39 protein-coding genes, 1 tRNA gene and 1 pseudogene are annotated in these 49804 nt (G+C 37.7%); 22 read left to right on the top strand and 19 right to left on the bottom strand.

All coding sequences use genetic code 11. The annotated features are described in order from the left end of the window. Positions 1-238 precede the first annotated feature (238 nt). Positions 239-1735 carry a dipeptide/tripeptide permease DtpB gene (gene dtpB / locus M983_RS12265; protein ID WP_066751225.1) on the top strand — a complete coding sequence of 499 codons (1497 nt, stop codon included), beginning with the start codon at positions 239-241 and terminating at the stop codon, positions 1733-1735. Positions 1736-2010: 275 nt separating this feature from the next. Next, positions 2011-2223: a TM2 domain-containing protein gene (locus M983_RS12260; RefSeq protein ID WP_066751224.1), complete on the top strand. Its 213-nt coding sequence runs from the start codon at positions 2011-2013 to the stop codon at positions 2221-2223. Positions 2224-2291: 68 nt separating this feature from the next. Here M983_RS12260 and fbaA read toward each other — a convergent pair whose 3' ends face one another. The 6 genes from fbaA to dnaQ form a co-directional block, all read right to left on the bottom strand. Beyond that, a complete protein-coding gene (gene fbaA, locus M983_RS12255) occupies positions 2292-3371 on the bottom strand; it encodes a class II fructose-bisphosphate aldolase (RefSeq protein WP_066751222.1) in 1080 nt (359 codons plus the stop codon). Positions 3372-3432: 61 nt separating this feature from the next. Then, the gene (gene pgk / locus M983_RS12250) at positions 3433-4596 is read right to left on the bottom strand and encodes a phosphoglycerate kinase (protein WP_066751219.1); all 1164 of its coding nucleotides are present in this window, start codon (positions 4594-4596) and stop codon (positions 3433-3435) included. A 140-nt stretch (positions 4597-4736) separates the two neighbouring features. Continuing rightward, positions 4737-5756, bottom strand: coding sequence for an erythrose-4-phosphate dehydrogenase (gene epd, locus M983_RS12245; protein ID WP_066751216.1), 1020 nt, complete (start codon positions 5754-5756; stop codon positions 4737-4739). Positions 5757-6012: 256 nt separating this feature from the next. Next, positions 6013-8007: a transketolase gene (gene tkt / locus M983_RS12240; RefSeq protein ID WP_066751213.1), complete on the bottom strand. Its 1995-nt coding sequence runs from the start codon at positions 8005-8007 to the stop codon at positions 6013-6015. 700 nt (positions 8008-8707) lie between these two features. Continuing rightward, positions 8708-8784: transfer RNA gene (locus M983_RS12235), tRNA-Asp, on the bottom strand. 123 nt (positions 8785-8907) lie between these two features. Further along, a complete protein-coding gene (dnaQ, locus tag M983_RS12230) occupies positions 8908-9660 on the bottom strand; it encodes a DNA polymerase III subunit epsilon (RefSeq protein WP_066751210.1) in 753 nt (250 codons plus the stop codon). Positions 9661-9722: 62 nt separating this feature from the next. Between dnaQ and rnhA the strand changes: the two genes are divergently transcribed. Then, entirely contained in the window at positions 9723-10199 is a 477-nt protein-coding gene (gene rnhA, locus M983_RS12225; RefSeq protein WP_066751207.1) for a ribonuclease HI, read from the top strand. Positions 10200-10215: 16 nt separating this feature from the next. On the opposite strand, the gene M983_RS12220 is transcribed toward rnhA, so the two are convergent. Further along, positions 10216-10929: a methyltransferase domain-containing protein gene (locus tag M983_RS12220; protein WP_066751204.1), complete on the bottom strand. Its 714-nt coding sequence runs from the start codon at positions 10927-10929 to the stop codon at positions 10216-10218. 36 nt (positions 10930-10965) lie between these two features. Here M983_RS12220 and gloB point away from each other — a divergent pair, with 36 nt between their 5' ends. Both gloB and mltD read left to right on the top strand, forming a co-directional pair. Then, entirely contained in the window at positions 10966-11721 is a 756-nt protein-coding gene (gene gloB / locus M983_RS12215; RefSeq protein WP_066751201.1) for a hydroxyacylglutathione hydrolase, read from the top strand. 75 nt (positions 11722-11796) lie between these two features. Then, positions 11797-13137 carry a murein transglycosylase D gene (gene mltD, locus M983_RS12210; protein WP_066751199.1) on the top strand — a complete coding sequence of 447 codons (1341 nt, stop codon included), beginning with the start codon at positions 11797-11799 and terminating at the stop codon, positions 13135-13137. Between the two features lie 167 nt (positions 13138-13304). On the opposite strand, the gene M983_RS12205 is transcribed toward mltD, so the two are convergent. From M983_RS12205 to dgt, 7 genes are all read right to left on the bottom strand, one after another. After that, positions 13305-14687 (bottom strand): SLC13 family permease, encoded by a 1383-nt coding sequence (locus M983_RS12205; protein WP_066751196.1) that lies wholly within the window; start codon positions 14685-14687, stop codon positions 13305-13307. A 300-nt stretch (positions 14688-14987) separates the two neighbouring features. After that, entirely contained in the window at positions 14988-16289 is a 1302-nt protein-coding gene (gene eno, locus M983_RS12200) for a phosphopyruvate hydratase (protein ID WP_066751194.1), read from the bottom strand. A gap of 62 nt (positions 16290-16351) precedes the next feature. After that, positions 16352-17989 (bottom strand): glutamine hydrolyzing CTP synthase, encoded by a 1638-nt coding sequence (gene pyrG, locus M983_RS12195; protein ID WP_066751191.1) that lies wholly within the window; start codon positions 17987-17989, stop codon positions 16352-16354. A gap of 511 nt (positions 17990-18500) precedes the next feature. Next, a complete protein-coding gene (mazG, locus tag M983_RS12190; protein WP_066751189.1) occupies positions 18501-19298 on the bottom strand; it encodes a nucleoside triphosphate pyrophosphohydrolase in 798 nt (265 codons plus the stop codon). 102 nt (positions 19299-19400) lie between these two features. Then, on the bottom strand, positions 19401-21638 hold the full coding sequence (relA, locus tag M983_RS12185; RefSeq protein ID WP_066751186.1) for a GTP diphosphokinase: 2238 nt from the start codon (positions 21636-21638) through the stop codon (positions 19401-19403). Between the two features lie 44 nt (positions 21639-21682). Further along, positions 21683-23008, bottom strand: a complete 1326-nt coding sequence (gene rlmD, locus M983_RS12180; RefSeq protein ID WP_066751177.1) for a 23S rRNA (uracil(1939)-C(5))-methyltransferase RlmD — start codon at positions 23006-23008, stop codon at positions 21683-21685. 388 nt (positions 23009-23396) lie between these two features. Next, positions 23397-24905 carry a dGTPase gene (dgt, locus tag M983_RS12175; protein ID WP_066751175.1) on the bottom strand — a complete coding sequence of 503 codons (1509 nt, stop codon included), beginning with the start codon at positions 24903-24905 and terminating at the stop codon, positions 23397-23399. A 121-nt stretch (positions 24906-25026) separates the two neighbouring features. Here dgt and mtnN point away from each other — a divergent pair, with 121 nt between their 5' ends. Continuing rightward, complete coding sequence (gene mtnN / locus M983_RS12170; RefSeq protein WP_066751173.1) at positions 25027-25722, top strand: 5'-methylthioadenosine/S-adenosylhomocysteine nucleosidase; 696 nt, start codon at positions 25027-25029, stop codon at positions 25720-25722. Positions 25723-25807: 85 nt separating this feature from the next. Further along, complete coding sequence (gene btuF, locus M983_RS12165) at positions 25808-26632, top strand: vitamin B12 ABC transporter substrate-binding protein BtuF (protein ID WP_066751170.1); 825 nt, start codon at positions 25808-25810, stop codon at positions 26630-26632. A 122-nt stretch (positions 26633-26754) separates the two neighbouring features. On the opposite strand, the gene erpA is transcribed toward btuF, so the two are convergent. After that, positions 26755-27099 (bottom strand): iron-sulfur cluster insertion protein ErpA, encoded by a 345-nt coding sequence (gene erpA / locus M983_RS12160; RefSeq protein WP_064719135.1) that lies wholly within the window; start codon positions 27097-27099, stop codon positions 26755-26757. Positions 27100-27372: 273 nt separating this feature from the next. On the opposite strand from erpA, the gene hemL reads away from it, so the two are divergent. After that, the gene (hemL, locus tag M983_RS12155; protein ID WP_066751167.1) at positions 27373-28659 is read left to right on the top strand and encodes a glutamate-1-semialdehyde 2,1-aminomutase; all 1287 of its coding nucleotides are present in this window, start codon (positions 27373-27375) and stop codon (positions 28657-28659) included. Between the two features lie 134 nt (positions 28660-28793). Here the strand turns inward: hemL and mrcB are convergent. Together mrcB and hrpB are read right to left on the bottom strand one after the other, a co-directional pair. Further along, positions 28794-31094, bottom strand: a pseudogene (gene mrcB / locus M983_RS12150) (bifunctional glycosyl transferase/transpeptidase); the annotation flags it as partial. A 123-nt stretch (positions 31095-31217) separates the two neighbouring features. Beyond that, positions 31218-33644 carry an ATP-dependent helicase HrpB gene (gene hrpB / locus M983_RS12145; RefSeq protein ID WP_066751161.1) on the bottom strand — a complete coding sequence of 809 codons (2427 nt, stop codon included), beginning with the start codon at positions 33642-33644 and terminating at the stop codon, positions 31218-31220. Between the two features lie 85 nt (positions 33645-33729). On the opposite strand from hrpB, the gene sfsA reads away from it, so the two are divergent. The 7 genes from sfsA (at position 33730) to panD (ending at position 40091) form a co-directional block, all read left to right on the top strand. Then, positions 33730-34440: a DNA/RNA nuclease SfsA gene (sfsA, locus tag M983_RS12140; protein WP_066751158.1), complete on the top strand. Its 711-nt coding sequence runs from the start codon at positions 33730-33732 to the stop codon at positions 34438-34440. Between the two features lie 204 nt (positions 34441-34644). Then, the gene (dksA, locus tag M983_RS12135) at positions 34645-35100 is read left to right on the top strand and encodes an RNA polymerase-binding protein DksA (RefSeq protein ID WP_023580786.1); all 456 of its coding nucleotides are present in this window, start codon (positions 34645-34647) and stop codon (positions 35098-35100) included. 546 nt (positions 35101-35646) lie between these two features. Further along, positions 35647-37200 (top strand): polynucleotide adenylyltransferase PcnB, encoded by a 1554-nt coding sequence (gene pcnB / locus M983_RS12125; RefSeq protein WP_210433245.1) that lies wholly within the window; start codon positions 35647-35649, stop codon positions 37198-37200. 4 nt (positions 37201-37204) lie between these two features. Next, entirely contained in the window at positions 37205-37687 is a 483-nt protein-coding gene (gene folK / locus M983_RS12120) for a 2-amino-4-hydroxy-6-hydroxymethyldihydropteridine diphosphokinase (protein ID WP_066751230.1), read from the top strand. A gap of 315 nt (positions 37688-38002) precedes the next feature. Continuing rightward, entirely contained in the window at positions 38003-38794 is a 792-nt protein-coding gene (gene panB, locus M983_RS12115; RefSeq protein WP_066751227.1) for a 3-methyl-2-oxobutanoate hydroxymethyltransferase, read from the top strand. A 39-nt stretch (positions 38795-38833) separates the two neighbouring features. Then, the gene (panC, locus tag M983_RS12110; RefSeq protein ID WP_066751151.1) at positions 38834-39685 is read left to right on the top strand and encodes a pantoate--beta-alanine ligase; all 852 of its coding nucleotides are present in this window, start codon (positions 38834-38836) and stop codon (positions 39683-39685) included. A 25-nt stretch (positions 39686-39710) separates the two neighbouring features. After that, positions 39711-40091: an aspartate 1-decarboxylase gene (panD, locus tag M983_RS12105; protein ID WP_066751149.1), complete on the top strand. Its 381-nt coding sequence runs from the start codon at positions 39711-39713 to the stop codon at positions 40089-40091. A 135-nt stretch (positions 40092-40226) separates the two neighbouring features. Here panD and M983_RS12100 read toward each other — a convergent pair whose 3' ends face one another. Continuing rightward, positions 40227-41558 (bottom strand): D-serine ammonia-lyase, encoded by a 1332-nt coding sequence (locus M983_RS12100; protein WP_066751147.1) that lies wholly within the window; start codon positions 41556-41558, stop codon positions 40227-40229. Positions 41559-41983: 425 nt separating this feature from the next. Between M983_RS12100 and dsdC the strand changes: the two genes are divergently transcribed. Next, positions 41984-42940 (top strand): DNA-binding transcriptional regulator DsdC, encoded by a 957-nt coding sequence (gene dsdC, locus M983_RS12095; protein ID WP_066751144.1) that lies wholly within the window; start codon positions 41984-41986, stop codon positions 42938-42940. Between the two features lie 80 nt (positions 42941-43020). Next, a complete protein-coding gene (bla, locus tag M983_RS12090; protein ID WP_066751141.1) occupies positions 43021-43878 on the top strand; it encodes a class A beta-lactamase in 858 nt (285 codons plus the stop codon). A gap of 111 nt (positions 43879-43989) precedes the next feature. Here bla and gss read toward each other — a convergent pair whose 3' ends face one another. Further along, positions 43990-45867: a bifunctional glutathionylspermidine amidase/synthase gene (gene gss, locus M983_RS12085; RefSeq protein ID WP_066751138.1), complete on the bottom strand. Its 1878-nt coding sequence runs from the start codon at positions 45865-45867 to the stop codon at positions 43990-43992. A 553-nt stretch (positions 45868-46420) separates the two neighbouring features. Here gss and M983_RS12080 point away from each other — a divergent pair. The 5 genes from M983_RS12080 to M983_RS12060 all read left to right on the top strand — a co-directional run bounded on the left by M983_RS12080 (position 46421) and on the right by M983_RS12060 (position 49735). Continuing rightward, entirely contained in the window at positions 46421-46708 is a 288-nt protein-coding gene (locus tag M983_RS12080) for a helix-turn-helix domain-containing protein (RefSeq protein ID WP_066751135.1), read from the top strand. 303 nt (positions 46709-47011) lie between these two features. Beyond that, positions 47012-47569, top strand: a complete 558-nt coding sequence (locus tag M983_RS12075) for an iron transporter (RefSeq protein WP_066751132.1) — start codon at positions 47012-47014, stop codon at positions 47567-47569. A gap of 75 nt (positions 47570-47644) precedes the next feature. Further along, the gene (locus M983_RS12070; RefSeq protein ID WP_066751130.1) at positions 47645-47992 is read left to right on the top strand and encodes a cupredoxin domain-containing protein; all 348 of its coding nucleotides are present in this window, start codon (positions 47645-47647) and stop codon (positions 47990-47992) included. A gap of 2 nt (positions 47993-47994) precedes the next feature. Further along, entirely contained in the window at positions 47995-48828 is an 834-nt protein-coding gene (locus M983_RS12065; protein WP_066751128.1) for an FTR1 family iron permease, read from the top strand. After that, the gene (locus M983_RS12060) at positions 48818-49735 is read left to right on the top strand and encodes an EfeM/EfeO family lipoprotein (RefSeq protein WP_066751126.1); all 918 of its coding nucleotides are present in this window, start codon (positions 48818-48820) and stop codon (positions 49733-49735) included. The genes M983_RS12065 and M983_RS12060 overlap by 11 nt, the downstream gene beginning before the upstream one ends. Positions 49736-49804 lie beyond the last annotated feature (69 nt).

Below are 49804 nucleotides of genomic sequence, written 5' to 3'. Positions count from 1 at the left end.
AAAAATAAATTAATGAATAATTTTTTTAATATGGTATTAATCTTACTTACAGTGTGATCAACCTTTGAGAAGTCATTCTGACAATAGAATAGTCTACTCTACTCATTGATTACCTTCTTAAATTTGCAAACTCCACTCTAAATGCAACAGATAATGTTACTGTTGTTTAACATTTCTCGTGAATTTGAGTAAATAACATCGTTGTTGAAGATAAATAATAATTAGGGGCATTAAAAATATGGATAAACCCGCTCAAGTCGGTTTATTACAACAGCCTAAACCTTTCTTTATGATTTTCTTTGTAGAATTATGGGAGCGTTTTGGCTACTACGGCGTACAAGGTCTTCTCGCTGTTTATTTTGTTAATAAACTTGGGTTCTCTCAAGAACAATCTTTTATTACATTTGGTGCGTTTTCTGCACTCGTATATGGGCTAATTTCTATTGGTGGTTATGTTGGTGATCATTTATTAGGAACCAAAAGAACCATCGTTTTAGGTGCAATTGTGTTGTCTATTGGTTATTTTATGACTGGTATGTCAATCATGTATCCTAATTTAATTTTTTATGCATTAGGTACTATTGCCGTTGGTAATGGTTTATTTAAAGCAAACCCAGCAAGTTTATTAGCAAAATGCTACAAACCTAAAGATCCCCGTCTAGATGGTGCATTCACTCTTTTTTATATGTCAATTAACGTTGGTTCGTTAATTTCATTATCCGTCGCTCCTGTATTAGCAGAACGTTATGGTTATGGACTTACCTACAATATTTGTGGTGTTGGTTTAATCATCGCATTACTCGTTTATATATTCTGCCGTAAAATGGTAGCTAATATTGGCTCAGAGCCTGATCATTTGCCTTTACGTTTTAAAAATCTTTTACTCGTTATTATTGGTAGTGTTGTTATGGTTTTTGTTTGTGCATGGTTAATGCACAATGTGAAAATTGCCAATATAGTCTTAGTGAGTCTCTCAGTTATTGTTGTCTTTATCTATTTTCGTGAAGCCTTTAAACAAAAAGATAGAGTCGCACGTAATAAGATGTATGTTGCATTTGTTCTGATGTTAGAAGCTGTTATTTTCTATATTTTATATGCTCAAATGCCAACATCATTAAACTTTTTTGCTATTCATAATGTGCACCACACTATTTTAGGTTTTAATATTAATCCAGTCAGTTTCCAAGCGTTAAATCCATTCTGGATCATTCTTGCAAGCCCTATTTTAGCTATCATGTATAGTCGCTTAGGCGCAAAAGGCAAAGACTTCTCAATGCCTGCTAAATTTACCGCCGGTATGATTTTATGCTCATTAGGATTTCTTACAGCAGCAGCTTCGGGCATGTGGTTTGCTGATGCTCAAGGCTTAACCTCGCCTTGGTTTATCGTATTAATTTATTTATTCCAAAGTTTGGGTGAATTAATGATAAGCGCATTAGGCCTTGCAATGGTGGCTGCTTTTGTTCCTCAATATATGATGGGATTTATTTTAGGTATGTGGTTCTTAACTCAAGCCACTGCATATCTATTAGGTGGATACGTTGCTACCTTCACAGCAGCGCCAGAAGGCATTACAGACCCTCTACAAACGTTACCTATCTATACCGATGTCTTTGGCAAAATAGGCATGGTAACGTTCGTTGTCGGTATTCTTATGTGGATAACTGTTCCTTGGCTAAACCGTATGATGAAAGAAGACGGCAATAAAGCGAGTTCAAGCAAAGTTGTCCGTTGATTGTGGTCAATTAGCCATGTCTATTAGCGCTCATCTATTTGAGCGCTTTTATTTTGCATAAAATAAAAATGCATCAATCTTGAACAATAAATTTTATTTACTTGTATTATTTATCAACTATTGGAATTTATCTTAAAGCAACGTAAATTTCCCTTAATTCTCTTTTATCTACTGTTATTATGTTTTATAACTACTATCCTTAAATAAGGATACTTATGTTAAAAATCCTTCTCATTGATTGTTTATACTTTTATTTTAGATAGGGGATAATTCAGATGGAAGATAAAAATAAGCTAGCGGCAGCATTATTAGCTATTTTTCTTGGGGGATTAGGAATACATAAATTCTATCTTCGTAAAGTAGGAATGGGATTTTTATATCTGATTTTTTGCTGGACAGGTATACCCGCTATTATTGGCTTTATTGAAGGAATTTATTATCTATGCATTTCAGACCAAACGTTTAATAACAAATATAATCGTTACTAGCTGTCAGCCAAATACAAAAAACCCGCTAATTAGCGGGTTTTCATTTATCTAAAAAACTGAATTAATAATTACAGTACATCAACAGCATTCAGTTCTTTAAATGCTTGTTCTAAACGAACAACCATTGACGTTTGTGCATGACGTAACCAGTTACGTGGATCGTAGTATTTTTTATTTGGTTTATCTGCGCCTTCTGGGTTACCTAATTGGGTTTGCAGATAGCCTTCGTTCTTTTTGTAGAACTGTAAAATACCATCCCAAGTCGCCCACTGAGTATCAGTATCGATATTCATTTTGATAACACCATAGCCCACTGCTTCTTTGATTTCTTCAGCAGTAGAACCAGAACCACCGTGGAATACGAAGTTTAAGCTGTTGTGTGGCAGATTATATTTCTCAGAAACATAGTCTTGTGAGTTACGTAGAATTTTTGGCGTTAACTGAACGTTACCTGGTTTATAAACACCATGAACGTTACCGAATGAAGCAGCGATAGTAAAACGAGGGCTGATTGCATTTAGTTTTTCATAGGCATAAGCAACGTCTTCTGGCTGAGTATACAGCGCAGAACTATCCATACCGGTGTTATCAACACCATCTTCTTCACCACCAGTACAGCCTAATTCGATTTCTAATGTCATATCGATTTTAGCCATACGCGCTAAATATTTAGCACTGATTTCGATATTTTCTTCTAATGACTCTTCTGATAAGTCAATCATGTGAGAAGAGAACAGTGGTTTACCTGTTTTAGCGTAGTGTTTTTCACCCGCATCTAATAAACCGTCTATCCATGGTAATAGTTTTTTCGCACAGTGGTCTGTGTGCAGAATAACAGGAACACCGTAGTATTCTGCCATTTGGTGTACATGATGCGCACCTGAAATAGCACCTAGAATAGCAGCTTGTTGTGGAGCTTCCGCTTTTAGGCCTTTACCTGCGATAAATGCTGCACCGCCGTTAGAGAACTGAACAATAACAGGAGAACGTACTTTTGCTGCTGCTTCTAATACAGCATTGATTGAGTCAGTACCTACACAGTTAACCGCTGGCAGAGCAAAGTTATTTTCTTTTGCAACTGCAAATACTTTTTGTACATCATCACCAGTGATGACACCCGGTTTTACGAAATCAAAAACTTTAGACATGTATAAGATCCTTAATTTGTACAGGTAGAAATAATCATTCTACCTGTATGAGCTGACTTAATTACTGTTTAGCACGTTCTTCAAGCATTGCAACAGCAGGAAGTTTTTTGCCTTCGACGAATTCTAAGAAAGCACCACCACCCGTTGAAATGTAAGAAATTTTATCTGCAATACCGAATAAATCGATAGCTGCTAGCGTATCACCACCACCAGCGATAGAGAATGCATCACTATTAGCGATAGCATTCGCAACGATTTCTGTTCCTTTACGGAAATTAGGGAATTCAAATACACCTACTGGGCCATTCCACAGAATCGTTTTCGCATTTTTTAAGATTTCAGCTAAGCGCTCAGCGGTAACATCACCAATATCAAGCACTTGTTCGTCATCTTTAATATCATTTGCAGATTTTAATGTTGCAGGTGCTGATTCTGAGAACTCAGTGGCAACGCGAACGTCTGTTGGTACTGGAATATCACATTTTTCCATTAATTTTTTTGCATCATCAACGAGATCAGCTTCGTATAATGAGCGACCAACTGAGTGACCTTCAGCTGCGATAAAGGTATTCGCAATACCACCACCAACGATTAATTGGTCAGCGATTTTTGATAAAGAGTCAAGTACGGTTAGTTTCGTTGATACTTTAGAACCACCAACGATGGCAACCATAGGGCGAGCAGGTTTATCTAATGCTTTACCCAGAGCTTCAAGCTCTGCAGATAATAGAGGACCTGCACACGCTGTTTTAGCAAATTTAGCAACACCATGAGTTGATGCTTGAGCACGGTGAGCCGTACCAAATGCATCCATAACGAAAACATCACATAATGCAGCATATTGTTTAGACAGAGTTTCGTCGTCTTTCTTTTCGCCTTTATTAAAACGAACGTTTTCAAGAACAACTAATTCACCTTCTTTAACATCAACACCATTTAGATAGTCTTTTGCTAAACTAACTGGCGCAGTTAACTTGTTTTTCAGATAGTCAACAACTGGTTTTAAAGAGAACTCTTCGTTGTACTCACCTTCAGTAGGACGTCCTAAGTGTGAAGTCACCATCACTTTTGCGCCTTGTTTTAAGGCTGCTTCAATGGTGGGTAATGAAGCACGGATACGTGCATCAGAAGTCACTTTTCCATCTTTAACGGGAACGTTCAGGTCAGCACGGATAAGAACTCGTTTACCGGCTAGGTCTAAATCGGTCATCTTAATTACAGACATGATGAATCCTCTCATTGATTCTCTAAATTTCGAAATCTTCTGTTCAGTACGAAGTATTATCACATTGTATTATTACATAGCGTATTGTCGCTGAATAATCACATCGTGTGTTATTACTGAGTACCGCTATTAAAGCATGATTATTTAAAACCAGTTGCAGCCATTGCTAATGTTGTATCAAGCATTCGATTAGCAAAGCCCCATTCATTATCGCACCAAACTAATGTTTTAATCAGGTGCTGTCCACTTACCCTCGTTTGTGTACCATCAACAATCGCACTATGAGGGTCGTGATTAAAATCTGTTGAGACTAATGGCAATTCTGTGTAATCCACTATACCACGAAATATGCCAGTTGCTGATTTTTGAATTAAATGATTGACATCTAACACGTTTACAGCTGTTTTCACAGTGACACTTAAGTCAATGGCGGTCACATTAATTGTAGGTACACGTACAGAAATTGCCTCAAAATGATCTTCAAATTTTGGGAATATACGTGTAATTCCTGCTGCTAACTTAGTATCGACAGGAATAATTGATTGCCCTGCTGCACGAGTACGACGCAAATCTTTATGGTATGCATCAATAACAGGCTGATCATTCATTGCTGCATGGATTGTCGTAACAGTGCCTGATTCTATGTTAAAAGCATCGTCCATCATTTTAATGATGGGAATAATACAGTTTGTAGTACAAGATGCATTAGAGACGATTTGATGTTCTTGTTTTAGTTCATGTTGATTAACACCAAAAACAACGGTTGCATCTAAATCTGTCGTACCAGGATGAGAAAAGAGGACTTTTTTTGCACCTTGTGCAATATGGGCTTCGCCATCAGCGCGACTACCGTAAACACCACTACAGTCTAGAACGATATCAACGCCTAACTCACCCCAAGGTAAATCAGCGATGTTTTCATGATGAAAGAGGCGAATAGCATCATCCCCTACTTGCAACAATGGATCATTAAGCCGAATATCCCAAGCAAAGCGACCATGACTAGAATCATATTTGAGCAAGTGTGCGATACCTTCGGCATCAGCAATTTCATTTATCGCAACGACTGTAATTTCAGCGCGTTTACCCGATTCATAAAGTGCTCTTAATACATTACGTCCTATACGACCAAAACCGTTAATAGCAACTCGAATTGCCATGCGACTTCCTTGATTACTGAGTTTATGCAACCAGTTAGAATAATAGAGCAATATACTAATCAGCAACGATAAACTAAATAAATACCAAAATTGTGGAGTCACCGACAATTTTCAAAGACTGAAACGGTTCAGCTTTCTGATATCCAGAGTACGAGAAATGCGAGAAGATCGCAATAGCAAACGTGGGTAGTAGGATAAAAAAAGAGCACATAAGAGAAAAAATTCCTCAAAATGTGCTCTTGTTAACATTTATTAACTATTTAAGTAAGGCTTTTGCCTGTGTGACCACATTTTCAACAGTAAATCCGAACTCAGTGAACAGTTCGTTAGCAGGTGCAGATTCACCAAAGCTACGCATACCGATGATAGCACCTTCAAGACCAGTGTATTTGAACCAGTAGTCTGCAATACCTGCTTCAATCGCAACACGCGCTTTCACCGCAGCAGGCAATACTGCTTCACGGTAATCTGCATCTTGTTTATCAAATGCATCTGTTGCTGGCATTGAAACAACGCGAACTTTACGACCTTCCGCAGTCAGTTGATCATAAGCGTTAACCGCTAATTCAACTTCAGAACCTGTTGCAATAAAGATAAGCTCTGGCGTACCTTCACAATCTTTCAGGATGTAACCGCCCTTCTCAACATTAGCTAATTGTTCAGCAGTACGTGGTTGCTGTGCTAAGTTTTGGCGAGAGAAGATAAGCGCAGTCGGGCCATCTTTACGATCAATTGCGTATTTCCAAGCAATTGCAGATTCAACTTGGTCACATGGGCGCCATGTGCTTACGTTTGGTGTTACACGTAGGCTCGCCATTTGCTCAACAGGTTGGTGAGTTGGACCATCTTCACCTAAACCAATAGAGTCATGTGTATAGACAAAGATACTGCGGATCTTCATTAACGCTGCCATACGTACAGCATTACGTGCATACTCCATAAACATCAGGAATGTTGCACCATAAGGAACAAAACCACCATGTAGCGCAATACCATTCATAATGGCAGACATACCGAACTCACGAACACCATAATGAATATAGTTACCCGCTTTATCTTCATTCAGTGGCTTAGAGCCTGACCACATAGTCAAGTTACTTGGTGCTAAGTCAGCAGAACCGCCTAAAAATTCTGGTAATACTTTACCAAATGCTTCTAACGTATTTTGAGAGGCTTTACGGCTTGCGATATTTGCTGGGTTTTGTTGAAGCTCATTGATAAAGGCTTTAGCATCTTTTTCCCAGTTTGCTGGTAATTCACCAGAAACACGGCGTTTGAATTCTGCCGCTAATTCAGGGAATTGAGCTGCATATGCAGCGAATTTTTCATCCCATGCTGATTCTTTTGCTTTACCCGCTTCTTTTGCATCCCATTCGTTGTAAATTTCTTGTGGAATTTCAAAAGAGCCGTATTCCCAACCCAGCGCTTTGCGTGTTTCAGCAATTTCTGCATCACCAAGTGGAGAGCCATGAGCATCTGCTGTGCCCGCTTTATGTGGTGCACCAAAACCGATAGTGGTTTTACAAATTAACAGAGAAGGTTTATCAGTAATTTGTTTTGCTGTTTCAATCGCAGCTTTAATACTTGCTGCATCGTGTCCATCGATACCAGTGATGACATGCCAACCGTAAGCATCAAAACGTTCTGCAGTATTATCAGTAAACCAACCATGCACTTGACCATCAATTGAGATGCCATTGTCATCATAAAATGCTATCAGTTTACCTAGTTTTAATGTCCCCGCTAAAGAACAAGCTTCATGCGAGATACCTTCCATCATACAGCCATCACCCATAAAGGCATAAGTGTAGTGATCGACAATATCGTGACCAGGGCGGTTAAATTGAGCACCTAAAGTGCGCTCAGCAATCGCAAAACCAACAGCATTGGCAATACCTTGACCTAAAGGACCTGTTGTCGTTTCAACACCTGGTGTATAACCATACTCTGGGTGACCAGGCGTTTTTGAGTGTAATTGGCGGAAATTTTTCAGATCATCTAAAGAAACGTCGTAACCAGACAAATGCAATAAGCTATAAATAAGCATAGATGCATGGCCATTAGATAAAACAAAACGGTCACGATCAGCCCAGTTTGGGTTCGTTGGATTATGATTTAAAAATTCACGCCATAGTACTTCTGCAATATCAGCCATGCCCATAGGTGCACCAGGGTGACCTGATTTGGCTTTTTGCACTGCATCCATACTTAAAAAACGGATCGCATTAGCAAGGGTTTTACGAGTGGTCATGTTCTACTCCAAGTCGGATAAAAAGCATCTAGATAGCTGATTCTCTCAATGCGGGCAAAAAACCGCAATATAAAAATCCACAAAGGTAACTATCGTAATTAGCTTAAACCAATAGTTCTTTGATTTACACTGCAATATTTACGATTAAAGCGGTAAATAACATTACGCCACCGCATTGTTGCGCAACAAAAAAGGGAAAAAGGAAATAATTTGCGCAATTGAGAAGGGTGTTATTAAACCTTAGCTTAGTATGACTAATCAAGATAAAATTGCATTATGCTTTTATCCATCAAATCAAATAAATATCGTATTTGTTTTAATAATAACCGGTTCTTTGATAGAACGTGTTAATGAGAAGATAGTATCTTAAAAAGAGATAAAAGATAAAAAAGAGATAATCGACTGATTAGATGATAAAAATTATATTTACATCATATAAAGACAAAAGAAAATGTAGCGTAACGTAAATGTTATTTTTTAATAATGGAAAGTAAAGAGTGAAAGTTCACACTTAACTTTATCGCTCTTTTTATCAGTATCTAAAAAATGCCTGATATCTCGCAGGTTGAATTTCAGCAATAGCAAACAAGGCTATAATCTTGAAAGAGAGACAAAACAGAAGTGTTATAAAAAGAATAAAATAAAGGTGAAGAAACTATAAATACAAAAACCCCAGCATAAATGCTGGGGTTTAGAATGTTGGCGGAACGGACGGGACTCGAACCCGCGACCCCCTGCGTGACAGGCAGGTATTCTAACCAACTGAACTACCGCTCCGCGTATCCTTTCGGATGTGTTGAATAGTACGAATCTCTTACCTTGTCGTCAACTGTTTTTCTAACAAAATGATGTGTTTGAATGATTTTTAATCTCACATTTGCTTTTATGGTTTTTTTATATTCAAACTGGCTCATCATTTGAGGCTGACCGCCATAAACTATGACCACCTTTTTTCTCAACTAAATCGAGCCTGGCTTCATGTTCAACCATTTCTTGCTCTGTCGCCCTTAGTACTTTTAATCCTAATGATGGTCTTGTTACACGTTGTACTTCGTTTTGCTCTTGCTCATTGTTTGATTCGCCTTCCATTGAGAAAGCAAGCGCAGTCTGTCCTCCTGTCATTGAAAGATAAACATCTGCCAATATTTCGGCATCCAATAACGCACCATGTAGCGTACGTTTTGAATTATCAATTAGATATCTATCACACAATGCATCCAAATTATTACGCTTGCCTGGAAATAATTTTCTTGCCATAGCAAGACTATCGGTAATTTGGCAAAACGTATCAGTTGGAGGAATATCGCGATTAAGCTTTCTAAATTCATAGTCCATAAAGCCGATATCAAACGAAGCATTATGAATAATCAGCTCAGCACCACGAATATACTCTAAAAATTCATCAGCAATATCTGCAAATGAAGGCATATCTTCAAGAAATTCATCGCTAATACCATGTACACCAAAAGCCTCAGGATCAACTAAACGCTCAGGTTTGACATAGACATGAAAATTCCGTCCTGTTAATCGGCGATTGATAACCTCAACAGCACCTATTTCGATGATATTATGGCCTTCATAGTGAACGCCCAGCTTGTTCATACCTGTTGTTTCGGTATCTAGTACAATTTGTCGTGTGATTGGAGTGCTCATAATTGGTTTTTATGTCAGACTTAGGTTCGTTTCGATAATAATTAAAAGGATAAATCGCCTTTATGCTCAAACAGGTAGAAATATTCACTGATGGCTCATGCTTAGGCAATCCTGGTCCTGGTGGTTATGGTGCTATTTTACGCTATCAGCAAAATGAAAAAACATTAAGCGAAGGTTTTTTCATGACGACCAATAACCGAATGGAACTATTGGCAGCTATCGTAGCATTAGAAGCACTAAAATTCCCTTGTAAAATTACATTAACGACAGATAGCCAATATGTCAGGCAAGGAATAACCCAATGGATACATAGCTGGAAAAAGCGCCAATGGCGTAAAGCAGATAAAAGCCCTGTGCTAAATGTCGATTTATGGAAACGCCTTGATAGTGCAATTGAACGTCATCAAATTGAATGGCATTGGGTTAAAGGCCATGCAGGCCATGATGAAAATGAGCGTTGTGACGAATTAGCAAAAACAGCGGCGCAATCGCCCACTAAAGAAGATACTGGCTATATTGAAAGCCAAGCAGAAAAATAATAGGCCAATATCAAGATTAATCAGAGCGATTTCGTGTAGCACCTAAAACTCGACCTTTTACACTCATACGCGGTAAAGCAAATTTCATCGCAGTGGGTGTTAAAGGAAGCGTTCTTTTACGAGCAATAATCAGATTTAGACATCCGCCAATATAAAAGAGGTTGCTATCACGTTTTACAGGTCTTGAAAAAGGCATAATATGAAAATTCTGCTGAGTCATTACTTCGTAATTTAAGACGCTTAACCAGTCAATTTGGCGTCTAAGTGAAAACATACGGCTACAATATGGCTGTTTTTGTCGTAAAAAAGGCGTACATTTTCCTAAGCCTAATAAACTGATGGGGTTGAAACTTGTGATTATCATCCAACCATCATCGATTAAAACACGGTCGGCTTCGCGTAATAGCCAATGTGGATCAGTGCTGTAATCAAGAAGGTGAGCCATTAAACAAACATCGACAGATTTATGTTCAAATGGTAAATGGTTAAGTGACGCGACCACTTGCGTATTCAGTGTTTTAGATGTGACATTGACTTGATGAGAAACAATACTTAACTTGGTATCAATTTCAGCACTAAGCTGACCCAGTTTGAGCATATGAAAGCCATATATTTTTGGCCACCATGGTTGCAAGCGCTGTTCAATTGCCATGCGATAATACTCACCCCAAGGCATATCGCGCCATGAATTTGGTAGGCTAATTGGTTTTATCGAACGCGCTGCTTTCATCGTTTAACCCTTTAAATTATAAGTAAGGTAACTTATATGGAGCTTATCAGAATTCCTGCATTATCCGATAACTACATTTGGCTATTAAGTAATGAAAATCGTGAATGTGTGATTATTGATCCATCAGAAGCTGAGCCTGTGATTGAAGCTTTAAATCAACACTCATTAACCCCCATTGCTATTTTGTTAACTCACCATCATCTTGATCATGTTGGTGGTGTGTCTGAATTGGTTAAAACGTATCCTAGCATTGCTGTTTTTGGCCCTCAAGAAACACAAAGCAAAGGTGCAACACATATCATTCATGACCAAGAAAAAATTATTGTGGGTGATTTTCACTTCAGTGTGATGGGAACACCAGGCCATACATTAGGCCATGTTTCTTACTATTGTGAGCCTTATTTATTCTGTGGCGATACATTATTTTCAGGTGGTTGTGGGCGTTTATTTGAAGGAACTGCGCAACAAATGTTTAGTTCATTACAAAAAATCAATGCCCTCCCTGATGATACATTAATTTGTTGTGCTCATGAGTATACGCTATCCAATATGGAGTTTGCACACCACATTATGCCTAAAAACACACTTATTACCGATTATCTGAGCCAAGTTAAAGAAATGCGAAGTCATCTACAACCAACCATACCGACAACGCTAAAAAATGAAAAGAACATTAATCTTTTTCTAAAATCTGATGACATTGATTTGCAAAGTATTTTAGACATAACAAATAATACTTATGCACCAATTAAAACATTTACAAAAATTAGAGAATTAAAAGATAATTTTTAATAGTTATCGGTTGTTTTATTTTTTGTACTTAGTATTATTTGGTGCAAATTTGCACACAGGATAAAATTTTTACTCATGAAGACAAAAGCGATTTTGTTTTCCATTTTGCTATTGGCTGGTTGCCAACAATCTGGACACATAAAACCCAATTTGTCTGCGATAACACCCACTCAACAAGGACCTTTAACTGCTGATGAACCACAATATGATGTAAGAACCAATTTATGGGGTTATGTCATTAGCGAGTTAAACATGGATATTCCTGACAATGAAAGGATTTCGCAGCAAGAAAGCTATTTTTTAGATAATCCACAACATATACAAACCGTTGCGACTCGTGCTGAGCCGTATATGTATTGGATTATTGACGAAATTGAAAAGCGTGATTTACCAATGGAACTGGCACTCGTTCCCGTTGTTGAAAGTGCGTTCAATCCTCATGTCACCTCATCAGCAAAAGCTGCCGGTTTATGGCAATTTGTTCCTATTACTGCTAATTATTACGGCTTAAAGCAAAATAAATGGTATGACGGTCGCCGTGATGTTGCTGCATCAACAACTGCAGCGCTTGATTTGCTAGAACGCCTTTATATTATGTTTGATAATGATTGGTCGTTGGCATTAGCGGCTTACAATGCTGGTGAAGGCCGTGTCATGCAGGCGATGAAAGCCAATGAAAGCAAGAATTTGCCAACAGATTATTGGTCGCTCTCTTTACCAAAAGAAACGATGAATTATGTTCCTAAAATCTTGGCATTAAGCAAGGTTATTCAAGAAAACCAAGAAACGATAATTTTACCTAATAGTAATTATCGTGATAAAGCGTTAGCTTCTATTGATATTGGTGAGCAAATTACGCTAAGCAAAGTCGCTGAATTAAGCCATTTGCCAATTAGCACCGTAAAAGACTATAACCCTGGTTATAAACGTGATATCACAGCGCCAAATGGTCCTCATGTCATCATGTTGCCAAGAAATAAGCTCACTCAATTCAAAACGGCTTTCGCAGATGAAGCAATACTAGAGACCATTCGTTTTGCAGTTGCAAAAGCCAATCAATCTATTAAGCAAGAATCAAGCAAACCGAATATTCCAGCCTCAATTTATAAAGTGCGCTCAGGTGATTCGTTTTATGCTATTGCTCGTCGTTATAATATGAGCGTAAAAGAATTACAGCGTCTTAATGGGCTAAATGCTAAAAGTACGCTACTTGCAGGCCAAACATTAAAGATCAACAACACAGTTGGTCGTCCTACTCAATCAAAGCAGTCACGTAGTTATTATAAGGTTCGACAAGGGGATTCTTACTACAGCATTGCACATCGCCATGGGATTAACCTTAAAGAGCTGATTAGCTGGAATGCAGATATTAAAATGCTAAAACCTGGCACACAATTAACACTTTATTTAAAATAATTTAGTAGATGATAATACGTTTAAAACCCGCTTATTTTCTTAATATAATACTTAATGATAAGGTGGGTTTTATAACCATTTCCTTTATCGCTACCGATAGTTGAAAACTAAAAAAGCGCTTAATATCCTGTTATACCAAAGGGATATCAAGCGCTTTTTTTAAATAATTACAGCCAGAAGCACCATGCAAAGAGTGAAATAATCAAAATACAAACTAAATTAAGCACACCACCGACTTTTACCATTTCTATCTGTTTGATATAGCCTGAACCAAAAACAATTGCATTGGGTGGCGTAGCAACAGGCAACATAAAGGCACATGATGCACCAATACCGATAATCATTGTCAGCGCCATTACGGGCATTCCTAATGCTTGTGCTACAGTAGCAAAAATAGGGACTAATAGTGCAGCACTTGCCGTATTACTGGTAAATTCAGTCAGTACAATAATAAAGGTTGTTACAGCAAGGATTATCACAAACCAGTGGCTATCTCCAAATGTGGATTTCATAGCATCTGCCATGACAAGGCTTGCTCCTGAGGATTGTAAAATAGCGCTTAGTGTTAAACCTCCACCAAACAGCATTAACACACCCCATTCTGTGTTTTCTTGTATTTGGCTCCAACTTGCAACACCTGTCACACCAATCACAATGGCAGCACTGACTGCAATAATGGTATCAAGATCTTTCACACCACCAAATGAGCTACTGATAAACGAGCTGAAAATCCAACAAAATACAGTAAGTAGGAAAATAACCATCGCGATAACACGCTTACTATTCCACTCTAAGACTTCAAGTTTTAAATCAAATTTATGTTTTAGATTAGGACGTAACATCAAATACATTACGATAAACATCACAGGTAATAACACCAACATGATAGGAATACCGTATTTCATCCATGTAATAAAATCTAAGTTTAGTTGAGCGGCGGCAATTGCATTTGGTGGGCTACCTACAAGTGTGCCTAATCCGCCAATACTTGCACTATATGCAACACCTAATAATACAAAAACAAAGGTATTACGCTCTGTGCGAATATCTAAATTAGAAAGAATACCTAACACAAGCGGTAACATCATTGCGGCTGTTGCCGTATTACTTATCCACATTGATAACAGTGCAGTAACGCCAAACAATAACAATACAGCAATAGAGAGTTTTCCCTTTGCTATCATCAGTAAACGATTTGCAATTAAGCGATCTAGTCCTTGAATGTGTAATGCGGTAGCTAAAGCAAAGCCACCAAAAAATAAGAAAATAATAGGATTAGCAAAAGATTTTAATGATTCATTTGTATTCATTAACCCCAAAACAACCGCTAAGATAGGAATACATAAAGCAGTAATCGTAACGTGTATAGCCTCTGTTAACCATAAGATACCAACAAAAACCATTAATGCTAAACCAGCATTGGCTTTAGGATCATAGGGTAAAAACTCTAATAAGAGCAATAAGATAACAATATCAAATGCGAGAATAATTAACCCTCTTTTATTAATTGGGCTAGACTTCGCCGACGGGGCTAAATTAGATGCGTCCATGATAATACTCCACATGACTAAGATGATAGTTAAATTCACCAAGCCATAATTGTTAACAAAATGGGTGACATGTGAAATATAGAAACATTTTTACTTGTTGAAAACGTAAAAAAGAGATAATTGGGATCTCTCCCACGAGAATTAATTAAATGAGTGATAATTTATTAAAAATCTAACACTATTTTTAATTACATATCACAATTTTTAATAACTAATAGAAAGCATATGTTTATTGTACAAAAAAGGAGAACATAATGTTCTCCTTTTAGCGTGATAAAGAAATGTCAATCAAAGCATAGATTATGCTTGGCCTTTCACTTCTTTTAGGCCTTTGAATGGTGCTTTAGAGCCTAATGCTTCTTCAATACGGATTAATTGGTTGTATTTAGCAACACGGTCAGAACGGCTCATAGAACCTGTTTTGATTTGACCCGCTGCTGTACCTACTGCTAAATCAGCGATAGTTGCATCTTCTGTTTCACCAGAACGGTGAGAGATAACTGCTGTATAACCTGCATCTTTCGCCATTTTGATTGCAGCTAACGTTTCTGTCAGTGAACCAATTTGGTTGAATTTGATTAGGATTGAGTTAGCAACACCTTTGTCGATACCTTCTTTCAGGATCTTAGTATTAGTTACGAACAGGTCGTCACCAACCAGTTGGATTTTGTCACCAAGAACTTTAGTTTGGTATGCAAAACCATCCCAGTCAGATTCGTTTAAACCATCTTCGATAGAAACGATTGGGTATTGTTTTGTCAGTTCTTCTAAATAGTGAGTGAACTCTTCTGAAGTGAAGGTTTTACCTTCGCCTTTCAGTTCGTAGTTACCTGTTTCTTTGTTATAGAACTCAGATGCTGCACAGTCCATAGCCAGAGTAACATCTTTACCTAAAACATAACCTGCTTGTTCTACTGCTTCTTTGATTGCAGCCAACGCAGCAGCGTTAGATTCTAAGTTAGGAGCATAACCACCTTCATCACCTACAGCTGTGTTCATACCTTTTGATTTCAGCACTTTTGCTAAGTGATGGAAAATTTCTGAACCCATGCGAACCGCTTCTTTAAGATTTGGAGCGCCAACAGGTTGGATCATGAATTCTTGGATATCAACGTTGTTATCTGCATGCTCACCACCATTGATGATGTTCATCATTGGTAAAGGCATTGAGTATTGACCGTGAGTACCATTCAGATCAGAAATGTGCTCGTACAAAGGCATGCCTTTTGCCGCCGCAGCTGCTTTTGCATTTGCTAAAGAAACAGCAAGGATTGCGTTTGCACCAAATTTTGATTTGTTTTCAGTACCATCTAAATCAATCATGATTTTATCGATGTTAGCTTGGTCTTTAGCATCTTGGCCGATGATTGCTTTCGCAATTTCATCGTTAACAGCAGCAACCGCTTTCAGAACACCTTTGCCTAAGAAACGAGATTTGTCGCCGTCACGTAATTCTAGTGCTTCACGAGAACCTGTTGATGCACCTGATGGAGCCGCAGCCATACCAACGAAACCACCTTCTAAGTGAACTTCAGCTTCAACAGTTGGGTTACCACGAGAATCGATAATTTCACGACCAATAACTTTAACGATTTTGGACATTCGGTTTTCCTCTGTACAAGTTAAATTTCCGAGAAGAGATACCCTATCTCTTCTCACATATCCTATTTTAGCAATCCTTTTTGGTTATCAAAGGCTGCTTTCACAAAGCCAGCAAATAACGGATGGCCGTCACGTGGCGTTGAGGTAAACTCAGGGTGGAATTGACAAGCAACAAACCAAGGATGATTTGGGTTTTCAATAATTTCCACCAATTTATTATCTACTGAACGGCCTGCAATACGTAAGCCTGCATCTTCAATGCGTTTTAGCAGTAGATTATTCACTTCATAACGGTGGCGATGACGTTCGGTAATGGTATTTTTACCATAAAGAGTGCGAACTAAACTATCACCACTTAAATGACAAGGTTGCGCACCTAAACGCATCGTACCGCCTAAATCACTTTCTTCTGTACGTACTTCAAGATTACCATTCTCATCACGCCATTCGGTGATAAGCGCGATAACAGGATATTTGCAATCAGGAGCGAATTCAGTCGAGTTCGCATCTTCCATATTGGCAACATTACGAGCGAATTCAATCATCGCAACCTGCATACCAAGGCAAATACCTAAATAAGGGATTTTATTCTCACGTGCATATTGAGCAGCCATAATTTTGCCCTCAACACCACGTTCACCAAATCCACCAGGTACTAAAATAGCGTCTAACCCTTTGAGTATATCTATACCGCGAGTTTCCACATCTTGCGAATCAATTAATTTGATATTAACTGAAACTCGGCTTTTGAAACCACCATGTTTTAGCGCTTCAATCACTGATTTATAGGCATCTGGTAATTCAATGTATTTACCAACCATACCAATAGTGACTTCACCTTCTGGATTTGCTTCTTCGTAAATTACTTGTTCCCATTCTGCTAAATTAGCAATTGGGCAGTCTAAATTGAAGCGTTTACAAATATAATCATCTAATCCCTGAGATTTCAATATTCCAGGAATTTTATAAATGGAATCGACATCTTTTAGTGAAATAACTGCTTTTTCTGGCAGATTACAAAACAGCGCGATTTTTGCACGTTCATTTGCTGGGATAACGCGATCTGAACGACAAATCAGTGCATCAGGTTGAATACCGATAGAAAGCAATTCTTTAACTGAGTGCTGTGTTGGTTTAGTTTTCACTTCACCAGAAGCCGCTAAATATGGAACCAATGTTAAGTGCAGATAGAAAGTATGCTCACGGCCCACTTCTGCTGCCATTTGGCGAATAGCTTCTAAGAATGGTAGCGATTCGATATCACCCACAGTACCACCCACTTCAACAAGAACAACATCATGGCCTTCACCGCCACGAATAATACGTTCTTTAATTTCATTAGTGATATGAGGAATAACTTGAATAGTCGCGCCCAGATAGTCACCACGGCGTTCTTTGCGTAGGACTTCTGAATATACACGGCCTGTAGTGAAATTATTACGGCGAGTCATTCTTGTGCGAATAAAGCGCTCATAATGGCCTAAGTCGAGATCAGTTTCAGCTCCATCGTCGGTGACGAAGACTTCCCCGTGCTGAATTGGGCTCATAGTACCAGGATCGACGTTAATATACGGATCCAACTTCATAATGGTGACATTGAGTCCACGGGCTTCGAGTATAGCCGCCAAAGAGGCTGCGGCAATGCCTTTACCCAGAGAGGATACGACCCCGCCGGTCACAAAAATATAATTCGTTTTCATGCTGAACCTGAAAGTTTAGGTGTATTAAGATGATGGATATAACTGGACGGGAACACAGTATACCCGAACCTTATTTTGGCTACAAACATTCTTAGTCGTATAAAGTTCTTTTTCATCACGCCATTTACCCACTAGGACACGAAAAAACCGTAAATTATCAATAGAATAAAGCTATAAAAAAAATTATTCATCACAAAAGCTTAATCCTTTCAGCTAAGATACCACTTTTACCAAAAAGATGCTTTACTTTTTTCATAACATTAAGTGTAGCAGGTTTGTACCATGATCTTTTGTTCAGGATCATGCTTTTATTTTTTTGAGTTTAATCACAAATATAATGTAATAGCATGTAATTTACATATTTTAAACCACCCAAACATAAAAAAACAAATTCATATTTTGTATTTCTTGATATGGTGGTTTTTTATAAAAAACACTCAAGCTGTATTAATTACTAATTAACTTTTTTCAGCATTAAATGTCACATAGTGATAAAAATACGAGTCACCATTCACTCAATTAATTGTTTTTTCACTTCTTGCCAGCAGTTCTCCATCTCTTCCAATGTCGCTTGTTCTATGTTGCCTTTTTTCTCTGCTAATAATTTTTCGACTAAACGAAAACGTTGCTCAAATTTACGACATGCCCTATTTAATGCCTGTTCTGGCTTTTGTTTTAAGTGACGAGTGAGATTGACAACAGAAAATAATAAATCACCTAATTCATCTTCTACACGTGATGCATCAATAGGCTCTTTTTTCACCTCAGCTATAACTTCATCAATTTCTTCATAAACTTTACCTAATACAGGCTCTAGCGTATCCCAATCAAATCCAACACAAGCACAGCGCTTTTGAATTTTCTCCGCTTTCATCAAAGCGGGTAATGTTGCAGGAATATCATCAAGTAATGAAAATTGTGCTTTTGCTTCTCTTTCTTGTGCTTTGAGTTTTTCCCAGCGATATTTTTCTGTCGCTAAATGATTGCCATTTTCAGTGGCAAAAATATGAGGATGGCGCCGTTCTAACTTATGACTAATTGCTTCACAAACATCATTAAAATCAAATAATTTTTGCTCTTGAGCCATTCGTGAATAAAATACAACTTGATAAAGCAAGTCACCCAACTCTTCTTTTAAATCAGAAAAATCTCTACGAGCAATAGCGTCCAACACTTCATACGTTTCTTCTAATGTATAAGGTGCGATAGTGTCAAAAGTCTGCACTTTATCCCATTCGCATCCAGTATCAGGATCACGTAGTTGCGCCATAATTTCTAATAAACGAAAGATTTCACGATTTTCTGACATCATATTGCCTTTTAAATAAGAGTGAATTTTATCCTGTTTAACATATTGTTAGATAAAAAAATGCCGAGAACATTTGTCTCGGCATTTTATCATTTTAATGTTCTAGTGAGAAAAGCGTTTCGCTTCTATCACATCAGGCAACTGATTAAGTTTTGCCAAAATACGACCTAATACTTGTAGATTATAAATTTCAATATTCATGTCAATTGTCGCAATTTGTTGTTTTACATCACTGCGGCTACTCACACCCAGTACGTTCACTTTTTCATTCGCTAAAATGGTGGTGATATCACGTAATAAACCACTACGATCATTAGCCACAACACGCACGATTAATGAATATCCACTAGAATAGTTTTCACCCCAAACAGCATCGACGATACGCTCTGGTGCATGAGAACTTAATTCTGCTAATTGTTCACAATCAGCACGGTGAATTGAGATCCCTCGCCCTTTAGTAATAAAACCGACAATATTATCGCCAGGTATTGGCTGGCAACAACGCGCGATGTGATGCATTAAATTGCCCACACCTTCAACAACAATACTACTACCAGAACCCGCTGTTCTTTGTGGTGGCGCTTTATTTTCTAATGTACGTAAGGCTTCTTTATCTTCATCCTCAGCGGTGGTTTTATTCAATTTACTTTGAATAAAATTAACAAGCTGATTAATTCGAATATCACCGACACCAATACCCGCAAGCACCTCATCAACACTATGCACGTTATAACGTGCTACCAGCAATTTTTCTGCTTCTTTCATATTGATATCAAGATGCGCTAATTCATTATCAAGAATTTGACGACCTGCGAGGATATTTTTATCTCTATCTTGTTTACGGAACCAGTTGTGTATCTTAGCGCGGCCACGACTGGTTGTAACATAACCTAAGTTCGGATTTAGCCAATCGCGACTTGGATTAGGTTGTTTTTGAGTGATAATTTCAATTTGATCACCCATTTGTAGTTGGTAACTAAATGGCACAATACGGCCACCAATTTTAGCACCAATACAGCGGTGCCCCACATCACTGTGGATATGGTAAGCAAAATCAAGCGGTGTAGAGCCGGTAGGTAAATCAATCACATCACCTTTAGGCGTAAAGACATAAACTCTATCATCAAAGACTTGACTACGAACCTCATCTAGCATTTCGCCAGAATCCGCCATCTCTTCTTGCCATGCAATCAGTTTACGTAACCAAGCAATACGATTTTCATAACTACCTGTACCACTTTTCGTTGTCGCACCGGTTGCACCTTCTTTATATTTCCAGTGCGCTGCAACACCTAATTCTGCATCTTCATGCATTTGACGAGTACGAATTTGAATTTCGACAGTTTTACCTTCGGGTCCTAAAACGACGGTATGAATTGATTGATAACCATTAGGTTTAGGATTGGCTACATAATCGTCGAATTCATCAGGTAAATGACGGAAATGGGTATGAACGATACCAAGTGCAGCGTAGCAGTCTTGTAAACGCTCAACCACAATACGTACTGCTCTAACATCAAATAGCTCATCAAAAGAAAGGGCTTTTTTCTTCATTTTGCGCCAAATACTATAGATATGCTTGGGGCGTCCATAGATATCAACATCAATATTTTCTTGCTTCATGTAACTACGAACATGACTGACAAAATTATCTATATATTGTTCTCTATCAATACGACGTTCATGAAGTAAGCTCGCAATTTTTTTATATTCATCAGGGTGAAGATAACGGAAACAAAAATCTTCTAATTCCCATTTTAATTGTCCAATGCCCAATCTATTGGCCAAAGGCGCATAAATATTAAAACATTCTTTGGCAGCAAGTACGCGTTCGTCTTCTGTTGCATCTTTCACTTCCCGTAAATGTGCAATACGCTCTGAAAGTTTGATAACAACGCAACGGAAATCCTCAACCATTGAAAGTAACATGCGACGAATATTGTCAACTTGTACAGAACTGGTTTCATTCGTATGGGTGGCTTTAAGTTGGCGAATGGCATCCATTTCCATAACACCACGAACCAAACTCCAAATAGAAGCCCCAAAATGTTCTGTTGTTGTTTCTTGATCAATAAGATTCGCTTCGGCAAGAGGAAAAAGTAGCGCCGCTTTCATGCTATCTTTATCCATGCTGAGCGTCGAAAGAAGTTCAACCATCTCAACACCGCGCCACAACAGCAATTGTGCATCTTCGTGCCCCTGTACCATACGATGACAGTATTCCCAGGTTTGCGCGATATCACTGCCAGCACTAGCTGGAGTCAAATTGAGGCTATTGACCCACTTATCAACAGCGAACTCTCCTGCAGGTGTTAAGTGAGCACTTCTAACTGCTACCATATTCTCTCCCTACCAGATATAAATCTTATTGACTGGCGACATGTTTATTTTCGACTAAACAATGCCATTGATTCCAGATGACCTGTTTGTGGAAACATATCCAACATTTTCAAATGAGTTAATTGATATCCAGAATCTAATAATATCTTGCTATCTCTTGCTAACGTGGTCGGATTACACGAGACATAAACAATTTTTTCGGGCGATAGCCCCACAATATGTGGCATAACTTCTGCGGCGCCAGCTCTTGCAGGATCTAATAACACTTTATTAAATCCTTCTTTTGCCCATGGCATAGCAGAAAAATCAGCGGACAAATCAGCATGCCAAAAATGCGCATTCTTTAATTGGTTTAATGTCGCATTATTTTTCGCCATATCAACCAATGCCGGAACACCTTCGATACCAACGACATGCGTGACTCTTTTCGCAATAGGTAATGTGAAATTGCCCATTCCACAAAACAAGTCCAGCACACGATCACTTAATGATAAATCAAGCCATTCTATCGCTTGAACCACCATTAAAGGGTTAACCTCATCATTAACTTGAATAAAGTCAGTTGGTGCAAAGTGCAGGTTTAGACCGTCTATTTGGTAGAAGGGTTCCTTTTTTGATGGTATTAATCGTGCTATCTCATCATGATTACCAGCAAGATAAACGGTTACTTGATAGTTATGAGAGAAATCTCTCAATCGTGCTTTATCATTTTCAGATAATGGAGATAAATGACGCAAAATGACAAGAGGCCCATTATCAGCCAATACTATCTCTACATGCCCTAATTCACGCACTGCTGATAGTTGTTTAAGCACATTAAAGAGTGGTTGCAATAATTCATTTAATTGTGGTTTCAGCACTGGGCATGTTTCTATCATCACTAAATCGTTAGAACGCTCTTGACGAAACCCCATCACCAAGCCTTTTTCTTGGTGAAAGCGTAATCCAAGTCTTGCTCTACGACGATAGCCATATTCTGCACCTGCAATGATAGGTTTTGCAGAAATGGTGACACCAGTTTCACGTTTAATCAGATGTGATAATACATCTGCTTTTGTCGTTCGTTGTAACGAAATAGGAACATGTTGCTGCTGACATCCACCACAGCGTTCATAGTAACGACAATGAGGCGTAACGCGTTGTGGGCTTGTCACTAAGAGTTTGATAACTTCACCCTTCGCAAACTGGCGTTTTTCTTCTATTAAACGAATACGTGCAGTTTCTTCTGGTAGTAATCCTTTTACAAAAATTGTTTTGCCACCAGCATGTGCAATACCTTGACCATTTGCATCCAATGCAGTCGCGGTCACATCCAGCATTGTTGCCTGCTTTTTAGCAGGGCGTTTCTTAGGAGAATAAAACTGCACCATAGTAATAAATTTGTGTGTTGATAAAGAGTTAATTGAGAAATGCCATTATGTTAAAGTACGTTATCTATTTAATAACGTAGATTTGGGAACGCCACATTTCAAAATAAGACATAAGGAGAGTATAACATCTAACAAGTTATTTACTTAACTGATATAAGCAATAATTTCGTTAAAATGAAAAATATTTGTGTGAATACATCAAAAGAGATTAAGACTAAATCTTATATTTTCCTATAACTAATAAATATTATATATAAATTTTTCATTAAGTAATTTTACAATTAACGACATATATTTTCCTATATTTTAATAAGACATAACCTAATTTCGTTGAAAATTTAAAATTATCATTAATTAATAAGATAGAAATGACATATTTGCTTATCTATTAATCACAAACCATTAATTTTCTATATTCTTCATAGGCATAATGATCCGTCATTCCACTGATATAATCTTGAATCAATCTTGTTCGATAATAAAATTCTAAAAGACGACCTTGCTCAGAATTTATATCATTTAATTTATCTAACGCTTCGTTATAGGCAAGTTTATGTTTAACCGAAAGCTTATGATATAAACGCGTCTCAATGACATATTCAGGATGTTCATTATATTTATGCAGTTTTAAAAAATCATTTGTCGGTAATAAAAGTAAGGATTTATAAATCTCTAATAAACCACTAATAACTCGATAACCTTTCATTTCGAGCTCTTCAACTTCAGGGTGGCTAAATACCCATTTTTGCGCAACGCGCTTTAATGTTGCTAATAGTCTATGCTCAGCACTATTACCCTCTAATAGTGCATTATTGAAGTTTCCTTCATAAACTTTATCTAAATTTTTGATAAAACGTTGCGCGGTATAAGGAACTAATTTACCTGTTATATAAACACGTAAATACATAAAAAATTGATCTTGCATACTACGTTTGGCTTCATTTTGATCAACTTTTTTATAGGCGCGATTAACGGTAATATCAAACAAATCACCTTCTGTCATGTCGCCATTTTCACACCAAGCATCACGTAGTAATTGAACAAGGCGATTAATATCAAAAATGCCTTTTTCAACAGCATCATCTAAATCAGCAATGCAATAAGAGATATCATCTGCGGCTTCCATAATATAAGTCAGAGGGAAACGGCAGAATTCCCCCATTGAAAGTTTATCTCTTAATTCTTTGACGAATTCTTTTTCAGACCAGTAATAGCCCGGTTTTTTCATCAAATAGTGGTATTCATTAGGGATATCACCTTGCCAATAAGCAGGACGCGTATATTTCAACACACAACCAATTTGCGCATAGGTTAAATTGAGCTTAAGAATATGATGCGCCATTCTAATGGCTTGTGCATTACCTTCAAAATGACATAAATCTTGACGAAGTGTTTGTTTTAATTTGTTAATTTCTTCATCTACACCATATTGCATAGGAGCAAATAGGCAACTGTCAAATTCACTTGTACCTTCTGGTGATAAGACTTTACGAAACCAGTGTTTAATTGCAGCTTCACCAAAATGACCAAAAGGAGGGTTACCAATATCGTGCATTAAACACGCCATCTCAATTAAGCTTTCAACGCTATCAATACGTTCACTTAAGCCGTATTCATCCAATTTATGTTGTTTTTTAAATTCACCAATAATTTGCTTGGCGATATAGCGACCAATTTGCTGTACTTCAAGAGAATGCGTAAGACGACTACGTACAGCAGAATTTTGCTCTAGAGGAAAAACTTGTGTTTTTTGTTGTAAACGACGGATAGCTGCTGAATTAATAATACGGCCACGATCACTTTCAAACTGTCTAGAAACTTGCATTTCATCGTTAATATCAATGTCACTGCTATTATATTTGCGTTGATAATTTAACTTCAGTTTAAAGTCGATCATTTCTATCCTCTTTGATGGTTTTGATGAAACGAATTCTCTACTTTATATCGCGTTTTTCTGATAGATGCTAAACTCTATAAACATTTTTTTTAACGGCGAATATACATGGGAGTATGACACAATGAGAGTTGGTGTAATAGGTGCAATGGAGCAAGAAGTCACACTTTTACGTGATCAAATTGAAGACTGCAAAACATTGTCACTAGGTGGTTGTGAAATATATACCGGTCAAATTAAAGGTGTTGATGTCGCCTTATTAAAATCAGGTATTGGTAAAGTGGCTGCGGCCATTGGTACAACATTACTACTCGATCATTTTCAACCCGATGTTGTTATTAATACAGGCTCAGCGGGAGGGTTAGATCCTAAATTAAATGTTGGTGATATCGTTATTTCTACTGAAGTACGCTATCACGATGTCGATGTGACCGCATTTGGTTATGAACCAGGTCAAATGGCACAATGCCCTGCGGCATTTTCGGCTGATAATAAATTAATTAATATCGCTCAAGACTGTATTGAATCACTGAAGTTAAATGCAGTTCGTGAGTTAATTTGTAGTGGTGATGCATTTATTAATGGCGCAGAGCCTTTAACTCGCATTCGTAAAACCTTTCCTAATGTTGCTGCTGTTGAAATGGAATCCACTGCTATTGGTCAGGTTTGTCATCAATTTAAAACACCATTTGTCGTTGTACGTGCTATCTCTGATGTAGCAGACAAAGAATCGCATCTAAGTTTTGATGAATTTTTATCTGTAGCTGCGCGTCAATCAAGCTTAATGGTAACTACGATGTTGGATAAACTAAAAGACTAATTCGTCTTAAATTATTCAATCATAACCCGTCTTTATTTTTACTTTAATTAGATAAGAATAGGCGGGTGTGTTTATTGGGAATAACATGCGTCTATTTATCGTTGTTGGTACATTATTAAGTTCATTCATTTTAACTATATCGTCTTTCGCCACCACTCCCGCTAAGCGTATTATTACATTATCACCTTCTGCTACAGAAATGGCTTATGCTGCTGGAATGGGAGATTATATTGTTGGCGTAAGTGCTTACTCTGACTATCCAGAAAATGCCCAAAAAAAAGAGCAAGTCGCAAACTGGCAAGGTATTAATGTAGAGCGAATTTTATTATTAAAACCTGATTTAATTATTGCGTGGCCTGGTGGTAATCCACAACGCCCATTAGATCAGTTAAAAGCTTTAGGTATCCCTATTCTTTATTCTGATCCACATACTATTGATGATGTTGCAAATGAACTAGATATGCTTTCAAAATATAGTGTTCATCCTGAAATTGCTTTAAAAAATGCAGATCAATTACGTCAGAAATATCAACAAATACGGCGCCAATATACGTCTTCTTCAACAGAAATTCGAAAGAAAAAGGCATTTATTCAATTTAGTCTTAATCCTCTTTTTACAACGTCTCATCATTCTCTACAAAGTGATATTACTGAGCAGTGTGGTGGTAAAAATATCTTTGCTGATAGCATTGTCGCTTGGCCTCAAGTTAGCCGTGAACAAGTGCTTATCAGAAAACCTGAAATAATTATCTTTAGTGGCAAAAAAGATCAAATACCCGAAATTCAAGCCTTTTGGCAACCACAGCTTAATATTCCTATTATTGCGATTGATGAAGATAGTTTTAGCCGGCCTGCGCCACGCATTATCAATGCGATGCAACAAATTTGTGAAGCGCTAGCGAACCAATAAGAAATAGATAAAAAATTGAAAGAAAAGTAGGAAAAGAGAGAATATATCGAGGCCATTGAGGTGTTGAAAAAGGACAGTACGTTAAGCCAACAACAAGTACTGCCCCTTATTTTACGTTAACATTAGATGCTAAAAGAAGAACCACAACCACAGGTGCTTTTTGCATTTGGATTAGTGACGATAAAACGGGAACCTTCTAGTCCTTCCGTATAATCAACACAACCACCGACTAAATATTGCAAGCTCATTGGGTCAACCACTAATGCTACGCCTTGTTTTTCGATAGTCATATCGCCGTCATTCATAGCGTCATCAAACGTAAAACCATACTGGAATCCGCTACAACCGCCACCGGTGATATAAACGCGTAAACGCAGATTTGGATTTTCTTCATCTGCAATCAAATCTTTTACTTTATTTGCAGCCGCGTCAGTAAATTGTAACGGCAGAGCCATATCATCACTCATTGTTCACTCCAGACTGGGGTTCCCAGTAAAAAACAGCCAGCAAAATCGTTTTTTATTGCTGATATAATGTGACGATTATCTAATACCTGCTCTTAACCTTCAAGTTTGTTGTGGATAAAATACACTTTTTGCTACTTATCGATTTTCTTAATATTTAACAAATAAATAATAGCAGTGATAAATCAAAATGTTGCTATCGTCTATTTGGCTTCATCTACTCAGTGCTTTAGAATATGCCTTAATATTATGCTCACCCATCATGAGGAGTCTGACATGAGCAAGTCTGAAACGCTTTATAATCTCGCCCAACAAGTGATACCTGGCGGTGTCAACTCACCAGTTAGAGCATTTAATGGTGTCGGTGGAACGCCTCTCTTTATTGAACGTGCTGATGGTGCGTATATTTATGATGCCGATGGACATGCTTATCTTGATTATGTCGGTTCATGGGGACCTATGGTATTAGGTCACAATCACCCTGCTATTCGTGATGCAGTCACAGAAGCGGTACAAAAAGGGTTGAGCTTTGGCGCACCAACAGCCGCTGAAGTTGAAATGGCAAATTTAGTTACTGAACTTGTTCCATCTATGGATATGGTTCGTATGGTGAATTCAGGGACTGAAGCCACAATGAGTGCGATTCGCCTTGCTCGTGGTTATACCGGTCGCGATAAAATCATCAAATTTGAAGGCTGTTATCACGGCCACGCAGATTGCTTACTGGTTAAAGCAGGCTCAGGAGCTTTAACCATGGGTCAACCTAATTCTCCTGGTGTACCTGCTGATTTTGTAAAACATACCTTAACGTGCACTTATAACGATTTAGATTCAGTTCGCCAAGCATTCGAAAACTATCCTGATGAAGTAGCATGTATTATTGTTGAACCTGTTGCAGGTAACATGAATTGTGTTCCACCTAAAGCCGATTTCTTACCCGGTTTACGTGCATTATGTGATGAGTTTGGCGCACTACTCATTATTGATGAAGTGATGACAGGCTTTCGTGTTGCATTAGGTGGTGCTCAAGATTATTACGATGTTGATCCTGATTTAACGTGTTTAGGTAAGATTATTGGTGGCGGTATGCCTGTTGGTGCTTTTGGCGGACATTTAGACGTGATGTCACAATTAGCGCCGATTGGACCTGTTTATCAAGCAGGAACCTTATCAGGAAACCCAATCGCAATGGCAGCAGGCCTTGCGTGTTTAACTGAAGTATCACGCCCTGGCGTTCATGAAACTTTAGATGAACTGACAACATTCCTTGCTGAAGGCTTAATGGAAAAAGCGCAACAAGCAGGTATTCCTCTAGTTGTAAATCATGTTGGTGGTATGTTTGGTATTTTCTTTACTAATGCGAAAGAAGTGACATGCTATCAAGATGTGATGAATTGTGATGTTGAACGCTTTAAACAATTTTTCCATTTAATGTTAGAGCAAAAAGTTTATCTTGCCCCTTCAGCCTTTGAAGCAGGTTTTATGTCTATTGCGCATACCAAAGAAGATATCCAACGCACTATTGATGCTGCTGAGTTTGCTTTTGGTAAAATGCAAAACTAATTCATTATTTAACACGTCTATTTCCCCTAAAATGCTAGCCTAAAACGGCTGGCATTTTTTATTTATGGCTTTAACCATAATAAAAAAACGGCACATGATGTGCCGTTTTTTATTTTTACTGGGTCGAGCTAATGTTACTCAGAAAACATATCTTGTAGCCATTTAGGCGCCATGCTGTCATCGCTATTTTGTTCCACTGGCGCACATAAACTTTCTGGGTTTGATGTCCATACTGGTAATGTACGCACTCCGCTACCAGAGCAAATAAAATTACCATTAGCATCAATCGCCATATCAGTAATATCATCTGGTACTGGTGGATTTAATTTCAATGGCGCTTGGTTATTAAGATAGTCACGATAAAGTAATAGAGCACCTGTTGAACCCGTTAAATTTGTTGGTCCATTATTATCAAGCCCCATCCATGCAATGGTAACTTCTTTGCCATCAATACCTGCAAACCAGCTATCACGCAAATCATTCGTCGTCCCTGTTTTACCAGCAAGATTATAGTGACCAAATTTGGGTTTTAAGACTCGCTGAGCAGTACCTGAATTGACAACTTGTTGCATACCAAACAGTGTCATATAAGCGGCTTGAGGCGAAACGGTTCTTTCTGCTTGAGGGTAACTTTGATAAAGCACAGTACCATCTTGTGCGATTACAGAACGTAATGAAGACAGTTTTGCTCGATTACCTAAACTACCAATCGTTTGGAATGTTTGTGCCACTTCCATTGGGGTTAAGTTTAAAGCGCCTAATAACATAGCGGGTACTTTTTCTAGATTTTCAGCAGGTGCACCTAAATTTATCCATGTCTTAATGACATTATCTAATCCAACTTCTAGGCCAAGATTAACCGTTGGAATATTACGTGATGTCGCTAATGCATCCACCAGCATTAATCTTCCTTTATAACCGCGGTCATAGTTTCTTGGTGCCCAAGGTTTACCGCCTGGAATTGGCACTGAAATAGGTTCATCAGCAAGCCATGTATTTAAACGGAAACGATCTGGCTCACTTAATGCCGTGAGGTATGTTGCAGGTTTTGCAAGTGAACCAATAGAACGACGGGCTGAAAGTGCGCGGTTAAAGCCTGCATATTGTGGTTGAGATCCACCGACTAATGCACGCACTTCACCACTTAAGCGATCAACGACAACCATAGCGCCTTCAAGAGAGTCTATTTTGCGCACTTTACGAATATCAGCAACACCCTCTTCCACTGCTTTCTCAGCAGCATCTTGTGAGATAGGATCAAGCGTTGTGAAAATCTTCGTTCCTGATAAATCGTTAACTTTATCGCCTAATGTTGCTTGTAATTCTTGACGAACTAACTGCATAAAGGCTGGTTGAGGCGTTAATGCTTCACTTCTTGGCTTCACACCTAAAGGACGCGCACTAAGTACATCATAAAGTTCCTGGTCGATGATTTCTTGTGTTTGCAATAATTTCAACACGACATTACGACGCTCTAGTGCAGCTTTCGGGTTTCTCCATGGATTATATGCAGAAGCACCTTTGACCATTCCCACTAATAACGCTTGTTGATCAAGGCTTAACTCATCAACAGGACGACCGAAATAGTACAAACTTGCAAGAGGGAAACCGCGAATTTGTTCATCACCACTTTGCCCTAAAAAGACCTCATTAAGATACAGTTCAAGAATGCGCTCTTTACCATAGCTCGCATCCATAATGACAGCCATATAAGCTTCATTCAGCTTTCTTTTTAAGGTTTTTTCATTGGTTAGAAAGAGGTTTTTAACTAATTGTTGCGTTAGCGTACTCGCACCTTGTACTGTTTTACCCGCAGTAAAGTTTGCGAGAACAGCACGACCAATGGAGTAGAAACTAATACCATCATGTTCATAGAAACGACGGTCTTCTGTTGCAATTAATGTATCAACAAGTAACTGAGGAAATTTATCTCTTGCTAAGAATAAGCGTTGCTCACCATTGGCAGATTGCAGCATCGTAATCAGTTTAGGATCAAGACGGAAAAAACCAAATTGACGCTGATTACTCATATTGATGATACTCACTAAGGAGTTTCCCTCAAATGTGAGCTTCGCCATAATTTGATCTTCATGTCCATCAGGGAAATCGAAAGGTCGGCGTAGCATTTCTATCGTGTTATTTTTAACAACGAACTCGCCAGCACGTGTAATTTTATTGACATGACGATACTGCATACCTTCGAGTAAGCCTACCATCTCCTTTAGGCTATAATTCATTCCTGGTTCTAAATTAACAGTACGACCATACACAGCCGCGGGTAATTCCCACACATTGCCGTCTAAGCGCTCTTTAATTTGAGAATAGAGATAAACGCCATAAACTCCGACTAATACGGCAATGACGATAAGGATTTTTAACAATAGCCAAAAACGACTTTTTTTAGGCTTTTTGGCTGTTTTTTTCTTTCTACTCATGAACGATATCTCTCATTAAAACCCATTTATCCCCTAAAATAACAGGAATCAACATTGTCACTATTTTTCGGTGCTCTCACACAGGAAAGCTCTCAATTTACGGGTATTATTGATAAAATGATATTAACTCCACTTTTTTACGCGCCGTGTTGGTGCAGTATTCTCAGGGGAATCTGGCCATAAATGCTTGGGATAACGACCTTTCATCTCTTTTTGCACTTCTTTATAGCTACCTTGCCAAAATGTCGCGAGTGACGCTGTTTTTTGAATAGGACGCAGTGCTGGAGAAAGCAATTCCATTACTACAGGTAATAGACCATTCGCGACAACAGGACTTTGTTTTTCGCCATAAACTTCTTGAATACGAATAGCGATAATCGGCGGTAATTCCCTATCATACTTTATCGCAACTTTGCTCCCTGTTGGCGCTAAATAGTGCGTTGGAAATAGTTTATCTAGTAACTGATTTTCGCTCCACGTTAATTGATTTTTAATCATCATATTAATATCAATTTGTTGTAGTGCTTTTAATGATTGTATATCACCTAATTCTGGTAATAACCATTGCTGTAATGTTTCTAGTAAATCAGCTTCTTGTAAGAGAGGCAAATTAGCATCAGGGCACCATTTACTGGCTAATTCTAAACGAATAAACCACTGTAATGTTTCTTCATTTAATGAAAGTGATGCAAGCCCATTGTCGCGTACCCAATTTAGCAAAGCATACTGCATTTGTTGTTTATTTGGCTTTTCTAACTCAATTTGATCAAGCTTTAGCTTACCAATAAGGCGTTGCTGCCACGCGATTAGCGCCCCTCTTTTTCCATCCCATTCGACACGAGTATCTTGTTGAATAAGCTCGGGAAATTTTCTAGCTATCTCATTAATATCAATAGGTAATGCTAATAAAATACGAGAATCAGCATAATGCGCATTTTGAAGTAATAATGGCGCAATGATCCATGGCTCATTGCTCAGCATTTCATTGTTATCCATCATTACACCTTGTCCATTAGCTAATTGAAATCGACCTTGATTATCACGATTTTTAGCTATTCTATCAGGGAAACCAACCGCTAATAAATTCGCGAAAAGCTCATGCCTAAATGTACCTTTAATCCCTTTCGTTAGCTGTTTCTCTCGACGCGACCATTCAATATTCTTTTGTGATACAACGGCGTTAAAATGAACATGCCCTCTTGGCGGTGCTTCGAGTATGGCACATAAACGTGCTGCCGTGACAAGATGATCATCACTTTGCTGACTAGCATAATCTAATATTGCGGCTAAGCGAGGCTCTACACCCCACAAAGCCATACGAGTACCTCGTGATGTCAATCCACCATCACTATCAATTGCCCCTAAACGTACTAATAGTGTTTTAGCTGCATTTAATGCAGGTATCGTTGGCTTATCTAACCATAATAATTGGTTAATATCACGACATCCCCACTGCAATATACTAAGCCACAATGTACAAAGATCAGTGTTGAGTATTTCAGGTGGCTGGTAAACACAAAGGCGCTGAGCCTGTTCTTGACTGATTAAATGCCAGCAAATTCCTGCCTCTAATCGACCTGCTCTACCGGCTCTTTGTGTTTGAGATGATTGGCTAATTCGCTGACGAGTGAGTGTGGTAATACCACTTTTCACATCAAATTGTGCGCGTTTCTCAACGGTACTGTCCAAAACTAAGCGAATGCCTTCTATCGTTAAACTGGTTTCTGCAATATTTGTTGCAATTACAACTTTACGAAATCCTTGCTTAACGGGTTCTATTGCTTTTTGTTGCACCTCAAGAGATAGCGCACCATAAAGCGGAAAGAGTAATGTGTCATTAGTCACTTGCGTTTTTAAAAGCGCAGTAACACGTTCAATCTCGCCACTACCCGGTAGAAAAATTAACATTGAGCCAGTTTCTTGCTTCAGTAAACGCAAGGCCATCAATGCAACTTCTTGTTCAAAAGGCTGATGTGAAGAAATGGGATAGTAATGACGTTCTACAGGAAAACTACGACCTTGCGCACTAATAATAGGCGCATTAGGCAGTAAGGTATTGAGCTTTTGATAGTCTAATGTCGCTGACATAATCAAAATACGCAAATCATCACGTAACGCTGATTGAACATCTAGCAACAATGCGAGTGCGAAATCAGCCTGTAAGCTTCTTTCATGAAATTCATCTAATATGACTAAACTCACCCCTGTTAACTCAGGAGAATCTTGCAGCATTCGCGTTAAAACCCCTTCTGTCACCACTTCAAGCCGTGTATGTTTGCTCACTCGACTTTCCGCTTTCATACGATAGCCAATGGTATTACCTACTTCTTCATTAAGCTGTTTAGCGAGATAGTGAGCGATACTTTTTGCAGCAATACGTCTTGGCTCTAATAAAATGATTTTACCGTCAAAGAGCCTTTGCTGAAGTAAATAAAGGGGAAGTGCTGTCGATTTACCTGCACCTGTTGGCGCATAAAGTAATACCTGTAGGGATTGTTTTAACGCGGTAACAATATTTTCTGTTACATCAAATATTGGCAATAAATGCACACAAGCTCCATGATTCATTAACTTTCGCTAGAAGACATTGTAGCATTAGCCCCCAATTAAAGGATGTATTTTCACTGGAGTCACTATGAAATTTGAGCAACCCTTAAAATCGGCCACTTTACTAAAACGATATAAACGTTTTTTAGCAGACGTCGTAAAGGATAATGGGGAAGAATTCACCCTTCATTGTGCCAACACAGGTGCAATGACGGGATGTGCCACACCAGGTGATACTGTTTGGTATTCAACATCAACAAATACGAAACGAAAATATCCTTGTAGCTGGGAATTAACACAAACCCAAACAGGTGATTGGATCTGTGTCAATACGCTAAGAGCGAACACAATTGTTGCTGATGCTATCGAAGCAGGACATATTCCAGAATTATCTGAATATGATGAGGTGAAACGGGAAGTGAAGTATGGCAATGAGAACAGCCGTATTGACATTTTACTTAAATCAAATCATAACGTTGATTGCTATATTGAAGTGAAGTCAGTCACCTTGTTACAAGGTGGAATGGGATACTTTCCTGATGCGAAAACTGAACGTGGTCAAAAACACTTAAGAGAGTTGACCGCTATCGCAAAATCGGGCTTAAGGGCTGTTTTATTTTATGCAGTTCCCCATACTGGGATCACGGAAGTCGCTGTTGCTAAAGAGATTGACCCACACTATGCTTCATTGCTGGAACAAGCTGTTGATGCTGGGGTTGAAATTCTGTGTTATCGCATCAATATTAGTGACTATGATTTAACACTTGGGATGCAATTACCTTTTATTTCAAAAGGTTAATATATTTTCATGGTAGTAGTTAAGTTTTTTTTAACTAAAATGGCCTTTTTCCTTGAGAGCCTTCACACCATACGAAAACTTATTGAAGGAATAATTGCTATCCTCGCGGGCATCTGCTATTTATAGCGCCCTATTTTTTCCCTTCTAGTTTTATTGGTCGGGATTATTCAGAAATGCGTATGTAGGATATGTAGGAGAAGCATTATGCAAGAAGGGCAAAAGCGTAAAACATCGTCCATGAGCATTCTCGCTATCGCTGGCGTAGAGCCTTATCAGGAGAAAGCTGGCGAAGAGTACATGAACGAAGCCCAATTAGCGCATTTTAAGCTAATACTTGAATCTTGGCGCAACCAACTCAGGGACGAAGTCAACCGCACCGTTACTCATATGCAAGATGAGGCGGCAAACTTCCCCGATCCCGTTGACCGTGCTGCACAAGAAGAAGAATTCAGTCTTGAGCTGCGTAACCGAGATCGTGAACGTAAACTCATTAAGAAAATAGAGAAAACACTGAAAAAAGTCGAAGATGATGACTTTGGTTTTTGTGAATCATGTGGGGTTGAAATCGGTATTCGCCGTTTAGAAGCTCGCCCTACCGCTGATTTATGTATTGACTGTAAAACTCTAGCCGAAATCCGTGAAAAACAGATGGCTGGCTAATTAATGAGTCCACGCCTCAGTGCATCCCTGTACTGAGGCGCTTATCTGAATCTTCCAATGCATAAGATTACAGACCTTATAAGCGAAACAGGACGTTTGTCGCTATCATCATTGGGTAGCTTGGCTATAGCAAAACTCGCTTATTACCAAGTATACAAATCTCGAATTTTGCTCTTTCATATCACTTTGGATGTCAAAATACGAGAAAACCTTAGCACGACTTCCTCTATAATTTTTATCTTAGATAATCATAATATGTTATCAATGAAGATTAATGCCTATCTTTTGGCTAATCTACATTCAAAGTCTGTTATTATTGATATATTACAATTGATTAATGAGATAGTAATAATGGGTTACCAATACAATTTACCCATATTAAAAAGAGAGATTATTGCAATTGTGGTCTCATTGATTATCTAATAACAAGATAATCATTAGCGATATGATGAATAAACCACACAAAGCATTCTCAAAAAATGTTCAGTAGGCTATGATTAGCCGCTTAATTTTATAATTATTAGATTTTATTATTCGAGGTGTCATATTTTTAACCGAGTAGCACATTTCTGCCGTAATCTACTAGGGCGACAAACACCGTCGTCAGATACACAATCGGTAGCAAGTGAAAGGCCAGTCACTGCATCTGACCAACCTAAACAAGAAACACAGAAAACTGTGCGTCGGCGTCCTGCCTTATCTGCAGACCGTCCCCGTAATAAAAAGAGTAATAAAGAAAAGGCGAACGGGAGTGATTTGCCAATGACAGTGATCCCAAGAGATCAACACCCTATTTCACGTAATGATATCAGCGATAATGCACTTAAAGTTCTCTATCGTCTAAATAACTCGGGATTCCAAGCCTATTTAGTTGGCGGTGGTGTACGTGATTTATTATTAGGGAAAAAACCCAAAGATTTTGATATTGCAACAAATGCGACACCTGAAGAAGTTCGTCGTTTATTTCGTAATAGTCGTTTAGTCGGTCGACGTTTTCGACTTGCCCATATAATGTTTGGCCCTGAAGTGATAGAAGTGGCAACATTTCGTGGTTCTCATGAAGATCATGACGTTTCAGACAACAACCAATCCCAGCAAGCTCAAAGCGGTATGTTATTACGTGATAATATCTTTGGATCTATTGAAGAAGATGCCATTCGTCGTGATTTTACGCTAAACAGCCTCTATTATGGCGTTGATGATTTCGCAGTACGTGACTTTATTGGTGGGCTTGCTGATTTGAAAGCCGGTATTATTCGCTTAATTGGCTCACCAGAAACACGTTATCGTGAAGATCCTGTCAGGATGCTCAGAGCTATTCGTTTTGCCAGTAAGCTCGATATGCGTATTGCGCCTGAAACGGAAGAACCCATTAGCCGTTTAGCGCCACTTTTACGTAATATTCCATCAGCGCGTTTATTTGAAGAATCGCTGAAATTACTACAAACGGGTCATGGCTATAAATCGTATACATTAATGCGCCATTATCAGTTACTTGAGCCTCTTTTTCCATTAGTTGCGTCAGGAATAACAGAGCAACAAGATACACCAATGGAGCGAATTATAGAGCAAGTGCTGAAAAATACAGATTACCGTATCAAAAAAGAGATGCGCGTTAATCCAGCCTTCTTGTTCGCGGTAATGCTTTGGTATCCATTAGTTGAACATGCTGAAAAATTAGCGCAGGAAAGTGGTCTTTCCTACTATGATGCATTCTCAATGGCAATGAATGATATTTTAGATGAACAATGTCGTACTATTGCGATACCAAAGCGTATTACAACAACGATGCGTGATATCTGGCAATTACAGCAACGTTTACCTAAGCGTCAAGGACGTCGTGCTAACAAGTTACTTGAGCATCCTAAATTCCGTGCAGCTTTCGATTTACTGGAATTGCGTGCCAATGTACAACGAAATCCAGAGCTACAAGCACTTGCTTCGTGGTGGGCTGATTTTCAATCATCCAATAATACACAACAACGTTCAATGGTATCTGAATTAGGACAAGCGCCGGTTCGTCGTCGTCCTCGTAAACGTCCTCGTCATCCTCATGCTAAATCCGCATCATCACGACATGAGAATAATAACAATGAATAAACCTATAAAACGTGTTTATCTCATTTTGGGGAGTAATTTAAATGAGCCAGAAGAGCAAGTAAATTCAGCAATTAAAGCGATAAGCGAGCTCCCACTCACCATGTTTATCGCACAATCGCCTTGGTATCGCACACGTCCTATGGGGCCTCAAGATCAACCTGATTACCTCAATGTTGCACTTGCGATTGATACCGAATTAGCACCAGAAGCATTGCTTGATAACACGCAAGCTATCGAACTCACACAAGGCAGAGTAAGAAAAGAAGGCCATCGCTGGGGACCGAGAACGCTTGATATTGATATCATGTTATTTGGTGATGAAATTATCAATACTGAGCGCTTAACCGTGCCTCATTATGGGCTAAAAGAGCGTGAATTTATGCTCTATCCTCTTGCTGATTTAGCGCCTAATTTATGTTTTCCTGATGGTGAACGTTTAGCGGATAGATTAGCGCTAGTGCCTAAAAATGGTATGGAAATTTGGTAATTAATACCTTATAAAGTAGGTTGATACTATTCGCAACTCCCGCTGTATCAACCTTGTTCTGTCCCCCTTTCCTGCAATTTACATCTCTTTTTTATCGCCTACTTATTGTTCTCTAACATCTTGATATTCATAAAAACGTATTATAAATCTCTCTTTTTCATTACCAAATTAACTACTTTCTCTTCGCTTTTATAAGTTAAATGCTACAATTTGAAAGGCTTTATTTATTTTATGTCACATTTTCTTTAATAAACAAATAATTAAGTGAGATAAATAATTACCCTTACACGCAAACACACCACGGAGTTTATGACAGTGAAACCAACGACACTTTCAACGCTTAATCGCTATAAGCAAGAAAACAAAAAATTTGCCACTATTACCGCTTATGATGCGAGTTTTGCTCGTTTGTTTGCCGAAGAAGGCATACAAGCTATGCTGATTGGTGATTCATTAGGAATGACACTACAAGGTCATGACAGTACTCTGCCTGTTACTATAGAACACATTGCCTATCACACACGTTGTGTTAGAGCAGGAGCACCACAGGCATTTTTGATTGCTGATATGCCTTTTATGTCATACTCGACTCCAGAGCAAGCTTGTCTTAATGCTGCAACCTTAATGCAAGCAGGCGCTAATATGGTCAAAATTGAAGGTGGTAGTTGGTTAATACCAACCGTTAAAATGCTAACAGAACGCGCAGTGCCTGTTTGTATTCATTTAGGTCTGACACCGCAATCTGTAAATGTTTTTGGCGGTTATAAAGTACAAGGTAGAGATGAACAAGTAGCAGAACAGCTAAAACAAGATGCGATAGCACTTGAAAAAGCCGGTGCTCAATTAGCCGTTTTAGAATGTGTTCCTGTTTCCTTAGCCAAGGCCATTACTGATACCGCGATAATGCCGGTTATTGGTATTGGCGCAGGAAATGTTACTGATGGACAAATTCTGGTTATGCATGATTTATTGGGATTAACACCCAAACCACCTAAATTCTCTAAAGATTTCTTACAAGAGGCTGGAACATTACGTAAAGCAGTAAGACTTTATGTTCAACAAGTTGAACAAATACAATTTCCACAAGAACAGCATTCATTTAGCTAATTTATTATCTAAATTCATCTATTTCGAAGGAGTTACACCATGCTAATTATTGAAACTGCGTTTATCTTACGTAAAGAAATTAAACGATTAAAGCAAGAAGGTAAACGTATTGCACTGGTGCCTACAATGGGAAATCTTCATGATGGTCATTTAAAACTCATTGAAGAAGCTCGCATTCATGCTGATATCGTAATTGCCTCTATTTTTGTTAATCCTATGCAATTTGATAGAGAAGCCGATTTAGCAAGTTACCCTCGTACATTACAAGAAGACTGTGAATTATTACGTAATAAAAAAGTCGATATTATCTTTGCACCATCAGCAAAAGAGATGTATCCACATGGCATGGAAAGCCAGACTACTGTTGATGTACCCGTACTTTCTACAATATTAGAAGGCGCTAATCGTCCTGGTCATTTTCGTGGTGTCACAACAGTTGTAAATAAACTATTCAATTTAGTCCAACCAGATGTTGCTATGTTTGGTGAAAAAGACTATCAGCAGTTACAAATCATTAAAAAAATGGTGAGTGATTTAAGTATGGAAACCAGCATCATTCCTGTACCTATTGTTCGTGATAAAAATGGATTAGCGTTAAGTTCGCGTAATCGTTTATTATCAGAAACTGAAAAACAGCAAGCGCCTGTACTTTATAAAGCCATGCAAGAAATTGCAGAACAACTAAAATCAGGAAATCATGATGTAAATCAGCTACTGCAAAATGCAAAAGCAACACTAGAGACTCAAAGTTTTCGTGCTGATGAATGTTTCATTTGTGATGCAGATACGCTAAAACCGCTTGATGAACAAAGCCGTCGTGCCGTGGTCTTAATGGCAGCATGGTTAGGCAATACTCGACTGATTGATAATCAGCAAGTTAATTTAGTCTAATTTAATAAAAACAGGAAACACAACAATGTTACGCACAATGTTACAAGGGAAACTTCATCGCGTAAAAGTCACACAAGCCTACCTTCATTACGAAGGATCTTGCGCTATCGATCAAGACTTTATGGATGCGGCAGGGATCCTCGAAAATGAAGCGATTGATATTTACAATGTAGACAACGGTGAACGCTTTTCAACTTATGCCATTAGTGCTGAAAGAGGATCACTTATCATTTCAGTTAATGGCGCTGCTGCTCGTCGTGCAGCTGTTGGTGATCGTTTGATAATCTGTTCTTATGTACAAATTCCTGATAGTGATGCTCGTAGCCATAAACCTAACATTGCCTATTTTGAAGGTGATAATGAGATGAAACGTATCGCTAAAGCCGTACCTGTTCAGGTTGCTTAAGCACAAACTACCATCATTTTGTATAAACGGATGTTCCCTGTTTATCGCAAATATTCATCACTGGCTTAATGGATAACGAATATAACAAAGGCACTCATTTAAGTGCCTTTTCTGTTTAACAAACTTATTTGAGAATTATAAATTGCCCTGAGAAAGATATTTTTGCATTTCATCCGAAGGCACCATACCACCTCCTGTTGCCCATACTAAATGTGTAGCATTTTGCATTTTATGGCTATCTAGCGATAAACGTTGCAGATATTCTTGCCCACGAGAAATATGGACTGCCCCCATCATTCCTGCAAGTGCAGATGGCTCTAATTGAATATTCTCTTCTTTATAAAGAAGGCTCAGTAAACCATAAAGCTCTTGGTCTGATATTGTGTAATAACCGTCAATTAAACGTTCCATAGCGCGACCTACAAAGCCCGATGCTCTACCAACTGCCAAACCATCAGCCGCTGTCATATTATCAATACCAATTTCTTGTACTGAAATACCATCATGCAATTGAGTATGTACGCCTAATAACATACATGGTGAATGCGTTGGCTCTGCAAATAGGCAGTGAACTGCATCACCAAATGCGAGTTTCAGTCCAAAAGCGACACCACCAGGACCACCACCGACACCACAGGGTAAAGAAACAAAGAGAGGATGCTCACTATCAACACGAATACCCTTTTCTTTAAATTGCTGTTTTAAGCGTAAACCTGCCACACCATAACCTAAAAAGAGTGTTTTAGAATTTTCATCATCAATAAAAAAGCAGTGAGGATTTTTTTGTGCTTCTTTTCGGCCTTGCTCTACTGCAATGCTATAATCTTGTTCATATTCAACAACATTGACACCATGAGAACGAAGTTTATCTTTTTTCCACTGACGCGCATCAGCAGACATATGAACACTCACACTAAAACCTAATTTTGCGCTGATAATCCCAATTGACATACCTAAATTACCGGTAGAGCCGACAGCAATACTATATTGACTGAAAAAATCACGAAATTTATCTGAAAATAAAATTTCATAATTATCTTCTTTCGTTAATAACCCTGCTTTAATCGCTAATTTTTCAGCATGAGTTAATACTTCATAAATACCACCTCTTGCTTTAATTGACCCAGAAATAGGTAAATGACTGTCTTTCTTTAAGCGTAATTGCCCTGTAATTGGAGTTTGATAACGCGCTTCTAATGCCTTTTTCATGTGTGGAATATCCACAACCTCAGACTCAATGATACCTTTAGTCACCGCCGTTTCTGGAAATGCTTTGACTAAGTAAGGAGCAAAACGCGTTAATCTCTCTTGAGCATCAATAACATCCTCTAACGTTAAACCAACATAAAAAAGTCCTTGGTCAGCAGTTGTTATATTTGGGTTAAACCACACCACTTCTTTTAAATCCACTAAATCTTTTACCAATGGAAAATCATAAATAAGTTTTTTTACATCTCGTTGAGTCATAATTTTTTCTCTTATATGAAAAAAGAACGTATAAAAGTGCCACCAAATTCAACGGTTTTATTTACATCCCAGTACCGAAAAAAGAGGGTGAAAAGGAAAGCTAACAAAAGGATAAGACTTAAATTTTGTTATAGTAAATACGATAAGCAAGATATTAATAATAAGGATGCTGAGTACTAAAAGTATTGAATGCATATATCCATCTAAAATATTTTATGTATTGTTAAACTTATTGAATACTATTAATCAAGGACTGACAAATGAGAAAATTAGCGTTGAGGTGAATTTATTTCATCTCAATAAGTGATAATATCCACAAATAAATACGAGATATAAAAATCCTAAACAACAATCAGCTTAATGTTTTCTTTATTATTAATTAAAGTTATATTTAATCGAATAAATATAGAGATATGAAATAAAAAATGTTGAGAACATCCCCTATTCTACTAAGAAATCAACGATTAACGAGCCACCAATTAGCACGACTTCATACCTTTGAAGCAACAAGCCGTCACCTTTCTTTTGCATTAGCAGCACAAGAGTTATCACTAACACCTAGTGCAATTAGTCATCGTATTAATACATTAGAAGATGAACTCGGCATTAAACTCTTTAACCGCTTTCACCGCAGAATTGAGCTAACCTGTGAAGGTGAACGTATTTATTGGGCATTAAAGAAAATGCTAGAAGATATTAATCAAGAAATTCTCGATATCTACAATCAAGAAGCTTCTGGCATATTAACCATCTATTCTCGCCCTTCTATTGCACAATGTTTATTAGTGCCTCATATTGCTGATTTTATTCAACATTACCCTTCTATTGAGCTGAATTTGCTGACAGGTAACGATGATATTAATTTTCGTGGCTACGGCATCGATCTTGCTATTTACTTTGATGATAAGCATTTAAAAAATCTTTATTATGAAGATCTCATGTCAGAATCAATCATTCCTGTTTGTAGCCCTAAATATGCACAAGAGCATGAATTAATGGGTAATCCTCATCATCTTGCAAATTGTACTTTATTGCATGATAGACAAGCTTGGGATCATATTTCTGATTTTGATGAATGGCGAGCATGGAGTGAATCAAAAGGATTATCTTTATTTCCTCATCGTGGAAATATCTGTTTTGATCGTTCTGATCTTGCTGTTATCGCTGCAATTAATCACGCGGGTGTTGCCATGGGAAGAACGCGCTTAATACAAAAAAAACTCGCCGATAAAGAATTAATTATTCCTTTTAAAAATAGTGAGTTTCTCTGCTCTCAGCGTTATTACTTTGTCACTCGTAATGAAAAACATAATGTTAAAGTTCAGCTATTTATTCAGTGGCTAAAAGATAAAGTTAAAGAACCATTACTCTTATCTAAATAAACAGACGTAGTTATCTAAATTCACTTAAACATGATATTTACTAGTATCACCGTAAATTAATAACAGGAAAATATATTAATATGAGATTTTTTCGTTTATTCCTTATTCCATTATTTGCTGCATTTTGTCTACCCACCTTTGCTACTCAAGAAACAACCTTTGATAAGGCCAAAATAACAGAGAGTCAACTTAATGGACGAGTAGGTTATACCGTACTTGATCTAACCAGCGGGAATATACTTGAAAACTATCGCGCTAAAGAACGTTTTCCTATGATGAGTACTTTCAAAGTGCTGCTATGTGCTGCTGTATTATCACGCGTAGATAACGGTCAAGAGCAACTCGATCGTCGTATAAAGTATAATCAAAATGACTTAATCGAGTACTCACCTATTACAGAACAACATATTACCGATGGTATGACTGTGGGTGAACTATGCGAAGCCACGATAACTATGAGCGATAATACAGCCGCTAATTTGTTACTGACCACAATTGGTGGCCCACAAAAACTCACCGAATTTTTGCGTAAAACTGGCGATCAAACTTCTCGACTTGATCGCAATGAACCTACCCTCAATGAAGCCTTACCTGGCGATGAGCGTGACACGACAACACCGGAGGCAATGGCTAAAACATTACATGAGTTGTTAACAGGTAAAACACTGACAGCAAGCTCACAGCAACAATTAATGGATTGGATGATTGCAGATAAAGTAGCACAGCCACTTTTACGCTCAGTGCTTCCTACAGGATGGTTTATTGCTGATAAAACAGGTGCAGGTAAGCATGGTTCTCGTGGCATTATCGCAGTAATGGGGCCAGATAAGAATTCAGCTCGCATTATCGTAATCTATTTAACTGAAAATAAAGCAACTATTACTGAGCTTAATAAATATATTGCAGAGATAGGAAGCTCACTCATCAAGAATTGGTAATTCTCAGAAAAAATTCGATAATACTTAAGCTGAAGTGCTCATCAATAATAGCTCTACAATTATTGAGAGCACTTCAAATAAAGTGAATTACGTTATCAATATAATCCCTATTTATTTCTTAATAAAATGCTTATCTTCCACAACAATTAATGGCTCGATATCACTTTCTTTTTTAATCACAAGTGTCGGATCAGAACGTAAACAACAACCACCATAGTGTCCACCTACCGTAAAGGTACATACTTGAATATAGCGATTAGCCACTTTTGGTAAACACCATAATTCCTGATAAATATTTTCTCGGTGAGAGAACTTACCTAACGTTTCATCTAATACTTTTTCTTGATGATCAACCAAACCAATATTACTACCACAACGCCCTGCGATAGGTTTTACAGCATAACCACTTTCAGTTAATCGAGGGGTTATCGTAAAATCGGTATCCAATAGATACTGATTATCAGGAAAGAGTTGCCATAACACAGGTAAAATTGCTTTATTACTAGGAATTAATGTCCACAGTGGCTCAAAAACCGTAATTTCAGGACGCAATAAGACATCAACAAGGCGTACTTCATCTTCAGGATGCCCAGTACGAATTGGAATTAGTGCTTGTTGCTCACTTTCTTCACGTAGTTGATCTAACGCGGTTTCCCAAGCCCATGTTTTCCATACGCACTCAAGTGTACGCTTATCCGCATCAATTAATTGGCCTTGCTCATTCCAATGAAGCTCATGCAAACCCCGTAAAATCTTACTTTGATAACCTGCTTGAGTTAATGATTTTTGAATAAATAATGCATGGTAATCTTCTTCGCTATCATCATCTTGAAGAATATGAACAAATGGTTTAGCGTCGCTATGTTTCCATGCCTCTGATAAGGCATCAAGCAAGCGTTCTCCTGGATTAAAACCTGAGTTAAGGCCACTTTGTTTTGTCCATTTATCAAGAATTAATCCAGCCTCTGTATGGCATGAGGCAGAATCAGCATTATATTCATAAACTTTTATCCCTCGCTCATCCATACAAAAATCTAATCGTCCTGTGATCATTTGATGGCGTCGATGTTGCCAAGATAAACGAATTCTTGGCCATAACACTTCAGGAATATCAAACAAACGTAGCAAGCTATCATCTTTCAATACTTTTTCAGTTGCATGTAAATACATTAAATGCATTTCATTACTGGCACGAATAAGTTCCTGCTCTGCGCTTTCTGAAATTGTGAAATATTCATAGCTATTTTGATTAATAATATGACCGTGTTCAGCAAATACATAAGCTTTTTCTACAGGATCTGTTTCATCTAACCATTTGCCATCAAATTGACCTTTATTTTCAAGATGAGCAGCATGGATAGCGAGGTATTCTGGAGCAACTTTGGGTTGACTAAGACTATAAGCATTAGGTGCGGTTTGTATCATCCAACCTAATAAAGTAGTGTTATCAAATGTATCATGAATAAAGTAACCCTCTTCATTCACGGTTAATGGCAATTCACGTGTCCATTGCTGACCTGCGGGTAAGCGAGTGTGAATAACATTTTGCTCAGCGATACGTACCTTATCAGTTAATATCTCAGTAATGACAGCAACATGGCCTGTTGTTTTAAACTCGCCGCCTTCTTGCCAAATTAATAATGAACCTACCGTAGGTGATTGCTTGCAGCCATTTTCAAATGCTTGAAAAGGTAAAATATCATCATCAATAGTCTTACGCAGAAAGCGTAAAGAAAAAATTTCATAAGCCATGCCTACATCAGTAAACACGGTGCCATAATGCAAGTAGAGAAAACGCCTCGCGAACTCAACACATTGCCATTTATGTCCCATATATTCATTACCAATATAACTGCGGAATGAATCATTAGCGGCATAGTCTTCTTTATCGATACTGCTATAATCTGAAGAATAAATCGCAACACCACCTGGCGCATAGCCAAGTAATGTTCCAAATGGTTCGTGACGAATTATCTCTTTTACATTCATAATATTGGCCTTGATGATAAATTAATAATTACCTGTAATACTTATAACACTTTTAAGTATTATCGATAATCATATTAACCCCATATATCCTGAGAAGTGAATGCTATTTTATTAATTTTAATCAATTGTTATTTCAGAAAAAGAGAATAAAAAAACTCAAAAATAGTCGCTTATAACACGATAAACGATATTTTTGAGTATAATCAGTCAAAGAGAGCTTTATTATTGTAATAACTCTATTATTTACTCTTTATTAATCAAAAATACGAGTACAAATAATGCCAATAGTTAGGTTTGGATAATATATCGCACTGTTAATCAAAATATAAATTATTAACATACTAAAAATTGATTATTTTAATAAATAATTTAGATGAATTTAATTTTAATATATTAATAACTATAAATATTTTAAAAAATTGGCCGATAACACTCCTAGATGAATTAACTTAGTAAAATAAGTAGTTCCACCTATTTAAAGATTTCATCACAAAAGCATAGATATTCAGTTGTTGAATATTTTTGATAGTTGATAGGAAGAATGAGGTCACTAATGTCAAAGGTTTATCCTATTTCTCAAATTATTGGGCATAAAATTCGTAAACAACGCCAACAACTTCGTTTATCAGCAAAAGTTGTTGCCCAACAAGTCGGAATTAGCCAACAACAATTTTCACGGTATGAGAATGGGCTATGCAAAATTGATGTTGATATGCTATTTCATATTGCACAAGAGCTAAAAGTTGCCCCTACCTTTTTTTTGTCTCCCTCTGATGAGCAATTATCGACAACAACTCTAGCTCAATCTAAATTATTTTGGAATGCACAAAGCCAAATCTAAAAATCAACATGGAAATCATTCCTTTAACATGTTTATCATATTGGCGAGATTTCCATGTCATCCACAAAAAAACCATAAAATTTTTCTGGTATAATTACGTAATTTAATCACTTCTTTCTACATTCCCTGTCTAAAAGAACAAATTTTTTTCTTTTATAAAAGAAAGAATTAACATTATTAATGGCTACATAACCTTAAATATAAACGATATTTTTCGTATTAAGATACCCTTTTTTCATTAAAAATATGTGCTAATCTCTACGAGAATAATAACAATTATCATTTAATCATTAAGGCCTAAACATGAAAAGTCGCTATGCTCTTCCTTTGACTGCTTTAGCATTTCTATCTACATCTGCTATAGCTCTAGAATATCCAGTTGGTCACCCTGTTAACAAAAACGGAATGGAAATCCAAGGGGTTTATTTACAACCTATCACGATGGATATTGAAGAAACACAACATGCAATGCATCACCTCGCAGCTGATAAAGCCGATATCCATTTAGAAGCAGATATTCACGCCACAGAAGATAACCCTAATGGTTTTGCTGAAGGTGATTGGATACCGTATCTCACCATCGAATACACTGTTACAAAAAAAGATGCACCAGAGAAGAAACAGCAAGGTACATTTATGGCAATGGTGGCAAATGATGGTCCACATTATGGTGAAAATCTGAAATTAGATGGTAATGGTAACTATAATGTTACCTATAAAATTTATCCGCCATCATACAATAAAGAAATTGCTTTTGGTCGCCATATCGACAAAGAAACGGGTGTAGCGCCTTGGTTTGAGCCGTTTGAAGTATCTTGGGATTTCACTTATAGCGGAACGGGTCGTAAGGGAAGCTATTAATAGACCTTGTTATTTTAACGGATAAATTCACTTTAGTGGATTTATCCTTTTTATCTTTATATCAGTGAAACACTTATGCTAAAACACCTTTATAAGTCCATGTTATTAGTGTTGATAATAGCCACCAGCTCCGTATTTGCAGCGGAAAAATATACCGTTGAACTTGAAATGAAAGATGGTGAACTTATTCCACAAACACTCGAAGTACCTGCCAAAACGCCTATCAGAATAAAAATAAAAAATACAGGTACTAGCCCCGTTGAATTTGAAAGTACTCAATTACGAAAAGAAAAAGTATTAGCACCTGGTGCAAATTCAGTTGTTGTTATTGCACCATTAAAACCTGGTCGTTATACCTTTTTTGATGACTTCCACTTGTCTCATCCTCAAGGTGAGATTATTGCTAGTGAAAAGGCGGATTAACCATGGGACAAGTTTTATTTGTTGTTTGGCGAGAAAGCTTTGAAGCACTTCTTGTTATTGGCATTATTTATGCCTGGATAAAACGCTCATCAGCACCACAGCAAAAAATGAAATATCTTTGGGGTGGAGTTGGATTAGGTTTATTACTCGCTATTCTCTTAGCATTAAGTATTTATGGTATTTTTAGTTCATTAGAAGATATCTGGCAATCCCTTTTTATGATTGCTATGGAAATACTCGCTTGTATCTTAATTGTGCAAATGGTTTATTGGATGAACAAGCAAGGTAAATCATTAAAAACCAATATCGAAAATGAATTAACGGAAAAAACACAGCAAAGTGCATGGGGTATTTTATTTATTATCGCTATTGCTATTGCAAGAGAAGGAAGTGAAGTTGTTGTATTTCTTTCAAGCCATATCATGGCATTAAATTCACAAACTGCATTGCCATTCTTTATTGAAGTGGGTTTAGGTCTGCTTATTGCCGCATTTACTCTCTGGTTATTCTTATTAACCTCAAAAATCATCTCATGGCGCTATTTCTTTGTTGTAACAGGCGCTTTATTATTATTCCTTGCGGTTTCTTTGTTATTAAAAGCGGTAGAAGAAATTGTAAATATTTTCATTGAGTTTGATATCGACTTACCTGATTTCCTGATTTATCCAGTCTGGGATATGAGCCATATTCTTGATGATTCGAGTGTCTTTGGTAATTTCCTTGTGTCATTTTTAGCATATCGCTCTCAACCCATTGGTATAAGCGTTGTCACCTTTATTATTTATTGGATTATTGTTGCGCTGATATTTAAATGGGGTCGACGTAATGCGAGATAATGATCACCAAAGAAAAGGTTTAAGCCTGCTATTGGTATTACTATTTTCTTTACCTGTTAATGCAGAAAAGATAATTCAAGGCGTGATACAAAATGGTGACAATATTATTGTTGCTAAAGGCGATATTCCAACACCTGATAAATTTAAAAATAATATATTAAATTATCGACAAAAAGCAGTTGAGCAATTAATACAAGTAGAGCAAGCACTCGATAAACTCATTATCAGCAGTGAAAATAATGCGCTTAATGATGCACAAAATTACTATCAACAAGCGCATTATCACTATGAAATGGTACGCCCTATTATTGCCCTATTTGGTAATACTGAGCGTTTATTAAATAATCGGGCTGATTTTTTTCCTGAGGGTGAAAACTCACCTCGTTTTTCTGGTTTTCATTTAGTGGAATATCAGCTTTTTGTTTTAAAAGATCTGCCAAAAGTAACTCAATCAGCAAAAGCATTACAGCGTAATATTCAGGATCTAAAAAAACGATTAGAAATTGAAGATATTCCTATTCCTAAATTAGTGCAATCTGCTGACGATAGCTTAGAACTTATTTTAATTGATAAACTTGCTGGCGCTGAAAACCGTTATGCGCATAGTGATTTAGGTGATAGCTATGCCAATCTACAAGGATCACGTATCATTATTGAGATCTTAGCAGAGCATATACCTCCCAAAGAATATCAATCGATCATTGCGCAATATGACAAAATAGGTGATCAACTATTAAAATATCAGCGAGATACGGGATTATTTGAACCATTAGATACACTTTCTGAAAATGAAAAAAGCTGGCTTTTTTCTCAAATAACTCAACTAGCTGAAAAGATAGCGACATTACGTGGCACACTTAATATTGATGTTTACTATCACTATAAGGAAAGCGGTGATGAAAAATAAACGGCTACTCAAACCTATAGATCTTAGTAATATCAATTTAGATAAACGTAATACACTAAAATGGCTAGG

This window comes from Proteus myxofaciens ATCC 19692 (genome assembly GCF_001654855.1).
GTDB classification, from domain to species: Bacteria; Pseudomonadota; Gammaproteobacteria; order Enterobacterales; family Enterobacteriaceae; genus Proteus; species Proteus myxofaciens.
The sequence above is the reverse complement of the archived record's forward strand: the minus strand, read 5'-3'. Positions and strand labels throughout refer to the sequence as shown.

Excerpts from the sequence above, each read along its gene's own strand:
- dtpB (WP_066751225.1), top strand. The coding sequence starts at position 239 with ATGGATAAACCCGCTCAAGTCGGTTTATTACAACAGCCTAAACCTTTC.
- M983_RS12260 (WP_066751224.1), top strand. The coding sequence starts at position 2,011 with ATGGAAGATAAAAATAAGCTAGCGGCAGCATTATTAGCTATTTTTCTT.
- fbaA (WP_066751222.1), bottom strand. The coding sequence starts at position 3,371 with ATGTCTAAAGTTTTTGATTTCGTAAAACCGGGTGTCATCACTGGTGAT.
- pgk (WP_066751219.1), bottom strand. The coding sequence starts at position 4,596 with ATGTCTGTAATTAAGATGACCGATTTAGACCTAGCCGGTAAACGAGTT.
- epd (WP_066751216.1), bottom strand. The coding sequence starts at position 5,756 with ATGGCAATTCGAGTTGCTATTAACGGTTTTGGTCGTATAGGACGTAAT.
- tkt (WP_066751213.1), bottom strand. The coding sequence starts at position 8,007 with ATGACCACTCGTAAAACCCTTGCTAATGCGATCCGTTTTTTAAGTATG.
- dnaQ (WP_066751210.1), bottom strand. The coding sequence starts at position 9,660 with ATGAGCACTCCAATCACACGACAAATTGTACTAGATACCGAAACAACA.
- rnhA (WP_066751207.1), top strand. The coding sequence starts at position 9,723 with ATGCTCAAACAGGTAGAAATATTCACTGATGGCTCATGCTTAGGCAAT.
- M983_RS12220 (WP_066751204.1), bottom strand. The coding sequence starts at position 10,929 with ATGAAAGCAGCGCGTTCGATAAAACCAATTAGCCTACCAAATTCATGG.
- gloB (WP_066751201.1), top strand. The coding sequence starts at position 10,966 with ATGGAGCTTATCAGAATTCCTGCATTATCCGATAACTACATTTGGCTA.
- mltD (WP_066751199.1), top strand. The coding sequence starts at position 11,797 with ATGAAGACAAAAGCGATTTTGTTTTCCATTTTGCTATTGGCTGGTTGC.
- M983_RS12205 (WP_066751196.1), bottom strand. The coding sequence starts at position 14,687 with ATGGACGCATCTAATTTAGCCCCGTCGGCGAAGTCTAGCCCAATTAAT.
- eno (WP_066751194.1), bottom strand. The coding sequence starts at position 16,289 with ATGTCCAAAATCGTTAAAGTTATTGGTCGTGAAATTATCGATTCTCGT.
- pyrG (WP_066751191.1), bottom strand. The coding sequence starts at position 17,989 with ATGAAAACGAATTATATTTTTGTGACCGGCGGGGTCGTATCCTCTCTG.
- mazG (WP_066751189.1), bottom strand. The coding sequence starts at position 19,298 with ATGTCAGAAAATCGTGAAATCTTTCGTTTATTAGAAATTATGGCGCAA.
- relA (WP_066751186.1), bottom strand. The coding sequence starts at position 21,638 with ATGGTAGCAGTTAGAAGTGCTCACTTAACACCTGCAGGAGAGTTCGCT.
- rlmD (WP_066751177.1), bottom strand. The coding sequence starts at position 23,008 with ATGGTGCAGTTTTATTCTCCTAAGAAACGCCCTGCTAAAAAGCAGGCA.
- dgt (WP_066751175.1), bottom strand. The coding sequence starts at position 24,905 with ATGATCGACTTTAAACTGAAGTTAAATTATCAACGCAAATATAATAGC.
- mtnN (WP_066751173.1), top strand. The coding sequence starts at position 25,027 with ATGAGAGTTGGTGTAATAGGTGCAATGGAGCAAGAAGTCACACTTTTA.
- btuF (WP_066751170.1), top strand. The coding sequence starts at position 25,808 with ATGCGTCTATTTATCGTTGTTGGTACATTATTAAGTTCATTCATTTTA.
- erpA (WP_064719135.1), bottom strand. The coding sequence starts at position 27,099 with ATGAGTGATGATATGGCTCTGCCGTTACAATTTACTGACGCGGCTGCA.
- hemL (WP_066751167.1), top strand. The coding sequence starts at position 27,373 with ATGAGCAAGTCTGAAACGCTTTATAATCTCGCCCAACAAGTGATACCT.
- sfsA (WP_066751158.1), top strand. The coding sequence starts at position 33,730 with ATGAAATTTGAGCAACCCTTAAAATCGGCCACTTTACTAAAACGATAT.
- dksA (WP_023580786.1), top strand. The coding sequence starts at position 34,645 with ATGCAAGAAGGGCAAAAGCGTAAAACATCGTCCATGAGCATTCTCGCT.
- panC (WP_066751151.1), top strand. The coding sequence starts at position 38,834 with ATGCTAATTATTGAAACTGCGTTTATCTTACGTAAAGAAATTAAACGA.
- panD (WP_066751149.1), top strand. The coding sequence starts at position 39,711 with ATGTTACGCACAATGTTACAAGGGAAACTTCATCGCGTAAAAGTCACA.
- M983_RS12100 (WP_066751147.1), bottom strand. The coding sequence starts at position 41,558 with ATGACTCAACGAGATGTAAAAAAACTTATTTATGATTTTCCATTGGTA.
- dsdC (WP_066751144.1), top strand. The coding sequence starts at position 41,984 with ATGTTGAGAACATCCCCTATTCTACTAAGAAATCAACGATTAACGAGC.
- bla (WP_066751141.1), top strand. The coding sequence starts at position 43,021 with ATGAGATTTTTTCGTTTATTCCTTATTCCATTATTTGCTGCATTTTGT.
- gss (WP_066751138.1), bottom strand. The coding sequence starts at position 45,867 with ATGAATGTAAAAGAGATAATTCGTCACGAACCATTTGGAACATTACTT.
- M983_RS12080 (WP_066751135.1), top strand. The coding sequence starts at position 46,421 with ATGTCAAAGGTTTATCCTATTTCTCAAATTATTGGGCATAAAATTCGT.
- M983_RS12075 (WP_066751132.1), top strand. The coding sequence starts at position 47,012 with ATGAAAAGTCGCTATGCTCTTCCTTTGACTGCTTTAGCATTTCTATCT.
- M983_RS12070 (WP_066751130.1), top strand. The coding sequence starts at position 47,645 with ATGCTAAAACACCTTTATAAGTCCATGTTATTAGTGTTGATAATAGCC.
- M983_RS12065 (WP_066751128.1), top strand. The coding sequence starts at position 47,995 with ATGGGACAAGTTTTATTTGTTGTTTGGCGAGAAAGCTTTGAAGCACTT.
- M983_RS12060 (WP_066751126.1), top strand. The coding sequence starts at position 48,818 with ATGCGAGATAATGATCACCAAAGAAAAGGTTTAAGCCTGCTATTGGTA.